Annotated in this window: 65 protein-coding genes (2 of these 65 only partly in view); 57 read left to right on the forward strand and 8 right to left on the reverse strand. The window is 67.5% G+C overall.

Annotated elements, in window-relative coordinates:
• Positions 1-9, forward strand: partial view of a 50S ribosomal protein L7/L12 gene (gene rplL, locus HGG74_RS03105; RefSeq protein ID WP_168484879.1) — the 3' portion only. It extends 372 nt beyond the left edge of the window; the window shows 9 of its 381 coding nt (coding positions 373-381); its start codon lies beyond the left edge, outside the window; it ends in the stop codon at positions 7-9.
• 57 nt (positions 10-66) lie between these two features.
• Here the strand turns inward: rplL and HGG74_RS03110 are convergent, their stop codons facing one another.
• Both HGG74_RS03110 and HGG74_RS03115 read right to left on the reverse strand, forming a co-directional pair.
• Complete coding sequence (locus tag HGG74_RS03110) at positions 67-555, reverse strand: aminoacyl-tRNA deacylase (RefSeq protein WP_168484880.1); 489 nt, start codon at positions 553-555, stop codon at positions 67-69.
• Positions 556-647: 92 nt separating this feature from the next.
• Positions 648-1,889, reverse strand: coding sequence for an acetyl-CoA C-acetyltransferase (locus HGG74_RS03115; RefSeq protein ID WP_168484881.1), 1,242 nt, complete (start codon positions 1,887-1,889; stop codon positions 648-650).
• A 535-nt stretch (positions 1,890-2,424) separates the two neighbouring features.
• Here HGG74_RS03115 and rpoB point away from each other — a divergent pair.
• The 17 genes from rpoB to tuf all read left to right on the forward strand — a co-directional run bounded on the left by rpoB (position 2,425) and on the right by tuf (position 24,919).
• Positions 2,425-5,943 (forward strand): DNA-directed RNA polymerase subunit beta, encoded by a 3,519-nt coding sequence (gene rpoB, locus HGG74_RS03120; RefSeq protein WP_168484882.1) that lies wholly within the window; start codon positions 2,425-2,427, stop codon positions 5,941-5,943.
• Between the two features lie 217 nt (positions 5,944-6,160).
• Positions 6,161-10,051 carry a DNA-directed RNA polymerase subunit beta' gene (locus tag HGG74_RS03125; protein WP_168484883.1) on the forward strand — a complete coding sequence of 1,297 codons (3,891 nt, stop codon included), beginning with the start codon at positions 6,161-6,163 and terminating at the stop codon, positions 10,049-10,051.
• Positions 10,052-10,223: 172 nt separating this feature from the next.
• Positions 10,224-10,979, forward strand: a complete 756-nt coding sequence (locus HGG74_RS03130; RefSeq protein ID WP_168484884.1) for an IclR family transcriptional regulator — start codon at positions 10,224-10,226, stop codon at positions 10,977-10,979.
• 102 nt (positions 10,980-11,081) lie between these two features.
• Positions 11,082-12,278: a 4-hydroxybenzoate 3-monooxygenase gene (locus HGG74_RS03135; RefSeq protein ID WP_168484885.1), complete on the forward strand. Its 1,197-nt coding sequence runs from the start codon at positions 11,082-11,084 to the stop codon at positions 12,276-12,278.
• Between the two features lie 29 nt (positions 12,279-12,307).
• Positions 12,308-13,153 carry a protocatechuate 3,4-dioxygenase subunit beta gene (pcaH, locus tag HGG74_RS03140; RefSeq protein WP_168484886.1) on the forward strand — a complete coding sequence of 282 codons (846 nt, stop codon included), beginning with the start codon at positions 12,308-12,310 and terminating at the stop codon, positions 13,151-13,153.
• Positions 13,153-13,725 carry a protocatechuate 3,4-dioxygenase subunit alpha gene (gene pcaG / locus HGG74_RS03145; RefSeq protein ID WP_168484887.1) on the forward strand — a complete coding sequence of 191 codons (573 nt, stop codon included), beginning with the start codon at positions 13,153-13,155 and terminating at the stop codon, positions 13,723-13,725. Before pcaH ends, pcaG begins: the two co-directional genes overlap by 1 nt.
• A gap of 6 nt (positions 13,726-13,731) precedes the next feature.
• On the forward strand, positions 13,732-15,150 hold the full coding sequence (locus tag HGG74_RS03150; protein ID WP_168484888.1) for a lyase family protein: 1,419 nt from the start codon (positions 13,732-13,734) through the stop codon (positions 15,148-15,150).
• Complete coding sequence (locus HGG74_RS03155; protein ID WP_312856719.1) at positions 15,147-15,941, forward strand: alpha/beta fold hydrolase; 795 nt, start codon at positions 15,147-15,149, stop codon at positions 15,939-15,941. Before HGG74_RS03150 ends, HGG74_RS03155 begins: the two co-directional genes overlap by 4 nt.
• A gap of 41 nt (positions 15,942-15,982) precedes the next feature.
• Complete coding sequence (pcaC, locus tag HGG74_RS03160) at positions 15,983-16,414, forward strand: 4-carboxymuconolactone decarboxylase (RefSeq protein WP_168484890.1); 432 nt, start codon at positions 15,983-15,985, stop codon at positions 16,412-16,414.
• Between the two features lie 156 nt (positions 16,415-16,570).
• On the forward strand, positions 16,571-17,794 hold the full coding sequence (locus HGG74_RS03165) for a thiolase family protein (protein ID WP_168484891.1): 1,224 nt from the start codon (positions 16,571-16,573) through the stop codon (positions 17,792-17,794).
• A gap of 52 nt (positions 17,795-17,846) precedes the next feature.
• Positions 17,847-18,560 (forward strand): 3-oxoacid CoA-transferase subunit A, encoded by a 714-nt coding sequence (locus tag HGG74_RS03170; protein WP_168484892.1) that lies wholly within the window; start codon positions 17,847-17,849, stop codon positions 18,558-18,560.
• The gene (locus HGG74_RS03175; RefSeq protein WP_168484893.1) at positions 18,557-19,198 is read left to right on the forward strand and encodes a 3-oxoacid CoA-transferase subunit B; all 642 of its coding nucleotides are present in this window, start codon (positions 18,557-18,559) and stop codon (positions 19,196-19,198) included. The genes HGG74_RS03170 and HGG74_RS03175 overlap by 4 nt, the downstream gene beginning before the upstream one ends.
• Before the next feature lie 86 nt (positions 19,199-19,284).
• The gene (locus tag HGG74_RS03180) at positions 19,285-20,100 is read left to right on the forward strand and encodes an IclR family transcriptional regulator domain-containing protein (RefSeq protein ID WP_168484894.1); all 816 of its coding nucleotides are present in this window, start codon (positions 19,285-19,287) and stop codon (positions 20,098-20,100) included.
• Positions 20,101-20,469: 369 nt separating this feature from the next.
• On the forward strand, positions 20,470-20,844 hold the full coding sequence (gene rpsL / locus HGG74_RS03185) for a 30S ribosomal protein S12 (protein ID WP_168484895.1): 375 nt from the start codon (positions 20,470-20,472) through the stop codon (positions 20,842-20,844).
• On the forward strand, positions 20,844-21,314 hold the full coding sequence (rpsG, locus tag HGG74_RS03190) for a 30S ribosomal protein S7 (protein WP_168484896.1): 471 nt from the start codon (positions 20,844-20,846) through the stop codon (positions 21,312-21,314). Before rpsL ends, rpsG begins: the two co-directional genes overlap by 1 nt.
• 77 nt (positions 21,315-21,391) lie before the next feature.
• Positions 21,392-23,494, forward strand: coding sequence for an elongation factor G (gene fusA / locus HGG74_RS03195; RefSeq protein WP_168484897.1), 2,103 nt, complete (start codon positions 21,392-21,394; stop codon positions 23,492-23,494).
• Positions 23,495-23,728: 234 nt separating this feature from the next.
• Positions 23,729-24,919, forward strand: coding sequence for an elongation factor Tu (gene tuf / locus HGG74_RS03200; RefSeq protein WP_168484898.1), 1,191 nt, complete (start codon positions 23,729-23,731; stop codon positions 24,917-24,919).
• 114 nt (positions 24,920-25,033) lie between these two features.
• Here tuf and HGG74_RS03205 read toward each other — a convergent pair whose 3' ends face one another.
• Complete coding sequence (locus tag HGG74_RS03205; RefSeq protein WP_168484899.1) at positions 25,034-25,417, reverse strand: VOC family protein; 384 nt, start codon at positions 25,415-25,417, stop codon at positions 25,034-25,036.
• Between the two features lie 137 nt (positions 25,418-25,554).
• Between HGG74_RS03205 and HGG74_RS03210 the strand changes: the two genes are divergently transcribed.
• Positions 25,555-25,695: a hypothetical protein gene (locus HGG74_RS03210; protein ID WP_168484900.1), complete on the forward strand. Its 141-nt coding sequence runs from the start codon at positions 25,555-25,557 to the stop codon at positions 25,693-25,695.
• Between the two features lie 3 nt (positions 25,696-25,698).
• On the opposite strand, the gene HGG74_RS03215 is transcribed toward HGG74_RS03210, so the two are convergent.
• Positions 25,699-27,165: a glycoside hydrolase family 1 protein gene (locus HGG74_RS03215; protein ID WP_168484901.1), complete on the reverse strand. Its 1,467-nt coding sequence runs from the start codon at positions 27,163-27,165 to the stop codon at positions 25,699-25,701.
• A gap of 575 nt (positions 27,166-27,740) precedes the next feature.
• Between HGG74_RS03215 and rpsJ the strand changes: the two genes are divergently transcribed.
• The 32 genes from rpsJ (at position 27,741) to HGG74_RS03375 (ending at position 46,925) form a co-directional block, all read left to right on the forward strand.
• Entirely contained in the window at positions 27,741-28,049 is a 309-nt protein-coding gene (gene rpsJ / locus HGG74_RS03220; RefSeq protein ID WP_003803825.1) for a 30S ribosomal protein S10, read from the forward strand.
• 16 nt (positions 28,050-28,065) lie between these two features.
• Positions 28,066-28,722: a 50S ribosomal protein L3 gene (gene rplC / locus HGG74_RS03225; protein WP_168484902.1), complete on the forward strand. Its 657-nt coding sequence runs from the start codon at positions 28,066-28,068 to the stop codon at positions 28,720-28,722.
• 4 nt (positions 28,723-28,726) lie between these two features.
• Positions 28,727-29,368: a 50S ribosomal protein L4 gene (gene rplD / locus HGG74_RS03230; RefSeq protein ID WP_168484903.1), complete on the forward strand. Its 642-nt coding sequence runs from the start codon at positions 28,727-28,729 to the stop codon at positions 29,366-29,368.
• A complete protein-coding gene (rplW, locus tag HGG74_RS03235; protein WP_168484904.1) occupies positions 29,365-29,670 on the forward strand; it encodes a 50S ribosomal protein L23 in 306 nt (101 codons plus the stop codon). Before rplD ends, rplW begins: the two co-directional genes overlap by 4 nt.
• 30 nt (positions 29,671-29,700) lie before the next feature.
• Positions 29,701-30,540, forward strand: a complete 840-nt coding sequence (rplB, locus tag HGG74_RS03240) for a 50S ribosomal protein L2 (protein WP_168484905.1) — start codon at positions 29,701-29,703, stop codon at positions 30,538-30,540.
• Positions 30,541-30,552: 12 nt separating this feature from the next.
• A complete protein-coding gene (gene rpsS, locus HGG74_RS03245; protein WP_168484906.1) occupies positions 30,553-30,834 on the forward strand; it encodes a 30S ribosomal protein S19 in 282 nt (93 codons plus the stop codon).
• A 39-nt stretch (positions 30,835-30,873) separates the two neighbouring features.
• A complete protein-coding gene (gene rplV / locus HGG74_RS03250) occupies positions 30,874-31,239 on the forward strand; it encodes a 50S ribosomal protein L22 (protein ID WP_168484907.1) in 366 nt (121 codons plus the stop codon).
• Positions 31,240-32,079, forward strand: coding sequence for a 30S ribosomal protein S3 (gene rpsC / locus HGG74_RS03255; protein WP_168484908.1), 840 nt, complete (start codon positions 31,240-31,242; stop codon positions 32,077-32,079).
• Positions 32,080-32,496 (forward strand): 50S ribosomal protein L16, encoded by a 417-nt coding sequence (gene rplP, locus HGG74_RS03260; RefSeq protein WP_168484909.1) that lies wholly within the window; start codon positions 32,080-32,082, stop codon positions 32,494-32,496.
• 2 nt (positions 32,497-32,498) lie between these two features.
• Complete coding sequence (rpmC, locus tag HGG74_RS21875; protein ID WP_168484910.1) at positions 32,499-32,840, forward strand: 50S ribosomal protein L29; 342 nt, start codon at positions 32,499-32,501, stop codon at positions 32,838-32,840.
• Positions 32,837-33,124, forward strand: coding sequence for a 30S ribosomal protein S17 (gene rpsQ / locus HGG74_RS03270; protein WP_168484911.1), 288 nt, complete (start codon positions 32,837-32,839; stop codon positions 33,122-33,124). The genes rpmC and rpsQ overlap by 4 nt, the downstream gene beginning before the upstream one ends.
• Before the next feature lie 386 nt (positions 33,125-33,510).
• A complete protein-coding gene (rplN, locus tag HGG74_RS03275) occupies positions 33,511-33,879 on the forward strand; it encodes a 50S ribosomal protein L14 (RefSeq protein WP_168484912.1) in 369 nt (122 codons plus the stop codon).
• A 2-nt stretch (positions 33,880-33,881) separates the two neighbouring features.
• Complete coding sequence (gene rplX, locus HGG74_RS03280; RefSeq protein WP_168484913.1) at positions 33,882-34,244, forward strand: 50S ribosomal protein L24; 363 nt, start codon at positions 33,882-33,884, stop codon at positions 34,242-34,244.
• Positions 34,244-34,813, forward strand: a complete 570-nt coding sequence (rplE, locus tag HGG74_RS03285; protein ID WP_168484914.1) for a 50S ribosomal protein L5 — start codon at positions 34,244-34,246, stop codon at positions 34,811-34,813. Before rplX ends, rplE begins: the two co-directional genes overlap by 1 nt.
• Positions 34,814-34,895: 82 nt before the next feature.
• Positions 34,896-35,294 carry a 30S ribosomal protein S8 gene (gene rpsH, locus HGG74_RS03290; RefSeq protein WP_168484915.1) on the forward strand — a complete coding sequence of 133 codons (399 nt, stop codon included), beginning with the start codon at positions 34,896-34,898 and terminating at the stop codon, positions 35,292-35,294.
• An 18-nt stretch (positions 35,295-35,312) separates the two neighbouring features.
• Positions 35,313-35,849, forward strand: coding sequence for a 50S ribosomal protein L6 (gene rplF, locus HGG74_RS03295; protein WP_168484916.1), 537 nt, complete (start codon positions 35,313-35,315; stop codon positions 35,847-35,849).
• A gap of 2 nt (positions 35,850-35,851) precedes the next feature.
• Positions 35,852-36,235 carry a 50S ribosomal protein L18 gene (gene rplR / locus HGG74_RS03300; protein ID WP_168484917.1) on the forward strand — a complete coding sequence of 128 codons (384 nt, stop codon included), beginning with the start codon at positions 35,852-35,854 and terminating at the stop codon, positions 36,233-36,235.
• Positions 36,236-36,264: 29 nt separating this feature from the next.
• A complete protein-coding gene (gene rpsE, locus HGG74_RS03305) occupies positions 36,265-36,939 on the forward strand; it encodes a 30S ribosomal protein S5 (protein WP_312856720.1) in 675 nt (224 codons plus the stop codon).
• Complete coding sequence (rpmD, locus tag HGG74_RS03310; RefSeq protein WP_168484919.1) at positions 36,939-37,151, forward strand: 50S ribosomal protein L30; 213 nt, start codon at positions 36,939-36,941, stop codon at positions 37,149-37,151. Before rpsE ends, rpmD begins: the two co-directional genes overlap by 1 nt.
• A gap of 2 nt (positions 37,152-37,153) precedes the next feature.
• Positions 37,154-37,609, forward strand: coding sequence for a 50S ribosomal protein L15 (rplO, locus tag HGG74_RS03315; RefSeq protein WP_168484920.1), 456 nt, complete (start codon positions 37,154-37,156; stop codon positions 37,607-37,609).
• 190 nt (positions 37,610-37,799) lie between these two features.
• Positions 37,800-39,113, forward strand: coding sequence for a preprotein translocase subunit SecY (gene secY, locus HGG74_RS03320; RefSeq protein ID WP_168484921.1), 1,314 nt, complete (start codon positions 37,800-37,802; stop codon positions 39,111-39,113).
• Positions 39,110-39,685 (forward strand): adenylate kinase, encoded by a 576-nt coding sequence (locus HGG74_RS03325; RefSeq protein ID WP_168484922.1) that lies wholly within the window; start codon positions 39,110-39,112, stop codon positions 39,683-39,685. The genes secY and HGG74_RS03325 overlap by 4 nt, the downstream gene beginning before the upstream one ends.
• Positions 39,686-39,772: 87 nt before the next feature.
• Positions 39,773-40,600: a type I methionyl aminopeptidase gene (map, locus tag HGG74_RS03330; RefSeq protein ID WP_168484923.1), complete on the forward strand. Its 828-nt coding sequence runs from the start codon at positions 39,773-39,775 to the stop codon at positions 40,598-40,600.
• A gap of 143 nt (positions 40,601-40,743) precedes the next feature.
• Positions 40,744-41,589: a metal-dependent hydrolase gene (locus tag HGG74_RS03335; RefSeq protein ID WP_205761247.1), complete on the forward strand. Its 846-nt coding sequence runs from the start codon at positions 40,744-40,746 to the stop codon at positions 41,587-41,589.
• Between the two features lie 63 nt (positions 41,590-41,652).
• Positions 41,653-42,594: a P1 family peptidase gene (locus tag HGG74_RS03340; protein WP_168484925.1), complete on the forward strand. Its 942-nt coding sequence runs from the start codon at positions 41,653-41,655 to the stop codon at positions 42,592-42,594.
• 133 nt (positions 42,595-42,727) lie between these two features.
• Positions 42,728-42,949, forward strand: coding sequence for a translation initiation factor IF-1 (infA, locus tag HGG74_RS03345; RefSeq protein WP_005267757.1), 222 nt, complete (start codon positions 42,728-42,730; stop codon positions 42,947-42,949).
• 77 nt (positions 42,950-43,026) lie between these two features.
• Positions 43,027-43,140 carry a 50S ribosomal protein L36 gene (gene rpmJ, locus HGG74_RS03350; RefSeq protein WP_168484926.1) on the forward strand — a complete coding sequence of 38 codons (114 nt, stop codon included), beginning with the start codon at positions 43,027-43,029 and terminating at the stop codon, positions 43,138-43,140.
• A gap of 154 nt (positions 43,141-43,294) precedes the next feature.
• A complete protein-coding gene (rpsM, locus tag HGG74_RS03355) occupies positions 43,295-43,669 on the forward strand; it encodes a 30S ribosomal protein S13 (RefSeq protein WP_168484927.1) in 375 nt (124 codons plus the stop codon).
• 74 nt (positions 43,670-43,743) lie between these two features.
• Positions 43,744-44,145: a 30S ribosomal protein S11 gene (gene rpsK / locus HGG74_RS03360; protein WP_168484928.1), complete on the forward strand. Its 402-nt coding sequence runs from the start codon at positions 43,744-43,746 to the stop codon at positions 44,143-44,145.
• 187 nt (positions 44,146-44,332) lie between these two features.
• Positions 44,333-45,343: a DNA-directed RNA polymerase subunit alpha gene (locus HGG74_RS03365; protein WP_168484929.1), complete on the forward strand. Its 1,011-nt coding sequence runs from the start codon at positions 44,333-44,335 to the stop codon at positions 45,341-45,343.
• A 68-nt stretch (positions 45,344-45,411) separates the two neighbouring features.
• Positions 45,412-45,981 carry a 50S ribosomal protein L17 gene (gene rplQ, locus HGG74_RS03370; RefSeq protein WP_168484930.1) on the forward strand — a complete coding sequence of 190 codons (570 nt, stop codon included), beginning with the start codon at positions 45,412-45,414 and terminating at the stop codon, positions 45,979-45,981.
• Positions 45,982-46,004: 23 nt separating this feature from the next.
• Positions 46,005-46,925, forward strand: a complete 921-nt coding sequence (locus HGG74_RS03375; protein WP_205761249.1) for a tRNA pseudouridine synthase A — start codon at positions 46,005-46,007, stop codon at positions 46,923-46,925.
• A gap of 280 nt (positions 46,926-47,205) precedes the next feature.
• Here the strand turns inward: HGG74_RS03375 and HGG74_RS03380 are convergent, their stop codons facing one another.
• The 4 genes from HGG74_RS03380 to HGG74_RS03395 are packed head-to-tail and all read right to left on the reverse strand — an operon-like array spanning position 47,206 to position 50,399.
• A complete protein-coding gene (locus HGG74_RS03380; protein ID WP_168484931.1) occupies positions 47,206-47,589 on the reverse strand; it encodes a flagellar assembly protein FliW in 384 nt (127 codons plus the stop codon).
• Entirely contained in the window at positions 47,586-48,491 is a 906-nt protein-coding gene (gene flgL, locus HGG74_RS03385; protein ID WP_168484932.1) for a flagellar hook-associated protein FlgL, read from the reverse strand. Before flgL ends, HGG74_RS03380 begins: the two co-directional genes overlap by 4 nt.
• A gap of 3 nt (positions 48,492-48,494) precedes the next feature.
• Positions 48,495-49,907 (reverse strand): flagellar hook-associated protein FlgK, encoded by a 1,413-nt coding sequence (flgK, locus tag HGG74_RS03390; protein WP_168484933.1) that lies wholly within the window; start codon positions 49,905-49,907, stop codon positions 48,495-48,497.
• A 9-nt stretch (positions 49,908-49,916) separates the two neighbouring features.
• Complete coding sequence (locus HGG74_RS03395; RefSeq protein WP_168484934.1) at positions 49,917-50,399, reverse strand: flagellar protein FlgN; 483 nt, start codon at positions 50,397-50,399, stop codon at positions 49,917-49,919.
• Positions 50,400-50,658: 259 nt separating this feature from the next.
• Between HGG74_RS03395 and HGG74_RS03400 the strand changes: the two genes are divergently transcribed.
• The 6 genes from HGG74_RS03400 to HGG74_RS03425 form a co-directional block, all read left to right on the forward strand.
• Entirely contained in the window at positions 50,659-51,468 is an 810-nt protein-coding gene (locus tag HGG74_RS03400; RefSeq protein WP_168484935.1) for a sigma-70 family RNA polymerase sigma factor, read from the forward strand.
• Positions 51,469-51,599: 131 nt separating this feature from the next.
• Positions 51,600-52,793, forward strand: a complete 1,194-nt coding sequence (locus tag HGG74_RS03405) for a flagellin N-terminal helical domain-containing protein (protein ID WP_168484936.1) — start codon at positions 51,600-51,602, stop codon at positions 52,791-52,793.
• A gap of 145 nt (positions 52,794-52,938) precedes the next feature.
• Positions 52,939-54,315, forward strand: coding sequence for a flagellar filament capping protein FliD (gene fliD, locus HGG74_RS03410; RefSeq protein WP_168484937.1), 1,377 nt, complete (start codon positions 52,939-52,941; stop codon positions 54,313-54,315).
• Positions 54,312-54,755, forward strand: coding sequence for a flagellar export chaperone FliS (gene fliS / locus HGG74_RS03415; protein WP_168484938.1), 444 nt, complete (start codon positions 54,312-54,314; stop codon positions 54,753-54,755). The genes fliD and fliS overlap by 4 nt, the downstream gene beginning before the upstream one ends.
• Positions 54,748-55,095 (forward strand): hypothetical protein, encoded by a 348-nt coding sequence (locus HGG74_RS03420; RefSeq protein WP_168484939.1) that lies wholly within the window; start codon positions 54,748-54,750, stop codon positions 55,093-55,095. Before fliS ends, HGG74_RS03420 begins: the two co-directional genes overlap by 8 nt.
• Before the next feature lie 122 nt (positions 55,096-55,217).
• Positions 55,218-55,543 carry the 5' portion of a flagellar basal body rod protein FlgB gene (locus HGG74_RS03425; protein WP_168484940.1) on the forward strand. 16 nt of this gene lie beyond the right edge of the window, so only the first 326 of its 342 coding nucleotides appear in the window; its start codon is at positions 55,218-55,220; its stop codon lies beyond the right edge, outside the window.

The raw sequence follows: 55,543 nt of genomic DNA on the forward strand, positions 1-55,543 counted from the left end.
CTCAAGTAAGCTTCTTGCTTCACGGCCAAGGGCCCCGCACTTTCGGTGCGGGGCCCTTGGTGCGTCTTATTCCGGGTCGCTGATGTCGGCGACGGTGGCCCCGAGGGCGCCGACCAGCGCATCGGCGTCCACGAAGGCGGCCCAGCCGTGCTCGCCGGCTCCCAGCGAAATCCGCCGGCCGGGGATGCTCGCATCCACGTAGACCGGCCACGCGGTGGTGCTGCCGAGCGGGGTGATGGTGCCGCGCCGGTACCCGGTCGCCTCGAAGGCCACCTCGGCCGGCGGCAGCGAGAGCCGGTTGACCCCGAGCAGGGCCCGCAGTTTCGGCCAGGAAATCTGCCGGCCGCCGGGGACCAGGGCGAACAGGAACGAGCCGTCCTTGTGCCGGACCACCAGCGACTTGACGAGGTCCTCCGGGTGCAGCCCGAGCAGCGCGGCCGCTTCGGCCAGGCTGCGCGCGGCGGGGCGTTCGACGACGTCGACGGCCAGGCCCCGCGCGCGGGCATCGGCCAGGAAACGCTCCCGGCCCGGCGGCGGGACCTGGTGTGTGCTCATCTGCTTCGCCTCCATGAGGGTGGGCGCGGGGGCTTGCAAGAGAACGGCCAGGGGTCCCCGGGCGCCAAGCGTGCGGGGCAGCCGCTGAACGCTCAGTCGCGGTAGAGCAGCAGGGCCTCGCCCTGGCCGCCGCCGCCGCACAGGGCCACCGCCGCCTTGCCGGCGCCGCGGCGCCGGAGTTCGTAGGCCGCATGCAGGGCCAGCCGGGCCCCGGAGGCCCCGATCGGATGGCCCAGGGCAATCGCCCCGCCGTGGATGTTGCACTTGTCCAGCGGATAGTCCAGGTCCTTCAGCGACTGGACGGCCACGGCGCCGAAGGCCTCGTTTATTTCGATGAAGTCCAGCTCCGCTACCGTCCAGCCGGCGCGCTTGAGCGCCTGGCTGATGGCATTGGAGGGCTGGGACTGCAGGGAGGTATCCGGCCCGGCGACCTGTCCGGGCTTGCCGACGACGGCGAGCCAGGGCAGCCCGTTGTCTTCGGCGAAGCCTCGGGTGGCCAGGACCAGGGCCGCGGCCCCGTCGGACAGCGGCGAGGAATTGCCGGCGGTGATGGTCCCGTCCTGGGCGAACGCCGGCCGCAGCGGCGCGAGGGTGTCCACGGTGGTCTGCGGCCGGATGCCTTCGTCGGCGTCCACCTGCAGGTCCGGCCCCTTGCGTACCGGGACCGCCACCGGGACGATTTCCTCGGCCAGGATGCCGGCGGCCTGGGCGGCTGCGGCCCGCCGGTGGGAGGCCGCCGCCACCTCGTCCTGGGCGGCGCGGCCGATGTTCAGCTCGGTATTGCGCCGTTCGGTGGAGGCGCCCATGGATTCATGGTCGAAGGCGTCGGTCAGCCCATCGTGCGCGACGGAGTCCAGCGCGGTGATGTTCCCGTAGGTCCAGCCCTGCCGCGAGCCGGGCAGCAGGTGCGGGCAGTTGGTCATGGACTCCTGCCCGCCGGCGATCACGACCTCGGCCTCGCCGGAGCGGATCAGCCGGGCTGCGTCCGTGACGGCGGCCAGGCCGGAGAGGCAGACCTTGTTGATGGTCACCGTGGGCACATCCCAGCCCAGGCCCGCGCCGATGGCGCTCTGCCGGGCCGGGTTCTGGCCGGCACCCGCCTGGACCACATGCCCCATGATGACGGCATCGACCTGGCCCGGGCCGACACCGGCGCGTTCAAGGGCGGCGGCGATCGCCTTGGCGCCCAGCTGGACGGCGGAGAAGGCAGCCAGCTGCCCGTTCAGCCGCCCGTAAGGGGTGCGGGCCCCGCCAAGGATCACGACGTCGTCGCGGTGGGCCCCGTCCGTCCGGTCCTGACGGGTGCCGGGGACCGGAGCCAGGTTCTCTGTCATCTGGATCCTGCTCGCTTTCGTCTGTGCGTTGGTGCTGGCCGGGGAGGAAGTGCTCCGCCTACAGGCTACAGGTGCCGGTGTGTCCGGATTCACATCGATGCATAACGCCGGAGGGCCGCGAAATGATCCCGCCGCGGCTGTCCCGGAGCCGTGACGCGCCGTCCGGGGCGTGTCCGCCGGGCCGTGTAGGATGGGGATGTCTCCGGGCAGGCCGGCGGGGGAGACGGGCCGGCGGGGCGGATCCGGGAAAAAATCCGGGACAAAAAGTCTTGCCGGATCGGGGCGCAGGCGCTATTGTGCCCACTACTGGACAATATTGGTGGGACGGGATAGTCTTGTTATTTGCGTCTTCCCTCTTAACCTTCGGCCTTCATATAGCGGTGGGCTTTGCCACGCCTTCCTGTATTTAACAGGATTTGCGGCGTGGGCTGGATCATATAGCGGATCCACCAGGTTGTGCAGGTGCCCGGTATTGCCGGGGCACCAGCGGTGCGGAAGCGCAGGACAAGCCTGAAGGTCTGTGGAAGGATCCCTCTTGGTCGCCTCGAGCACCTCTAATACTGATACCGCTAACAGCCTGCTTGACGCGTCGTCCAACGACGGCGCCTCCCGCAGGCTCTCATTCGCCAAGATTCACGAGCCGCTGGACGTTCCGAATCTTCTCGCCCTTCAGACCGACAGCTTCGACTGGCTGGTGGGGAACGAACGCTGGAAGGCACGCGTCGCCAAGGCGCTGGAGGAGGGCCGCCAGGGCGTGGCCACCACCTCCGGCCTCGCGGACATCTTCGAAGAGATCTCCCCGATCGAGGACTTCCAGGGCACCATGTCCCTGAGTTTCTCCGATCCGGAATTCGCGGATCCCAAGTACACGATGGCCGAGTGCAAGGACCGTGACGCCACCTACGCGGCTCCGCTGTATGTCAAGGCCGAGTTCATGAACAACAACACGGGCGAAATCAAGCAGCAGACCGTGTTCATGGGCGACTTCCCGCTGATGACCGAGAAGGGCACCTTCGTCATCAACGGCACCGAGCGCGTGGTCGTGTCCCAGCTGGTCCGCTCGCCGGGCGCCTACTTCGAGCGCACCGCCGACAAGACCAGCGACAAGGACATCTTCACCGCCAAGATCATCCCGTCCCGCGGCGCCTGGTTCGAGCTCGAGATCGACAAGCGCGACCAGGTCGGCGTGCGCCTGGACCGCAAGCGCAAGCAGTCGGTCACCGTGCTGCTCAAGGCCCTGGGCTGGACCGAGGGCCAGATCCTGGAGACCTTCGGCGAGTACGACTCGATCCGCGCCACCCTGGAGAAGGACACCACGGAGACCCAGGAGGACGCGCTCCTGGACATCTACCGCAAGCTGCGTCCGGGAGAGCCGCCGACGGTCGAGGCCGCGCAGGCGCTGCTGGACAACCTCTACTTCAACGCCAAGCGCTATGACCTGGCCAAGGTCGGCCGGTACAAGATCAACCGCAAGCTGGGCATCGACAAGTCCCTGGACGACGCCGACGCCTCGGTGCTGCACATCGACGACATCGTCGCGATGATCAAGTTCCTGGTCGCCCTGCATGCCGGGGAGAAGTCGATCAAGGGCGTCCGCGACGGCGAGGAAGTGGACATCCGCGTCGAGATCGACGACATCGACCACTTCGGCAACCGCCGCATCCGCGCCGTCGGCGAGCTGATCGAGAACCAGGTCCGTACCGGCCTGTCCCGCATGGAGCGCGTGGTCCGCGAGCGCATGACCACCCAGGACGTCGAGGCGATCACGCCGCAGACCCTGATCAACATCCGCCCGGTGGTGGCAGCGATCAAGGAATTCTTCGGAACCTCCCAGCTGTCCCAGTTCATGGACCAGAACAATCCGCTGGCCGGGCTGACCCACAAGCGCCGGCTCTCCGCGCTCGGCCCGGGCGGCCTCTCCCGCGACCGCGCCGGCATGGAAGTCCGTGACGTGCACCCGTCGCACTACGGCCGCATGTGCCCGATCGAGACTCCTGAAGGCCCGAACATCGGCCTGATCGGCTCGCTGGCTTCCTACGGCCGGATCAACGCCTTCGGCTTCATCGAGACCCCCTACCGCAAGGTGGTCGGCGGGCAGGTGACCGAGCAGGTCGACTACCTGACCGCAGACGACGAGATCGACGTCGTGATTGCCCAGGCCAACGCCCCGCTGACCGAGGACAACCACTTCGCCGAGGACCTGGTGCTCGTCCGCGAGCGCGGCGGCGGCGGCGAGCCGGTGCTGATCCCGGCCGAGGACGTGGACTACATGGACGTGTCCCCGCGCCAGATGGTGTCGGTGGCCACCGCCCTGATTCCGTTCCTCGAGCACGACGACGCCAACCGCGCGCTCATGGGTGCGAACATGCAGCGCCAGGCCGTGCCGCTGCTGCGCTCGGAGGCTCCGCTGGTCGGTACCGGCATGGAGCGCTACGCCGCGATCGACGCCGGCGACTCCGTGGTGGCCGCCAAGGCCGGCGTGGTCTCCGAGGTCTCGGCCGACCTGGTCACGACCCTGAACGACGACGGCACGGTCACGCACTACCCGATCATGAAGTTCGCCCGCTCCAACCAGGGCAACGCCTACAACCAGCGCGTGCTGGTGGCCGAGGGCCAGCGGCTCGAGGCCGGCAGCATCATCGCCGACGGCCCCTCCACCGACCATGGCGAGCTGGCCCTGGGCAAGAACCTGCTGGTCGCGTTCATGTCCTGGGAAGGCCACAACTACGAGGATGCGATCATCCTCTCCCAGCGTGTGGTCTCCGACGACCTGCTGACCTCCATCCATATCGAGGAGCACGAGGTCGACGCCCGCGACACCAAGCTCGGTGCCGAGGAAATCACCCGCGACATCCCGAACGTGTCCGAGGAAGTGCTCTCCCAGCTGGACGAGCGCGGCATCATCCACATCGGTGCCGAGGTCGAGGCAGGCGACATCCTGGTCGGCCGCGTGACCCCGAAGGGTGAAACCGAGCTGACCCCGGAGGAGCGCCTGCTGCGCGCCATCTTCGGCGAGAAGTCCCGCGAAGTGCGCGACACCTCCCTGAAGGTGCCGCACGGCGAGTCCGGCACGGTCATCGGCGTGCGCATCTTCGACCGCGACAACGACGACGAGCTGCCCCCGGGCGTAAACCAGCTGGTCCGCGTCTACGTGGCCCAGAAGCGCAAGATCACCGACGGCGACAAGCTCGCCGGCCGCCACGGCAACAAGGGCGTCATCTCCAAGATCCTGCCGGTCGAGGACATGCCCTTCCTCGAGGACGGCACCCCGGTGGACATCGTGCTGAACCCGCTGGGTGTCCCGGGCCGCATGAACGTCGGCCAGGTGCTGGAGATCCACCTCGGCTGGGCCGCGAAGCAGGGCTGGAACATCGAGGGCGAGCCGGAGTGGGTCAAGAACCTGCCGAACCTGCCGCGCTCCACCGGCCCGACCACCGTGGCCACCCCGGTGTTCGACGGCGCCAGCGAGCACGAGATCAGCGGCCTGCTGGATGCGACCAACCCGACCCGTGACGGCGAGCGCCTGATCGGTTCCTCCGGCAAGGCCCGGCTGTTCGACGGCCGCTCGGGCGAGCCGTTCCCGGACCCGGTCTCCGTGGGCTACATGTACATCCTGAAGCTGCACCACCTGGTCGACGACAAGATCCACGCCCGCTCGACCGGACCGTACTCGATGATCACCCAGCAGCCGCTGGGCGGTAAGGCGCAGTTCGGCGGCCAGCGCTTCGGTGAAATGGAAGTGTGGGCCCTGGAGGCCTACGGTGCCGCGTACACCCTGCAGGAACTGCTGACCATCAAGTCCGACGACATCCACGGCCGCGTGAAGGTCTACGAGGCGATCGTCAAGGGCGAGAACATTCCGGAGCCGGGCGTTCCGGAGTCCTTCAAGGTCTTGATCAAGGAAATGCAGTCGCTGTGCCTGAACGTGGAAGTGCTCTCCACCGACGGCACCACGATCGAGATGCGTGACTCGGATGATGAAGTCTTCCGGGCCGCGGAAGAGCTGGGCATCGACCTTTCCCGGGCCGAGCCGAGTTCTGTCGAAGAGGTCTAACCGGCTGGCTGTCAGGCCTGGCGGTGAGTCAGGAGGTCCGATGCCTGGAGGAGGGCGGCTTTAATACTCCAAGCGAGCTCTGCGAGCGCGGAGTTTCGTTGCCGCCGTTCCAGGCATCGGACCGGACCCCCGCCGGCCCCAGCCATCCGCTGACGTACCTATTCCCGTAACCCGACACAGACATTCAGACTTAGAGACAAGAGAGAACAGGGACCATATGTCCAGCGAATCCTCCTTCGGCCTCATGCGAATCGGCCTCGCCACCGCGGAAGAAATCCGCGACTGGTCGTACGGTGAGGTCAAGAAGCCGGAAACCATCAACTACCGCACGCTCAAGCCGGAGAAGGACGGGCTCTTCTGCGAGAAGATTTTCGGCCCGTCCCGTGACTGGGAATGCTACTGCGGCAAGTACAAGCGCGTGCGCTTCAAGGGCATCATCTGCGAGCGCTGCGGCGTGGAGGTCACCCGCGCCAAGGTCCGCCGCGAGCGCATGGGCCACATCGAGCTGGCCGCCCCGGTCACGCACATCTGGTACTTCAAGGGCGTGCCGTCCCGCCTGGGCTACCTGCTGGACCTGGCGCCGAAGGACCTGGAGAAGGTCATCTACTTCGCCGCGTACATGATCACCAGCGTGGATGAGCAGCGCCGCCACGAGGAGCTGCCGAACCTGCAGGCCCAGCACGACCTGGAGAAGAAGCAGCTGGCGGACCAGCGCGACGCCGACATCGCCGCCGTCGCCCGCGACCTCGAGAACGAGCTGGCCCGGCTCGAAGGCGAAGGCGCCAAGGCCGCCGACAAGAAGAAGGCCCGCGACTCCGCGGACCGCCAGATGGCCACCATCCGCAAGCGCGCCGACGCGGACCTGGACCGCCTCGAGCAGGTCTGGGACCGCTTCAAGAACCTCAAGGTCGCCGACCTGGAGGGCGACGAGGGCCTGTACCGCGAGCTGCGCGACCGCTACGGCCTGTTCTTCGAAGGCTCCATGGGTGCCGAGGCGATCAAGAAGCGCCTGGAGAGCTTTGACCTCGAGGCCGAGGCCGACGCGCTGCGCGACGTGATCAAGAACGGCAAGGGCCAGCGCAAGACCCGCGCCCTGAAGCGGCTGAAGGTGGTCAACGCCTTCCTGACCACCACCAACTCGCCGCTGGGCATGGTGCTGGACGCCGTCCCGGTGATTCCGCCGGAACTGCGCCCGATGGTCCAGCTCGACGGTGGCCGCTTCGCCACGTCCGACCTGAACGACCTGTACCGCCGCGTGATCAACCGCAACAACCGGCTCAAGCGCCTGCTTGACCTCGGGGCGCCGGAGATCATCGTCAACAACGAAAAGCGCATGCTGCAGGAAGCTGTGGACTCGCTCTTCGACAACGGCCGCCGCGGCCGTCCGGTCACCGGCCCGGGCAACCGCCCGCTGAAGTCGCTGTCCGACATGCTCAAGGGCAAGCAGGGCCGCTTCCGCCAGAACCTGCTGGGCAAGCGCGTGGACTACTCCGGCCGTTCGGTGATCGTCGTCGGCCCGCAGCTGAAGCTGCACCAGTGCGGCCTGCCCAAGCAGATGGCGCTGGAGCTGTTCAAGCCGTTCGTGATGAAGCGCCTGGTGGACCTGAACCACGCGCAGAACATCAAGAGCGCCAAGCGCATGGTCGAACGCTACCGTCCGCAGGTGTGGGACGTGCTCGAAGAGATCATCACCGAGCACCCGGTGCTGCTCAACCGCGCACCAACCCTGCACCGCCTGGGCATCCAGGCGTTCGAGCCGCAGCTGGTCGAAGGCAAGGCGCTGCAGCTGCACCCGCTGGTCTGCGGTGCGTTCAACGCCGACTTCGACGGCGACCAGATGGCCGTGCACCTGCCGCTGAGCCCCGAGGCCCAGGCCGAGGCCCGCATCCTGATGCTGTCCTCGAACAACATCCTCAAGCCCTCGGACGGGCGCCCGGTGACCCTGCCCTCGCAGGACATGATCATTGGCCTGCACCACCTGACCACCAAGCGCGAAGGCGCCGAGGGCGAGGGCCGCGTGTTCTCCTCCCCGGCCGAGGCCATCATGGCCTTCGACGCCGGCGAGCTGCACCTGAACGCCGTGGTCAAGATCCGCGTGCCCGGGTTCGTCCCGAGCGCCGACCAGCCGGCCCCCGAGGGCTGGGAAGAGGGCCAGCCTGCGCTGATCGACACCTCCCTCGGGCAGGTGCTGTTCAACGAGACGCTGCCGGCGGACTACCCGTGGGTGGAGCGCGTGGCGGACAAGGGCCAGCTTTCGGCGATCGTCAACGACCTGGCCGAGCGCTACCCGAAGGTCGTCACGGCGGCCACGCTGGACAACCTCAAGGACGCCGGTTTCTACTGGGCGACCCGCTCCGGCGTGACCGTGGCCATCTCCGACATTGCCGCCCCGGCCGAGAAGCCCGCCATCATGGAGGTCTACGAAGCCCAGGCAGCCAAGGTCGAGTCCCAGTACGGCAAGGGCCTGATCGCCGACGAGGAGCGCCGCCAGGAACTGATCGACATCTGGAACAAGGCGACCAACGAGGTTGCCGACGCGATGCGCAAGAACCTGAGCCAGGGCAACACCATCAACCGCATGGTCTCCTCCGGGGCCCGCGGTAACTGGCTGCAGGTGCGGCAGATCGCCGGTATCCGCGGCCTGGTGGCGAACCCGAAGGGTGAAATCATCCCGCGTCCGATCAAGTCCTCCTACCGCGAGGGCCTGTCGGTGCTGGAGTACTTCATCGCCACCCACGGTGCCCGCAAGGGCCTGGCGGACACCGCGCTGCGTACCGCCAACTCGGGTTACCTGACCCGCCGTCTGGTGGACGTGTCCCAGGACGTCATCGTGCGCGAAGAGGACTGCGGCACCGAGCGCGGCCTGCTCACCCCGATCGCGGTGGTGGACGCCAACGGCGAACTGCACCTGCATGAGGACGTGGAGAACTCCGCCTACGCCCGTACGCTGGCCACCGACGTGGTGGACTCCGAGGGCAACGTGCTGGCCGCTGCCGGCTCCGATGTCGGCGATGTGCTGATCAACAAGCTGTTCGGCGCCGGCATCACCGACATCAAGGTGCGCTCCGTGCTCACCTGCGAGTCCGCCGTCGGAACCTGCGCTCTGTGCTACGGCCGCTCGCTGGCCACCGGCAAGCTGGTGGACATCGGCGAGGCCGTGGGCATCATCGCGGCGCAGTCCATCGGCGAGCCCGGTACCCAGCTGACCATGCGTACCTTCCACACCGGCGGTGTGGCCTCGGCCGAGGACATCACCCAGGGCCTGCCCCGTATCCAGGAGCTCTTCGAGGCGCGTACCCCCAAGGGCGTCGCCCCGCTGGCGGAGGTGGCCGGCCGGGTCAGCATCGAGGACGGCGAACGGCAGATGCGCGTCATCGTCACCCCGGACGACGGCTCCGAGGAGCTCGCCTACCCGGTGCTGCGCCGCGCCCGCCTGCTGGTCGAGGACGGCCAGCACGTGGAGGTCGGCCAGCAGCTGGTCACCGGTGCCAAGGACCCGAAGCAGGTGCTGCGCATCCTCGGCCCGCGCCAGGCACAGAAGTTCCTGGTGGACGAGGTGCAGGGCGTGTACCGCAGCCAGGGCGTGGGCATCCACGACAAGCACGTGGAGGTCATCGTCCGGCAGATGCTGCGGCGCGTCACCGTCATCGAATCCGGCGAGACCGACCTGCTGCCGGGCGAGCTGGCCGAGCGCAGCCGCTTCCAGGCGGAGAACCGCAAGGCGGTCTCCGAGGGCAAGCAGCCGGCGAACGGCCGCGACGAGCTGATGGGCATCACCAAGGCGTCCCTGGCCACCGAGTCCTGGCTGTCCGCGGCCTCCTTCCAGGAGACCACCCGCGTGCTGACCCAGGCGGCGATGGAGGGCAAGAGCGATCCGCTGCTCGGCCTGAAGGAGAACGTCATCATCGGTAAGCTCATCCCGGCCGGTACCGGCCTGGACCGCTACAACGCCGTGGCCGTCGAACCGACCGAGGAAGCGAAGGCCAACCTGTTCACCGGCCCGAGCGCCTTCAGCGACTTCGACTACCCGGGTGTTGACGGCGGCCTGTCGCCGGAGTTCCACGCCATCCCGCTGGATGACTACGACATCGGCAACGAGTACCGCTAGCGGGTGGGGCGTGCGCGCCCCACGCTGAAGCAAGGCGCCCCCTGCGACGGAAACGTCCGCAGGGGGCGCCTTGCGTTCCGGGCCGACGTGGCGGATCACGCCGCTTTCGGCCGCTCCGACGGGCGTCACCCGCCAAGTCGATGGGGGAGGAGCCGTATGCGAAGCTAGGTACATGGCCAACTCACCTTCCGGTGACTCCGTGCTGGACCGGCTGGTCCGCGTCCTGGGCGCCTTCGACGGCACCAGGAGCTCGCTCAGCATCGCCACCTTGGCCCGGCGCGCCGATGTCCCGCTGGCCACCGCCTACCGGCTGGCCGCCGACCTGGTCCGCCACGGGCTGCTGAGCAAGGACGAGGCCGGGATGGTGCGGCCCGGGCTGCGGCTGTGGGAACTGGCCAACCGCGCCTCCCCGGCAGTTGACCTGCGCCAGGCTGCCATCCCGTTCATGGAAGATGTCCAGTCGGTGGTCCGCCAGCACACCCAGCTGGCCGTGCTGCGCGACGACGAGGTGCTGGTGATCGAACGCCTGTCCAGCCGCGGCTCGGTGGTCAACCAGGCCCAGATCGCCGGCCGCATGCCGGTGCACCGCACCTCGCTGGGCATGGTGCTGCTGGCCTATTCGCCCAACCATGTGCAGGAATCCTACCTAACGCGCCATCCGGAGGCCGTGGCTTCGGTGGACGCGGTGTCCTTCGACTTCCGCCGCCATCTGGCACAGATCCGGCTGCGCGGCTACGCAGCCTTCGACGGGAGGGTAGACGCCGGCACCACCGGCATCGCCGTGCCGGTGCTGGACCTGCACGGCACTGCGCAGGCGGCCCTGGGCGTGGTCGTGCCCCTGGGCTTCGAGAACTCCCAGTCGGTGGTGCCCGCACTGATGACGGCCGCCCGGGGGATCGCCCGGACCCTGGGGCCGGCCCCCGCGTAGCAATTTCCATTCAATGAGAATGGCGGTGCGCCGCCGCTGCAGCTCCGGCCACACTGGATCGAAACGTGTCCCTCACCCCAGTGCAGCTAAGGAGACCCAGCCATGGGCGAACATGCGCAGATCATCAGGACCCAGGTGGGCATCGTGGGCGGCGGGCCGGCCGGCCTGATGCTCTCCCACCTGCTGGCCAAGTCCGGCATCGAGAACATCGTGGTCGAAAAGCGCGACCACGAGACCATTAAAAACACCCACCGCGCCGGCATCCTCGAGGCCGGCTCGGTCAGGATGCTCACCGACTCCGACGTCAACGGCCGCGTCCTGACCCACGGCATGGAGCACGAGGGCATCGACCTGCGCTTCAACGGCGTCTCGCACCGGCTGAACTTCACCGAGCTGGTCGGCGCCACCGTGACCCTGTATCCGCAGAACGAGGTCTTCGTGGACCTGGCCGCGGCCCGCGCCCGCGACGGCGGCGACGTGCGCTACAGCGTCTCGGACACCGAAATCCTGGACCTGACCACCGATACCCCGAAGATCCGCTTCACCGGCGCGGACGGCCAGGCCTTCGAGATCCACTGCGAGATCCTCGTGGGTGCCGACGGCTCGCAGGGCATCTGCAAGTGGGCCATCCCGGCCGAACACCGGACCGACAACTTCATCGAGTACCCCTTTGCCTGGTTCGGCATCCTCACCGAGGCCCCGAAGAGCTCGGACGAACTGATCTACGCCAACTCCCCGCACGGCTTCGCGCTGATCTCGCAGCGCAGCGACACGGTCCAGCGCATGTACTTCCAGGCCGACCCGGACGAGGACGCCTCGAAGTGGAGCGAGGAGCAGATCTGGGACGAGCTGCAGAAGCGCGTGGACGGCCCGGACGGCTTCCAGCTCAAGCGCGGGCCGATCTTCGAGCAGATGATCCTGAAGTTCCGCTCCTATGTGTGCGAGCCGATGCGCTACGGCAACCTCTTCCTGGCCGGCGACGCCGGGCATACCGTGCCGCCGACCGGGGCCAAGGGCCTGAACCTGGCCCTGGCCGACGTCAAGGTCCTCTTCGAGGCCATCGACTCCTACTACGCCACCAAGTCCAAGGACCTGCTGGACGGCTACAGCGAGAAGGCCCTGCGCCGCGTCTGGAAGGCGCAGAACTTCTCCTACTGGATGACCAACATGCTGCACACCCGCAAGGACGCGAACCCGTTCGAGGTCAAGCGCGCCCTGGGCGAACTGGACACCGTCGCCGGCTCGCGCTACGGGCAGCAGTACCTGGCCGAGTCCTACACCGGCTGGCCGCACAGCTAGCCGCCCGCCGCCCCGAAAGGAGAAAGACAATGCCAGCGAACACCGACGAATCCTTCGACGAGAGCCACGTCATCGAATCCGGCGCCCCGGTCACCGACTCGGACGCCGCGGCCGATACCCAGGACGTGATCAGCGAGCAGATCGCCGCCATCCACGAAGCCTACGCGAAGGCCAAGGCCGACGGTGCCGCGGAGGAAACCCAGCCGCGCATCGACTTCCCGCCCTACCGCAGCTCCATCCTGCGCCACCCCACCAAGGACCTGCACCACACGGACCCGGAGACCATCGAACTGTGGTCCCCGGCCTTCGGGCACCGCGACGTGCACCCCCTCGAGGCGGACCTGACCATCCAGCACAACGGCGAGCCCCTGGGCGAGCGCATTGTGGTTCAGGGCCGGATCCTCGACGGCGACGGCCGGCCGGTGCGCGGCCAGCTGGTGGAGATCTGGCAGGCCAACGCCGCCGGCCGCTACATCCACAAGCGCGACCAGCACCCGGCCCCGATCGACCCGAACTTCACGGGCGTGGGCCGCTGCATCACGGGCGATGACGGTTCCTACAGCTTCACCACCATCAAGCCGGCGCCGTACCCGTGGAAGAACCACCACAATGCCTGGCGCCCGGCCCACATCCACTTTTCGCTGTTCGGCACGGACTTCACCCAGCGCATGATCACCCAGATGTACTTCCCGGGCGATCCGCTGTTCGCGCTGGATCCGATCTACCAGTCCATCACCGACCAGAACGCCCGCGACCGGCTGGTGGCCACCTACGACCACAACCTCACCAGCCACGAATGGAACACCGGCTACCGCTGGGACATCGTGCTCTCGGGCAGCAACCGCACCTGGATGGAAAACGAGGAGGCAGAGTAATGACTGAGCCGGCAACCAAGCTTGTCCCCACGCCGGGCCAGACCATCGGCCCGTTCTACGGCTACGCCCTGCCCTACGAGAAGGACAGCCAGCTGGTGCACCGCGCCCACCCGGGCTCGATCCGGCTGCACGGCACGGTCTACGACGGCAACGGCGACCCGATCCCGGACTCCCTGCTGGAGATCTGGCAGGCGGACGAGGACGGCAGGATCGTCCAGGAGACCGGCTCGCTGGTCCGCGACGACCACACCTTCACCGGCTGGGGCCGGGCGGCCGTGGACAACGTCGGCCACTACACCTTCACCACGGTCAACCCGGGCGCCACCGAGGAGGGCAAGGCGCCGTTCATCGCGGTGGTGGTCTTCGCCCGCGGCCTGCTCAACCGGCTGTTCACCCGCATCTACCTGCCGGAGGACACCGCGGCCCTGGCCGGCGACCCGCTGCTGTCCTCGCTGCCCGAGGAGCGCCGCCGGACCCTGATTGCCGGGCGCGAGCCCAACGGGGACCTGCGCTTCGACATCCGGCTGCAGGGCGCGGACGAGACCGTCTTCCTGAGCTTTCCGGGAGCCTAACCACCCATGACTACAGCGGATACCGCTGACTTCGGGCTGCTGTCCCCGGCCACGGCCGGGACAGCAGCGTCCCGTTTAACCAGCGACTCACAGTTCATCCAGGCCATGCTCGACGTCGAGCTCGAATGGGTCCGGGTGCTCGCGGACGCCGGCCATGCCGGCGCGGGGGTGCCGGCCGCCGTCGAAGCCGCCGCGCGGGCCGGCCTGTACGACGCCGCGGACCTCGCCGTCCGGGCCCAGGGCGGCGGCAACCCGCTGATCCCGCTGCTGGCGGACCTGAGGGCCAATCTTCGGGCTTCCGCGGCTCCCGAAGCCGCCGCGGCCGCGGCAGCGGTCCATAAGGGCGCCACCAGCCAGGACATCGTGGACAGCGCGTTGTTCGTGATGGCCCGCCGCACCGTGGAGGTCATCGGCACCGACCTGCGCGCGGCCGCGGCCGCGCTGGCCCGGCTGGCGGATGAACACCGCGGCACGGTCACCGTGGCGCGGACGCTGACCCAGCATTCGCTGCCCTCGACCTTCGGGCTCAAGGCCGCCAACTGGCTCGACGGCGTGGGCCGGGCCGGCATGCGCCTGGAGGAGGCGGCCGCCGCGCTGCCGCTGCAGTGGGGCGGGGCCGCCGGCACGATGGCCGCGCTGACCACCCTCACCGGCGCGGCCCCGGACCGCGGCGCGCCGCTGGAGCTGGCGGCACGGCTCGCGGCCCGGCTGGGGCTGGCCGACCCGGTGGCGCCGTGGCAGACCAACCGGCTGCCGGTGACCGCGCTGGCCGCGGCGCTGGCCGACGTGCTGGCGGCCGCCGGCAAGGTCGCCAATGACGTGCTGCTGCTCAGCCGGCCGGAAATCGGCGAACTGTCCGAGCCCCGGGCCGCAGGCCGCGGCGTGTCCTCTGCCATGCCGCAGAAGCAGAACCCAGTGCTCTCGGTGCTGATCCGCAGCGCCGCCCTGGCCGCTCCGGGCCACCTGGCCCAGGTACAGGCCGCGGCCGCCGGCGCCGTCGACGAACGGCCGGACGGCTCCTGGCACGTGGAGTGGCAGGCGCTGCGCCAGCTGCTGCGCCTGGCCGGGGGAGCGGCGGCCAAGCTGGCCGAGCTGGCCGGGGGCCTGGCCGTGCACCGGGACCGGATGGCGGCCAACCTCGCGCTGACCGGGCCGCTGCTGGTCAGCGAGAAGATCATGGCCGCGGCGGCACCGCTGCTGGACGGGGCGGAGCCGGGCGCCGGCAAGGCGAAGGTCCAGGCGCTGGTCAACGAATCCCTGGCCACCGGCGCACCGCTGGGTGAGCTGCTGCGCGCGGCCGTGCCGAAGGAGGAGCTCTCCGATGCCCGGCTGGCCGACCTGCTGGAGCCGGCCAACTACACCGGCCAGGCCGACGAGCTGATCAGCCGGATTACCTCCCACTACCAGGAATGGAGCCGGCCGTGAGCATCTCCGGCATCATCCCCACCCAGCTGTCCGGCAGCAGGGGCAGGCCCGTGCTGATCGCCGCGGCGGGCCTCGGCACCGGGGCCAAGGCCCTGTGGACCGACGCCGTCGCGCACCTGGAGGACTTCCAGGTCATCGGCATCGACCTGCCCGGGCACGGGGCCAGCCCGGCCTCCACCAAACCGTACACCATGGCCGGGCTGGCTACCGCCGTGGCCGGCCTGGTGGAGCAGCTGCGCGCGGCCGGGGACATCGACCCGGAGCAGAAGATCTTCTTCGCCGGCGTGTCGATGGCCGGCCAGCTGGCCCTGCAGCTGGGCCTGGACCATCCGCAGCTGTTCTCCGGCCTGGCCGTGATCTGCTCCGGTGCCAGGATCGGCGACCCGCAGGCCTGGCAGGAGCGTGCCGCAACCGTCAGCGCTGCCGGCACGCCCACCATGGTGGAGGGATCGGCCCGGCGCTGGTTCGCCCCCGGCTTCATCGAGCAGCACCCCGAGGCCGCGGCCCGGCTGCTCCACAGCCTGCAGAACGCCGACCGGTTCGCCTACGCCCATGCCTGCGGCGCACTCGCCGGTTTCGACGTGCGCGGGCGCCTGGGGGCGGTCACCGTCCCGGTGATCGCCATCGCCGGCGGCGCCGACGAGGTCTGCCCGCCGCCGTTCGCCGAGGCGGTGGCCGCCGGCGTGCAGCACGGCACCGCTGCCGTCGTCGCCTCCGCCGCCCACCAGGCGCCGGCCGAAGCACCCGAGGAGACCGCGGCGCTGCTGCGCCGCTTCTTCCTGGCAGCCTGATCCCGCAGGACACACCACCTACCAGCAAGGAGATCCTCCCCGTGAGCGAGAAGCACTTTACGTTCGACCCGGCCCAGTCCCAGGAAGCGCTCTATGACGCAGGCATGGCGGTGCGCCGCGAGGTCCTCGGCGATGCCCATGTGGACCGGGCCAACGCCTCCATCGACGGCTTCACCCAGGACTTCCAGGAACTGATCACCCGCTATGCCTGGGGCACCATCTGGACCCGTCCGGGGCTGTCCCGGACCACCCGCAGCGCGATCACGCTCACTGCGATGATCGCCAACGGCTACTGGGAGGAGCTGGCGATGCATGTGCGCGCCGCGCTGACCAACGGCATGACCCGGGACGAGATCAAGGAAGTGATCCTGCAGTCGGCCATCTACTGCAGCGTGCCGGCGGCGAATGTGGCCTTCAAGGTGGCCCAGGGGGTCTTCGCCAAGCTTGACGAGGAGAACACAGCCACCCTATAGTTCATATGACGCACAGAAGTTCGTACAGCGAACGCTAGCCGCTTCCGGAACTGTGCTGCCGACAGCAATTCCCGGTCAGGTCCCGGCCCGTGGCGGGTCGGGACCTGGGCGAAGCCGACCCCGCGCCCGGTGCCGGGCGCGGATAAAGGAGCCGCAGTGAACCAGGCATATCTCTACGATGCAGTCCGTACCCCGTTCGGGAAGTTCGGCGGCGGGTTGGCGGGCGTGCGCCCCGACGACCTGGCGGCCGAGGTGGTCAAGGCTTCGGTCTCCCGTGCCAAGGACCTGGACCCGGCGCACATCGACGAGGTGGTCTTCGGCAACGCCAACGGTGCCGGCGAGGAAAACCGCAACGTCGCCCGCATGGCCACGCTGCTGGCAGGCCTGCCCACCTCCATCCCGGGGACCACGGTGAACCGGCTGTGCGGCTCCAGCCTGGATGCGGCGATCATCGCGTCCCGGCAGATCAACGCCGGCGAGGCCGACGTCGTGCTGGTCGGCGGCGTCGAATCCATGAGCCGGGCCCCGTGGGTGCTGCCCAAGACCGAAAAGCCCTATCCGGCCGGCGATATGACCCTGGCCTCCACCACGCTCGGCTGGCGCCTGGTGAACCGGCGGATGCCCGCGGAGTGGACCGTGTCATTGGGCGAGGCGACCGAGCAGCTGCGCGAGCGCTTCCGCATCAGCCGCGAACGGCAGGACGAATTCGCCGCCAACTCGCACAACCTGGCCGACGCCGCCTGGAACGCGGGCCGCTATGACAACCAGGTCATTGCCGTTCCAGGCACCGATCTGACCCGCGACGAGGGCATCCGGCCGAACAGCTCGGCACAGAAGCTGGCGGGCCTGAAGACCGTGTTCCGCCCGGCCGCGGATGATCCCGCCGACGGCGCTGCGGCCGGCGGCACGGTCACTGCCGGCAACGCCTCCCCGCTTTCCGACGGCGCCTCCGCCGCCTTCCTGGGCAGCGAAGCCGGCGGCACGGAACTGGGCCTGGCCCCGCTGGCCCGGATCGCCGGCCGCGGTGCCGCCGCGAACGAGCCGCAGTTCTTCGGTTTCGCCCCCGTCGAGGCCGCCAACCAGGCGCTCAAGCGCGCCGGCATCGGCTGGGGTGAAGTCGCCGCCGTCGAGCTGAACGAAGCGTTCGCCGCCCAGTCGCTGGCCTGCCTCGACGCCTGGGAGGTGGACCCGGCGCTGGTCAACGCCTGGGGCGGCGCCGTGGCCATCGGCCACCCGCTGGGCGCCTCCGGCATCCGCATCCTCGGCACCCTGGCCCGCCGGCTCGAAGCCAGCGGGGAACGCTGGGGCGTGGCCGCGATCTGCATCGGCGTCGGCCAGGGCCTGGCCGTCGTGCTCGAGAACGTCAACGCCACCAAGTAACCACCACCCGGGGGCCCAGCAGCTCCCACGCAACAGTAAGGAGGTCCGGACCATGCTCACGATTGCAGCCACCGCCCAGGAGGCGGTCGCCGGCGTCCACGACGGCGCCACGGTGCTGATCGGCGGCTTCGGCAATGCTGGCCAGCCGATGGAACTGATCGACGCGCTGCTCCAGGGCGGCGCCACCGACCTGACAGTGGTCAACAACAACGCCGGCCAGGCTGACGCCGGCCTGGCGCTGCTGATCAAGGAGCGCCGGGTCAGGAAGATCATCTGCTCGTTTCCGCGCCAGTCCGATTCCTGGCATTTCGACGCCGCCTACCGGGCGGGGGAGATCGAGCTGGAACTGGTGCCGCAGGGCAACCTGGCCGAGCGCATCCGCGCCGCCGGCGCCGGCATCGGCGGCTTCTTCACGCCCACCGGCTACGGCACCATGCTGGCCGAGGGCAAGGAGACGCGCGTCATCGACGGCCGCGGCTACGTGCTCGAATCGCCCATCCACGCCGACTTCGCGCTGATCAAGGCGCTGAAGGCGGACAAGGTCGGCAACCTGGTCTACCGCAAGACCGCCCGCAACTTCGGCCCGATCATGGCCGCGGCCGCCAAGCAGGCCATCGTCCAGGTCTCCGAGATCGTGGAGACCGGCCAGATCGATCCGGAAGCGGTCATCACCCCGGGCATCTACGTCGACACCGTCGTCAGGATCGAACCGCCCGCGTCCGGCCCGGCCGCACCCTCCAGTACCGAACATGAGGTAAACCAGTGAGCGAGAAACTCAGCCGCGACGCGCTGGCACAGCTTGTCGCCAGGGACATCAAACCCGGATCCTATGTGAACCTGGGCATCGGCCAGCCCACGCTGGTCTCGAACTACCTGACCCCGGAGCAGGAGGTCACCCTGCATACCGAGAACGGCATGCTGGGCATGGGCCCGGAGGCGCACGGGGACCAGATCGACGAGGACCTGATCAACGCCGGCAAGATTCCGGTCACCGAACTTCCCGGCGCCTCCTACTTCCACCACGCCGATTCCTTCGCCATGATGCGCGGCGGGCACCTGGACGTCTGCGTCCTGGGGGCCTTCCAGGTCTCTGCGACCGGCGACCTGGCCAACTGGCACACCGGGGCCCCTGACGCGATCCCGGCCGTCGGCGGCGCGATGGACCTGGCCACCGGTGCCAAGGACGTCTACGTGATGATGTCCCTGTTCACCAAGGACGGCAGGAGCAAGCTGGTGCCCGAATGCAGCTACCCGCTCACGGGCGTAGGCTGCGTGACCCGCGTTTACACTAATGAGGCGGTGTTCCTGATTTCGTCCGAGGGCGTGCGCGTGCGCGAGACCTTTGGCACCACCGTGGAGGAACTGCAGGCGAAGATGGACGTCAAGCTGCTGCCGCCGCTGTAAGGGAGCTGCCAGGGTCCCCGTGCGCGACGCGCGCGGGGCAGGCAGCGAACGCTGAGCGCGGGCAGCACCGGAAACAGCGGAGGGCGATGACCGAGACGAAACAGCCCGGGGACCAGTTTGTCCAGTCCCTGGCGCGCGGGCTGGCCGTGATCCGCGCCTTCGACGCGGAGAACGTCAGCATGACCCTCAGCGACGTCTCCCGGCGCACGGGGCTGACCCGCGCCACCGCCCGCCGTTTCCTGCATACCCTGGTGGAACTGGGCTACGTCCGGACCGACGGGCGTGTCTTCGAGCTGACGGCCCTGGTCCTGCAGCTGGGCTACTCCTATTTGTCCGGACAAACCCTGCCCCAGCTGGTGCAGCCGCTGCTGGAGGAACTCTCCGCCCAGCTGCATGAATCCACCTCCGCCTCCATCCTGGACGGGGCGGACATTGTCTACATTGCGCGCATCCACACCCGCCGCATCATGACGGTGGGCATTACCGTGGGCACACGCTTTCCCGCCTACGCCACCTCGATGGGCCGGGTGCTGCTGGCGGGGCTGCCCGAGCCGGAGCTGGAACGCTACCTGGCCGCCGCGGATCTGCGGCCGCTGACACCCCGGACCATCGGCACCCCGGACGTGCTGCGGGCCGAGCTGGCCAGGATCCGCCGGCAGGGCTACGCCGTGGTCGACCAGGAACTGGAAACCGGCCTGCGCTCGGTGGCGGTGCCCATCCATGCGCCGGACGGAAGCGTGGCTGCGGCGCTGAACGTGTCCATGCAGGTGCGCTTCGAGGATGCCGGCCGGAACCTGGACGACCTCGCCGCGGAGGTCCTGCCCCAGCTGCAGGCCGCCTCGCGGAAGGCCACCGACGCCCTGCGGGCCAAGCAGGAGCCGCGGGTCCCGCCGCGCAGCTAGCACCGAGGGCCCCGCTGCGAGCGAAGCGGGCAGTGGGAAGGGGCGGCGCGCAGGCGGGCAGTGGGAAGGCTCGCGGCGGTAGCCGGCCCCCGGGCCCGGGCGTGTCATGGCGCGCGGAATCTCTGTTAGACTTGATACCGATTGTTTTGTGTGGCAGTGGATGAAGGCCGTTTCCCGGATCCCGGGGGACGGGGCCTGTTTCCGGTCCGCGGGGTACGTGCGCGGAGAATGCCACACTTTTGCACGCCTACGGTCGCTTCATTTCCGCAGGGAGTGCGAAGACGACCGAAAGTGCCAGCCCCCGGGACCGTGCCCATGCGGCAGGGAACCGGGCGGCGGGCAAAGTCCAACTTAACGGAGAACACGAAAGTGCCTACGATTCAGCAGCTGGTCCGCAAGGGCCGGACTCCTAAGGTCTCCAAGACCAAGGCTCCCGCGCTTAAGGGCAGCCCCATGAAGCGCGGCGTCTGCACCCGCGTCTACACCACCACCCCGAAGAAGCCGAACTCCGCGCTGCGCAAGGTCGCCCGTGTCCGCCTCGCCGGCGGCATCGAAGTGACCGCCTACATCCCCGGCGTCGGCCACAACCTGCAGGAACACTCCATCGTGCTGGTGCGCGGCGGTCGTGTGAAGGACCTGCCGGGTGTGCGCTACAAGATCGTGCGCGGCGCCCTCGACACCCAGGGCGTGAAGAACCGCCAGCAGGCCCGCTCCCGCTACGGCGCGAAGAAGGAGAAGAAGTAATGCCCCGCAAGGGTCCGGCCCCCAAGCGGCCGCTCGTCGTTGATCCGGTCTACGGATCCCCGCTGGTTACCCAGCTCATCAACAAGGTTCTGGTCGACGGTAAGAAGTCCACCGCGGAGCGCATCGTTTACGGTGCCCTGGAAGGTGCGCGCTCGAAGACCGGAGGCGATCCCGTTGCGGCCCTGAAGAAGGCCATGGACAACGTGCGCCCCACCCTTGAGGTCCGCTCCCGCCGCGTCGGTGGCGCAACCTACCAGGTTCCGGTCGAGGTCAAGCCGGGTCGTGCCACGGCCCTGGCCCTGCGCTGGCTGGTGGGTTACTCCAAGGCCCGCCGCGAGAAGACCATGACCGAGCGCCTGATGAACGAGATTCTGGATGCCTCGAACGGTCTCGGTGCCGCTGTGAAGCGCCGCGAAGACACCCACAAGATGGCCGAGTCCAACAAGGCCTTCGCCCACTACCGCTGGTAACAGAGCGCAGTTGACGGCGGCGGGCCCGCAACCCGGGCCCGCGCCGTCCGTGCGGCTCACCTATAAAGGGAGACACTGTGGCACTCGACGTGCTTACCGACCTGAAAAAGGTCCGCAATATCGGCATCATGGCCCACATCGATGCCGGCAAGACCACCACTACTGAGCGCATCCTCTTCTACACCGGTGTTAACCACAAGATCGGTGAGACGCACGACGGCGCCTCCACCATGGACTGGATGGCCCAGGAGCAGGAACGCGGCATCACCATCACCTCCGCCGCGACCACCTGCTACTGGAACAACAACCAGATCAACATCATCGACACCCCGGGCCACGTGGACTTCACCGTCGAGGTGGAGCGTTCGCTGCGCGTCCTCGACGGCGCCGTGGCGGTGTTCGACGGTAAGGAAGGCGTCGAGCCGCAGTCCGAGACCGTGTGGCGCCAGGCCGACAAGTACAACGTCCCGCGCATCTGCTTCGTCAACAAGATGGACAAGCTGGGTGCGGACTTCTACTTCACCGTCGACACCATCATCAACCGCCTCGGTGCCAAGCCGCTGGTCATGCAGCTGCCGATCGGCGCCGAGAACGACTTCGAGGGCGTTGTCGACCTGCTGACCATGAAGGCCCTGACCTGGCGCGGCGAGACCAAGATGGGCGCCGAGTACGAGGTCGAGGAGATCCCGGCTGACCTGCAGGAGAAGGCCGAGGAATACCGCGCCCAGCTGGTCGAGGCCGTGGCCGAGTCCTCCGAGGAACTCATGGAGAAGTACCTCGAGGGCGAAGAGCTGAGCATCGACGAGCTCAAGGCCGGCATCCGCAAGCTGACCGTGAACTCCGAGATCTACCCGGTCTTCTGCGGTTCGGCGTTCAAGAACAAGGGTGTCCAGCCGATGCTGGACGCGGTCATCGACTACCTGCCCAGCCCGCTGGACGTGCCCAACGTCAAGGGCCACGACGTGCGCGACGAGGAGATCATCCTCGAGCGCCCGGCTGACGCAGACGCCCCGTTCTCGGCGCTGGCCTTCAAGGTGGTCACCCACCCGTTCTTCGGCAAGCTGACCTACATCCGCGTCTACTCCGGCAAGGCCTCCTCCGGCGCCCAGGTGATCAACTCCACCAAGGGCAAGAAGGAGCGCATCGGCAAGCTGTTCCAGATGCACGCCAACAAGGAGAACCCGGTGGACGAGATCACCACCGGCCACATCTACGCGGCGATCGGCCTGAAGGACACCACCACCGGCGACACGTTGTGCGATCCGGCCAACCCGATCGTGCTCGAGTCCATGACCTTCCCGGAGCCGGTGATCTCGGTTGCCATCGAGCCGAAGACCAAGGGTGACCAGGAGAAGCTCTCCACCGCCATCCAGAAGCTCTCCGAAGAGGACCCGACCTTCCAGGTCTCCCTCAACGAAGAGACCGGTCAGACCGTCATCGCCGGCATGGGCGAGCTGCACCTGGACATCCTGGTGGACCGCATGCGCCGCGAATTCAAGGTCGAGGCCAACGTGGGCAAGCCCCAGGTCGCCTACCGCGAGACGATCAAGCGTGCCGTCGAGAAGGTCGACTACACCCACAAGAAGCAGACCGGTGGTTCCGGCCAGTTCGCCAAGGTGCAGGTGACCTTCGAGCCGCTGGACACCTCCGAGGGCACCTTCTACGAGTTCGAGAACAAGGTCACCGGCGGCCGCATCCCGCGCGAGTACATCCCCTCCGTGGATGCGGGCATCCAGGACGCCATGCAGCTCGGTGTCCTCGCCGGCTACCCGCTGGTGGGCGTCAAGGCAAGCCTGCTCGACGGCGCCTACCACGACGTCGACTCCTCCGAAATGGCGTTCAAGATCGCCGGTTCCCAGGTCCTCAAGGAAGGCGTCAAGCGCGCCAACCCGGTCCTGCTCGAGCCGCTGATGGCCGTCGAGGTGCGTACCCCCGAGGAGTACATGGGCGACGTCATCGGCGACCTGAACTCCCGCCGCGGCATGATCCAGTCCATGGAAGATGCCTCCGGCGTCAAGGTGGTGCGTGCCAACGTGCCGCTGTCCGAGATGTTCGGCTACATCGGTGACCTGCGGTCTAAGACCCAGGGCCGCGCGGTCTACTCGATGCAGTTCGACAGCTACGCCGAGGTCCCGAAGGCTGTTGCCGACGAGATCATCCAGAAGACGCGCGGCGAGTAAGCCGCCGTTGCCCGCCCGGTGATGAGCCGGGCGGGCAGTCACCGCAGGTGGCTGGATGTGCCGGCCCCGGGGCATCCGGCCACCTGCGGCCCCAGGCCGAAGGCATCGCAACCGGTGCCGGTCGATGCCTGTAATTTCACCAAATATCAAAGCCCGACGTAGACTTGTTCAAGTTTCGGTAGCGAAAAGCGTTGCCGGAGAGCAATTCTTCTCAAGACGTTCTAGGAGGAACCAGTGGCGAAGGCAAAGTTCGAGCGGACTAAGCCGCACGTCAACATCGGCACCATCGGTCACGTTGACCATGGCAAGACCACGTTGACCGCTGCCATTTCCAAGGTGCTTGCCGACAAGTACCCCGATCTCAACGAGCAGCGCGACTTCTCGTCCATCGACGCGGCTCCGGAAGAGCGCCAGCGCGGTATCACCATCAACATCGCCCACATCGAGTACCAGACCGAGAAGCGCCACTACGCGCACGTCGACGCTCCGGGCCACGCCGACTACATCAAGAACATGATCACCGGTGCGGCCCAGATGGACGGCGCGATCCTCGTGGTTGCCGCCACCGACGGTCCGATGGCCCAGACCCGCGAGCACGTTCTGCTGGCCCGCCAGGTGGGCGTGCCCTACCTGCTCGTGGCCCTGAACAAGGCTGACATGGTCGAGGACGAGGAACTGCTCGACCTGGTCGAGATGGAAGTCCGCGAGCTGCTCAGCTCCCAGGGCTTCGACGGCGACAACGCTCCGGTTGTGCGCGTCTCCGGCCTGAAGGCCCTCGAGGGTGACCCGCAGTGGGTCAAGTCCGTCGAGGACCTGATGGAAGCCGTGGACGAGAACGTTCCGGACCCGGTCCGCGACAAGGACAAGCCGTTCCTGATGCCGATCGAGGACGTCTTCACCATCACCGGCCGCGGCACCGTGGTGACCGGCCGTGCCGAGCGCGGTACCCTCGCGATCAACTCCGAAGTTGAGATCGTCGGTATCCGCCCGGTCCAGAAGACCACCGTCACCGGTATCGAAATGTTCCACAAGCAGCTCGACGAGGCTTGGGCCGGCGAGAACTGTGGTCTGCTGCTGCGCGGTATCAAGCGCGAGGACGTGGAGCGTGGCCAGGTTGTTGTCAAGCCGGGTTCGATCACCCCGCACACCAACTTCGAGGCCAACGTCTACATCCTGTCCAAGGATGAGGGCGGCCGCCACAACCCGTTCTACTCGAACTACCGCCCGCAGTTCTACTTCCGTACCACGGACGTGACCGGCGTCATCACCCTGCCGGAGGGCACCGAAATGGTCATGCCCGGCGACAACACGGAGATGACCGTCGAGCTCATCCAGCCGATCGCTATGGAAGAGGGCCTCGGCTTCGCCATCCGCGAGGGTGGCCGCACCGTTGGATCCGGCCGCGTTACCAAGATCCTGAAGTAACACCGGTCCCGGATACCCGGACAACACGGAACCCCGCTGCTGCTGCAGCGGGGTTCCGCGTTTAATCCGGCTTTGATCCGCACGGGCCGGCCGGTGCCCCGAACGGGACGGGGTTCAGGTGAGGTTCTGGTGGAGGCAGAGGATGTTGCCCTCGGTATCCGTGAACCAAGCGCACTTCTGGTGTTCGCTGGTGGCCACGTGGTCCACCGTCTTCAGGCCCGGCAGGTCGTAGTCCTCGAACCTGATTCCGCGCTCCTCCAGCGTCTTCATCTCGCTGGCCAGATCGTCCACCTCGAAGCTGACCGAGGTGTGGTCGGAGGTGTCGGCGTTTGGCTTGACCATCAGTTCGATCGCCGAACCGCCGCCGCTGGAGAACATCGCGGTGCCCTCCTCCGGGGCTGCCACGGGCTGCAGGCCCAGGCGGTTTCCGTAGAAGTCGCGCGCACGGTCCATGTCTTTCACGGGCAGGACCGTCGTCATTTTCGTTGTGCTCAGCATGGTGCCCATCTCCTTTGAACCGAGACCGACGGATACTTCCAGAATAATCCCGCCGCTTCCGGCCGGAGCCCTCCCCGCCGGGGAAAAACAGGGCCGGCAGGCGGGAAACCGCGCCGTCCTCCGGTAGCATCGGCTCCATGGAATGGGTCGTCTTCTGGGTTCTCGCCGGCACCGTGGCTGCGGCGGCCTCCGGCGTGCTGTGGGCCCGGCGCTACTTCCGCCACGAGATCGAGCGGGCCCGCCGGATCCGGCGGGCCAACCGCCACGGCCGGCAGTAGCTCCTACAGCCGGGCCCGGGCCCGGTCCCGGTGCGAGGCCAGCTGCTGCAGCCACTTGTAGGAGGCCTTGGGGATGCGCCGCTGGGTGGCGAAGTCCACGTAGACCAGGCCGAAGCGCTGGCTGTAGCCGGCAGCCCATTCGAAGTTGTCCATCAGCGTCCAGACGTAGTAGCCGCGCAGATCGATGGCCTCGGCCGGCCCGCCTGGCGCCGTGGCCTCCAGCGCCGCATTGATGTGGTCGGCCAGATACTCCGTCCGCTTCACGTCGGCCACCTCCGGTTCGCCGGTCAGTGCGTCCTCGACGACGACGTCGGTGAAGCTGGCCCCGCCTTCGGTGATGTAGACCGGGGGCATCCCGGGATAACGCCGGGCCATCTCGGTCAGCGCCACCCCCAGGTACTGCGGGGCCACGGGCCAGCCGAAGCCGGTCCGCTCGTAGCCGGGCCAGCCGGTGAGGTGGAACGGCATATCCTGCACGTCCTGGACGAACTGCTCGGGCACGCCCTCGGGCTTGGCGTGCGGGCCGGTCAGCGGCCCGGGCCCCGGGGCGATCCGGGAGGGGAAGTAGTAGTTCAGGCCGTAGAAGTCCAGCGGCTGGTGCATCAGGGCGATGTCCTCCTCCGGCACCGTGTGGAAGTAGGCCAGGAAGGGCGTCAGCAGCGGATTGAACCGCGGGTAGCTGCCCAGCAGCACCGGGTCCGCGAACATGCCGTTGAAGAGGATGTCGTACAGCTGCACCATCAGTTCGTTGCCGAACCCCTCCGTGGCCGGGACCACCGGGGAGTAGACGTTGGTGATGCCCACCTCGCCCCGGACGCTGGCCGTGCGCAGGGCCTCGACGCTCAGCCCGTGGCCGAGCAGCAGGTGGTGCGCGGCCGGCAGGGAGTCGAACAGGTGCGGCACTCCAGGGGCGTGCAGCCCGAGGGCGTAGCCGTTGAGCGTCACGGTGGCCGGCTCGTTGATCGTCACCCAGCGGTCGACGCGGTCGCCGAAGGCATCTGCTGCCAGGGCGGCGAACTCGGCCAGCCGGTAGGCCGTCTCCCGGTTCAGCCAGCCGCCTTCCTGCTCCAGCGGCAGGGGAGTGTCCCAGTGGTAGATGGTGCACATGGGGGAGATGCCCCGCTCCAGCAGCCGGTCCAGCAGCCGGTCGTAAAAGTCCACGCCCTTGCGGTTCACCGGCCCCCGGCCGTCCGGCTGGATCCGCGGCCAGGACAGGGAGAACCGGTAGGAGTCGGCCCCGAGGGCGTGGATGAGTTCCACGTCCTCGGGCATGCGGTGGTAGTGGTCACAGGCAATGTCCGCGTCCGTGCCATCGACGATCCGCCCCGGCAGGTGGGTGAAGGCGTCCCAGCCTGAAGGACCGCGGCCGTCCTCGGCCACCGCCCCTTCGATCTGGAAGGCGGCTGTGGCCACGCCCAGCATGAAGTGTGCAGGCAGTTTCGCGGCGAGGCTTTCGGCGGCGATGGCCATGGACGGCTCCTTCACTCGGCGGTAGGCTTCACGGCGGGCCGTAGCTCGTAGCATCTCACCTGAGCCTGCCCGCCGTAACCCCCGTACCCTGACGGCGGCGGTCCCAAACCGGGCCGCGCCCGAAAACCGCCGTTGCGGTAGCGGTGGGACCGGAGCGGGCGCAGGGGAGCGAAGTCTAGCGCCCCGGGCGCGCGCAGGCGGGGACATCGGCCCGATTCGCGTTTCGCACCGATATCTGGCACACTGGATGACGTTGTTCAAGCGCTTTTGCGTGTCTTCAGGCGAGGTTGCGTCCCGCCCGGGATAATGCCCGGGGTCAGGGTCGGGCCCGAAGAAGGCGGCTCAAGCCCAAATATAACCCACCCCAATCATGTTGGGCGGAGTCTGCGGAATCTTCGCGACACGCCCGAGCGCGGGGGTCGGAGCCTCGGCAGGGTGAGGAACCCGGAATCGTCCGGATTCAGTCTGTTGGAGGGGCGCCAGGTCCAGGCACTGCCGGTCATCGAGCCGGAACGGGACGCGGGGCGCATGCCAGAAATAAACAGAGCAGCACTGAGAAAGAGAGCGGAGACGCCATGGCGGGACAGAAAATCCGCATCCGTCTGAAGTCATATGACCACGAGGTCATTGATGTTTCAGCACGGAAGATCGTTGAGACGGTCACGCGTGCAGGCGCAACGGTAGTGGGCCCCGTGCCGCTGCCGACCGAGAAGAACGTGTACTGCGTTATTCGTTCGCCGCACAAGTACAAGGACAGCCGTGAGCACTTCGAAATGCGTACTCACAAGCGTCTGATCGACATCATTGACCCCACGCCCAAGGCTGTTGACTCGCTCATGCGGCTCGACCTGCCCGCAGACGTGAACATCGAAATCAAGCTGTAAGGGGGCGCGGATTCACATGTCTACTTCGCTTACACGCCAGGTGAAGGGCCTGCTGGGTACCAAGCTCGGCATGACCCAGGTCTGGGACGAGAACAACCGCGTTGTACCGGTGACCGTCGTCCAGGCCGACTCCAACGTCGTTACTCAGCTGCTCAATGCAGAGCGCGACGGCTACACCGCCGTCCAGATCGGCTACGGTGCGATCGACCCGCGCAAGGTGACCAAGCCGCTCGCCGGCCACTTCGAGAAGGCCGGCGTGACCCCGCGCCGCCACCTGGTCGAGCTGCGCACCTCCGACGCCGAATCCTACGAACTGGGCCAGGAGCTCTCCGTGGAGGTCTTCGAGGCCGGCCAGAAGGTCGACGTCGTCGGCACCACCAAGGGTAAGGGCTTCGCCGGTGTCATGAAGCGCCACGGCTTCTCCGGTGTCGGGGCCTCGCACGGCCAGCACAAGAACCACCGCAAGCCCGGTTCCATCGGTGGCGCATCCACCCCGAGCCGCGTCTTCAAGGGCCTGCGCATGGCCGGCCGTATGGGTAACGTCCGCCACACCACGCAGAACCTGACCGTTCACGCCGTGGACGCCGAGAAGTCGCTGCTCCTGATCAAGGGTGCCGTTCCCGGTGCCCGCGGCTCGGTCGTCCTCGTCCGTTCCGCAGTGAAGGGAGCCTAGTCCAATGGCCAACACTGTCCAGGTAGACCTGCCTGCCGAGATCTTCGACGTCCAGACCAACGTGCCGCTGCTGCACCAGGTCGTCGTCGCCCAGCTCGCGGCAGCCCGCCAGGGTACCCACAAGACCAAGACCCGCGCCGAGGTTTCCGGCGCCGGCCGCAAGCCGTTCAAGCAGAAGGGCACCGGCCGCGCCCGCCAGGGTTCCATCCGTGCCCCGCACATGACCGGCGGCGGCGTCGTCCACGGCCCGACCCCGCGCGACTACAGCCAGCGCACCCCCAAGAAGATGAAGGCTGCCGCCCTGCGCGGTGCCCTGTCCGACCGGGCACGCAACGGCCGCATCCACGTCCTCGACGCACTGGTCGCCGGCGAGAAGCCGTCCACCAAGGCAGCACTCGAGGCCCTGCGCGCGGTGACCGACCGCCGGAACCTGCTCGTGGTGATCGAGCGCTCCAACGATGTCGCGGCCCTGAGCCTGCGCAACATCGAGGAAGTCCACACCATCTACGTGGACCAGCTGAACACCTACGACGTGCTGGTCTCCGACGACGTGGTCTTCACCCAGGCCGCCTACGAGGCGTTCGTCGCAGCCAAGACAGCTGACAAGACAGCCGAACAGAACACTGCCAAGGAGGACGCCAAGTGAGCGCGACCACCGGTAAGGACCCCCGCGACGTCGTCATCGCACCCGTCGTTTCGGAAAAGAGCTACGGCCTGATCGACGAAGGTAAGTACACCTTCCTGGTCGACCCGCGCTCGAACAAGAGCGAGATCAAGTTCGCCGTGGAGAAGATCTTCTCCGTCAAGGTCGACTCGATCAACACCATCAACCGTGCCGGAAAGCGCAAGCGGACCAAGTTCGGATGGGGACAGCGCAAGGACACCAAGCGCGCCATTGTCACCCTGAAGGAAGGCACAATCGACATCTTCGGCGGTCCGCTTTCCTAAGCGGAGACCACTTTAACGAGGAAATAAAACATGGGAATCCGTAAATACAAGCCGACTACGCCGGGCCGCCGCGGCTCGAGCGTGGCCGACTTTGCCGAAATCACGCGGTCGACGCCGGAGAAGTCGCTGCTGCGTCCGCTGTCCAAGACCGGCGGCCGCAACAACAGCGGCAAGATCACCACCCGGCACAAGGGCGGCGGCCACAAGCGCCAGTACCGCCTGATCGACTTCCGCCGCCACGACAAGGACGGCGTGCCGGCCAAGGTCGCGCACATCGAGTACGACCCGAACCGTACCGCCCGCATCGCCCTGCTGCACTACGTGGACGGCACCAAGCGCTACATCATTGCGCCGAACAAGCTGGCCCAGGGCGACATGGTCGAAGCCGGCCCGAACGCCGACATCAAGCCGGGCAACAACCTGCCGATGCGCAACATCCCCGTGGGTACCGTTATCCACGCCGTGGAGCTGCGTCCAGGCGGCGGCGCCAAGATGGCCCGCTCCGCCGGCGCCTCCGTGCAGCTCGTCGCCAAGGAAGGCCGCTTCGCCCAGCTGCGCCTGCCCTCCGGGGAAATCCGCAACGTGGACGTGCGCTGCCGCGCCACCGTGGGCGAGGTCGGCAATGCCGAGCAGTCCAACATCAACTGGGGCAAGGCCGGCCGCCTGCGCTGGAAGGGCATCCGCCCGACCGTCCGTGGTGTGGCCATGAACCCGGTGGACCACCCGCATGGTGGTGGTGAAGGCAAGACCTCCGGCGGCCGCCACCCGGTCAACCCGAACGGCAAGCCCGAGGGCCGCACCCGCCGCCCCAACAAGGAAAGCGACAAGCTCATTGTGCGTCGCCGTCGTACTGGCAAGAACAAGCGATAGGAGCCTGGGAACATGCCACGCAGCCTGAAGAAAGGCCCCTTCGTCGACCAGCACCTCTTTCTGAAGGTGGCTGCCGAGAACGAAAAGGGCACCAAGAACGTCATCAAGACGTGGTCCCGCCGTTCGATGATCGTCCCCGACATGCTCGGGCACACGATCGCCGTACACGACGGACGCAAGCACATTCCGGTGTTTGTCACTGAGTCGATGGTCGGGCACAAGCTCGGCGAATTCGCCCCGACGCGGACTTTCCGCGGCCACGTGAAGGACGACCGTAAGGGCAAGCGCCGCTAAGGCGCTGCTCGTACGGCAGAAGACGAGAGAAGGAAAGCAATGGAAGCCAAGGCTATTGCGCGCCACATCCGCGTAACGCCTATGAAGGCCCGGCGCGTCGTCAACCTTGTTCGTGGCAAGCAGGCGAATGAGGCTCTGGCAATTCTGAAGTTCGCCCCGCAGGCGGCTTCGGAGCCGGTATCGAAGGTACTCGCCTCGGCGGTGGCCAACGCCCGCGTCCTCGCGGACCGCGACGGCGTCGCCTTCGACGAGAACGACCTCTACATCAGCGAGGCATTCGTTGACGAGGGCCCGACCATGAAGCGGTTCCAGCCGCGGGCCCAGGGCCGCGCGTACCGCATCAAGAAGCGGACCAGCCACATCACGGTTGTCGTCGCTACCCCGGAGAAAGAGGAGGACCAGTAAGTGGGACAGAAAGTAAACCCGCACGGATTCCGACTCGGTATCACCACCGACCACGTTTCCCACTGGTTCGCTGACAGCAACAAGGCCGGCCAGCGCTACAAGGACTTCGTCCGCGAGGACGTCAAGATCCGCCAGCTCATGTCCACGGGCATGGAGCGCGCCGGCATCGCCAAGGTGGAGATCGAGCGCACCCGTGACCGTGTCCGCGTGGACATCCACACGGCGCGTCCGGGCATCGTGATCGGCCGCCGCGGCGCCGAGGCCGACCGCATCCGCGGAGAGCTGGAGAAGCTCACCGGCAAGCAGGTGCAGCTGAACATCCTCGAGGTCAAGAACCCCGAGATCGAGGCTCAGCTGGTGGCCCAGGGCATCGCCGAGCAGCTCACCTCCCGCGTGGCCTTCCGCCGCGCCATGAAGAAGGCCATGCAGTCCGCACAGCGTGCCGGCGCCAAGGGCATCCGTGTCCAGTGCTCCGGCCGTCTGGGCGGCGCCGAAATGAGCCGTTCCGAGTTCTACCGCGAAGGCCGTGTGCCCCTGCACACCCTGCGCGCGAACATCGATTTCGGTTTCTTCGAGGCCAAGACCACCTTCGGCCGCATCGGCGTGAAGGTCTGGATCTACAAGGGTGACGTCACCGCCAAGGAACTGGCTGCCCAGCAGGCTGCCGCTCCGTCGTCCCGCGGCCGCGGCGACCGTCCGGGCCGCGGCCCGGCGGACCGTGGCGACCGTGGTGGCGACCGCCGTCGCCGTACCGACCGCAACGCTGCCCCGGCAGCCGAGGCCGCACCGGCCGCCGAGGCTGGCGCCGAGGCTCCGGCTGCAGAAGGAGGAGAGGCTTAAATGCTTATCCCACGTCGAGTCAAGCACCGCAAGCAGCACCACCCGGGCCGTTCCGGCGCTGCCACCGGCGGCACCCAGGTCAGCTTCGGTGAGTGGGGTATCCAGGCGCTTTCGCCGGCTTACGTCACCAACCGCCAGATCGAGGCAGCCCGTATCGCCATGACCCGCCACATCAAGCGTGGCGGCAAGGTCTGGATCAACATCTATCCGGACCGCCCGCTCACCAAGAAGCCGGCCGAAACCCGCATGGGTTCCGGTAAGGGTTCGCCGGAGTGGTGGGTCGCAAACGTCAAGCCGGGCCGGGTTCTCTTCGAACTCTCCGGTGTCAATGAAGAGGTAGCTCGTGAGGCCCTGCGCCTGGCAATCCACAAGCTGCCGTTGAAGGCACGCATCGTGCGTCGCGAGGGTGGTGAATAGACATGGCAGTTGGTTCGAAGGAACTGGCAACCAATCAGCTCGAGACTTTCGACAATGAGCGTCTCGTAGAGGAGCTGCGCAAGGCCAAGGAGGAGCTGTTCAACCTCCGCTTCCAGTCCGCCACCGGTCAGCTGGAAAACCACGGCCGCCTGCGCTCCGTCAAGCGTGACATCGCCCGCATCTACACGGTGCTGCGCGAGCGCGAGCTGGGCATCCGTCCCGAGGCTGCGGCTCCCGCCGAGGGTGCCGATGCCGAGAAGAAGGCAGCCAAGAAGTCCAAGAAGGCTGAGGCCGGCGAGTCCGCCGAGGCTCCGGCAGCAGCTGCCGGGGATGATGCCAAATGAGTGAGAAGGAAGCATCTGTGACCGAAGCACAGACCCGTGGCAGCCGGAAGACCCTTCGCGGCTACGTCGTGTCCGACAAGATGGACAAGACGATCGTGGTTGAGGTCGAGGACCGCGTCAAGCACGCGCTCTACGGCAAGGTTATGCGCCGGAACTCCAAGGTCAAGGCCCACGACGAGCAGAACTCCGCCGGCATCGGCGACCTGGTCCTGCTCGCCGAGACCCGCCCGCTGTCCGCTACCAAGCGGTGGCGCCTGGTGGAGATCCTCGAGAAGGCCAAGTAACGGCCAGGCCGGGTCCGCCTCGACAGGCGGGCCCGGCCCCTCAGGTTTCCCTTCCAGGCCTGCTGCCGGCAGCAGCCGGCGGCAGGACCGGAAGGGGTGGCGGGGGAGCTGTTTCCCCGCGAAGTACGAGCCCCCGGCCGCTGCGTTCAGCTGGATTCGAGCTGAATTTCGTGTCCGGGGTGTCTTGGTAATACACTAGTAATCTTGCCTGTGCCGTTTGGGGAGCCTATCCACCTTCCCGCATGGACAGAACAGGCAAATTCCCGCCACCGCCTTCGGGCGTGCGCACGCGCGCCGCCAGGGGGAGCCACGGTGCGGGCCAACCCATATCCGTTCCGCAAGGCTCAGAAACGCTCTGAGAACCGGCGCGACGACAGGAGTATCAAGTGATTCAGCAGGAGTCGCGACTGAAGGTCGCCGACAACACGGGTGCCAAGGAAATCCTGGCCATCCGCGTTCTCGGCGGATCAGGCCGTCGCTACGCAGGCATTGGCGACGTCATTGTTGCCACCGTCAAGGATGCCATTCCGGGCGGCAACGTCAAGAAGGGTGACGTCGTCAAGGCGGTCGTCGTCCGTACCAAGAAGGAACGCCGCCGTGCGGATGGTTCCTACATCAAGTTCGACGAGAACGCTGCGGTGATTCTGAAGAACGACGGCGACCCGCGCGGTACCCGTATCTTCGGCCCGGTCGGCCGTGAACTTCGCGACAAGAAGTTCATGAAGATCATCTCGCTGGCTCCGGAGGTGTTGTAAGCATGGGTGCAAAGATCAAGAAGGGTGACCTGGTCCAGGTCATCACCGGCGCCACGCAAGCCCGCGGCGGCGACCGCGGCAAGCAGGGCAAGGTCCTGAAGGTGTTCACCGAGACCAACCGCGTGCTGGTCGAGGGCATCAACCGCGTCACCAAGCACACCAAGGCAGGCCAGACCTCCCGCGGCACCAAGACCGGCGGCATCGAAATCGTCGAGGCCCCGATCCACATCTCCAACGTCGCCATCGTCGACCCGGAGACCAAGAAGCCGACCCGCGTCGGCTTCCGTGAGGAGACCGTCGAGAAGGACGGCGTGACGAAGACCGTGCGCGTCCGCTTCGCCAAGGCTTCCGGAAAGGCACTCTAATGACTGAAGCAGCTGTGAAGACCCAGCCGCGCCTGAAGGCCAAGTACGCCGCCGAGATCCGCGAGTCCCTGCAGAACGAGTTCAAGTACGAGAACGTCATGCAGATCCCGCGCCTGGTCAAGGTCGTCGTGAACATGGGCGTGGGAGATGCCGCCAAGGACTCCAAGCTCATCGACGGCGCCGTGCGCGACCTGACCCAGATCACCGGCCAGAAGCCCATGGTCACCAAGGCCCGCAAGTCCATCGCCCAGTTCAAGCTGCGCGAAGGCATGCCGATCGGCGCGCACGCCACGCTGCGCGGGGACCGCATGTGGGAATTCGTCGACCGCCTGGTTTCGCTGGCGCTGCCGCGTATCCGCGACTTCCGCGGCCTGAACGGCAAGCAGTTCGACGGCAACGGCAACTACACCTTCGGTCTGACCGAGCAGTCCATGTTCCACGAGATCGATCAGGACAAGATCGACCGCGTGCGCGGTATGGACATCACCGTAGTGACCACCGCCAAGACCGACGACGAGGGCCGCGCGCTGCTGAAGGCGCTGGGCTTCCCGTTCAAGACCGAAGATTAATTCAACTACGTAACAGGTCCGGTACCGGCCGGCAGTCGCCGTCCGGAACCAGGAAACCGTTACGAGGAAGGGCAAGAGCCCAATGACTATGACAGATCCTGTCGCAGACATGCTGACCCGTCTGCGCAACGCCAACTCGGCCTACCACGAGTCGGTGTCCATGCCGTACAGCAAGCTGAAGGCGCGCGTCGCCGACATCCTCAAGGCCGAAGGCTACATCGCCGGCTGGCGCGAAGAGGAGGCCGAGGTCGGCAAGAAGCTGACCATCGACCTGAAGTTCGGCCCGAACCGCGAGCGTTCGATCGCCGGCATCCGCCGCATCTCCAAGCCCGGCCTGCGCGTGTACGCGAAGTCCACCAACCTGCCGCACGTGCTCGGCGGCCTGGGTATCGCAATCCTGTCCACCTCTTCCGGGCTGATGACTGACCGTCAGGCCGGCAAGAAGGGCGTGGGCGGCGAAGTCCTCGCATACGTCTGGTAACGGGAAGGAAAGAGAATAATGTCACGTATTGGACGTCTCCCCATCACCGTTCCGGCCGGCGTTGAGGTCAAGATCGACGGCAACGTCGTCACCGTCAAGGGGGCCAAGGGCGAGCTGAACCACGCGGTCGCTTCCCCGATCGCCGTCAACCTGGACGAGAACGTCATCACCGTTTCCCGCCCGAACGACGAGCGCGCTTCCCGCTCCCTGCACGGCCTGACCCGCACCCTGATCAGCAACATGATCACCGGTGTGACCGAAGGCTACGAGAAGAAGCTCGAAATCGTCGGTACCGGCTACCGTGTCCAGGCCAAGGGCTCGGACCTCGAGTTCGCCCTGGGCTACAGCCACCCGGTGGCCGTCCAGGCTCCGGCCGGAATCACCTTTGCCGTCGAGGGCCCGACCAAGCTCACGGTTTCTGGTATCAACAAGCAGCAGGTCGGCGAGGTTGCTGCCAACATCCGCAAGCTGCGCAAGCCGGACCCCTACAAGGGCAAGGGCATCCGGTATGCCGGCGAGGTTATCCGCCGCAAGGTCGGAAAGGCTGGTAAGTAATCATGGCGATCAGCATCAACAAGAAGCGCACGAACAAGAGCAAGTCCGCCGCGCGCGGACGCCGCCACCTGCGGGTGCGCAAGCGGATCTCCGGTACCCCGGCCCGTCCGCGCCTGGTGGTCACCCGCTCCGCACGCCACATGTTCGTCCAGGTTGTCGACGACACCAAGGGCGTGACCCTGGCCTCGGCCTCCACCATGGAAGCCGACCTGCGGGCGCTCGAGGGCGACAAGACGGCCAAGGCTCGGCGCGTGGGCGAGCTCGTTGCCGAGCGCGCCAAGGCTGCCGGCATCGAGGCAGTTGTCTTCGACCGCGGCGGCAACAAGTACCACGGCCGCGTGGCCGCGGTGGCCGACGGCGCACGTGAAGGTGGGCTGGCACTGTGACCGCTGAGAATAACGAAAAGGATACTCAGGTGACTGAAGCAACTGAGACCACTGCAGGTGCCGAGGGCACCGCAGCATCCTCCCAGGAGGATCGCCGCGGCGGACGCCGCGGGGAGCGCGGTGACCGTGGCGGCCGCGGCGAGCGTGGCGGCCGCGGCGGCCGCGACAGCGCCCGCGACGCGGAGAAGGACAAGTTCCTCGAGCGCGTCGTGACCATCAACCGTGTTGCCAAGGTCGTCAAGGGCGGCCGGCGCTTCAGCTTCACCGCCCTGGTGGTTGTCGGTGACGGCAACGGCCTGGTCGGCGTGGGCTACGGCAAGGCCAAGGAAGTTCCCGCGGCCATCGCCAAGGGTGTGGAAGAGGCCAAGAAGTCCTTCTTCCGCGTCCCGATCGTCGCCGGCACGGTGCCCCACCGTGTCCAGGGCGAGGCTGCCGCGGGTGTGGTCATGCTGCGTCCGGCTTCCGCCGGTACCGGTGTGATCGCCGGCGGCCCGGTGCGCGCGGTGCTCGAGTGCGCCGGTGTCCACGATGTGCTCTCCAAGTCGCTGGGTTCCTCCAACGCGATCAACATCGTGCATGCCACCGTCGACGCCCTGCGCAAGCTGGAGGATCCGCAGGCGGTGGCAGCACGCCGCGGCCTGCCGCTGGATGAGATCGTCCCGGCGGCTCTGCTCCGCAATCTCCAGCAGAAGGCAGGTGTGTAATGACCACCCCGAAGAATCTGATTCCGTCCGACGCGAAGTTGGAAATCACCCAGATCAAGTCCGTCATTGGCGGGAAGCAGAACCAGCGCGACACCCTGCGTTCGCTGGGCCTGAAGCGCATCGGCCACACCGTGGTCCGCAGCGCCGACGCCGTGACCGTGGGCATGGTCAACACTGTTTCTCACCTGGTGAAGGTTGAGGAGGCGAAGTAGAGATGGCACAGGAGAACAACACTCTCAAGGTCCACCACCTGCGTCCGGCCCCCGGTGCCAAGACCGCCAAGACCCGTGTTGGTCGTGGTGAAGGCTCCAAGGGCAAGACCGCAGGCCGTGGTACCAAGGGCACCAAGGCCCGCTACCAGGTCAAGGCAGGCTTCGCCGGCGGCCAGCTGCCGCTGCACATGCGCCTGCCGAAGCTGCGCGGCTTCAAGAACCCGTTCCGGGTCGAGTACCAGGTGGTCAACCTGGACAAGCTCGGCGAGCTGTTCCCGGAGGGTGGCGAGGTCACCGTGGAGTCCCTGGTGGCCAAGGGCGCCGTTCGCAAGAACCAGCCCGTCAAGGTCCTGGGCACCGGCGACATCACCGTCAAGGTCGATGTGAAGGTTGACGCCTTCTCCGCCAGCGCCGCGGAAAAGATCGCCGCCGCCGGCGGCAGCATCACGGAACTCTAAGTTCCCCAGCGGCGGTCCGCCGCACCTGTTGAGGCTCCCCGAAGCCGGCCCTGTGCCGGTTCCGGGGGGCCTCGCGCGGTTAACACAGGGGCCCTGCGGACGGTCCGGTTTAATCCCGGTGCCGCTGAACCGATAGACTCGGTACTTGTGACTTGCCGCAATCCGGCATCGAGGACTTTCAGGAGGACGCTTGCTTAGCGCGATTGGCCGGGTATTCCGGACGCCCGACTTGCGACGCAAGTTGTTGTTCACGCTCGGAATCATCACCATCTACCGCCTGGGTGCCTTCATCCCGGCCCCCGGTGTCGACTACGGGAACGTGCAGCAATGCTTGGCATTGGGCAATACCAGCGGCGGACTCTACCAGTTCGTCAACCTGTTCAGCGGCGGCGCGCTGCTGCAGGTGTCCATCTTCGCCCTCGGCATCATGCCGTACATTACCGCCAGCATTATCGTGCAGCTGCTGCGCGTGGTCATTCCACGCTTCCAGGAGCTGCATGAGGAAGGGGCGCAGGGCCAGTCCAAGCTGACCCAGTACACGCGCTACCTGACCATCGCCCTGGGCTTGCTCAACGCCACCACGCTGGTGTCGCTGGCCCGGACCGGCGCGCTGCTGGGCGACTGCCCGGTGCCGATCATCCCGGACGACAACCTGGCCACGATCATCCTGCTGATCATCACCCTCACCGCCGGCACGGGCATGATCATGTGGATGGGCGAGCTGGTCACGGAAAAGGGTGTGGGCAACGGCATGTCCATCCTGATCTTCGTCTCCATTGCTGCCGGTTTCCCGAGCGCGCTGGGCGAGATCTTCACTGCCCAGGGCGTGAACGTCTTCCTGGGCGTGCTGGTCATCGGCCTGTTCGTGGTGGCCGCGGTGGTCTTCGTCGAGCAGTCCCAGCGGCGCATCCCGGTGCAGTACGCCAAGCGCATGGTCGGCCGCCGCACGCTCGGGGGAACCAGCACCTACATCCCGATCAAGGTGAACATGGCCGGCGTCATTCCGGTCATCTTCGCCTCCTCGATCCTCTACCTGCCGTCGTTGGTCGCGCAGTTCAACACGCCCACGGACGGCACCACGGCGCCGCCGGAATGGGTGAACTGGATCAACACCTACCTGGTGCGCGGCGACCACCCGCTCTACATGGCGATCTACTTCGCCATGATCGTATTCTTCACCTACTTCTACGTGGCCATTACGTTCAATCCGACCGAAGTGGCGGACAACATGAAGAAGTACGGCGGATTCATCCCGGGCATCCGGGCGGGCCGCCCAACCGCCGACTACCTCGAGTATGTGCTCTCACGGATTACGTTGCCCGGAGCGCTCTACCTGGGGTTGGTTTCGCTGATTCCGCTGATCGCCCTGGTGCTGATCAACGCGAACCAGAACTTCCCGTTCGGCGGTACCTCCATCCTCATCATGGTTGGCGTGGGGCTGGAGACCGTGAAGCAGATTAATGCCCAGCTACAGCAACGCCACTACGAAGGACTACTGCGATGACCCGAATGCTTATCATTGGCCCGCCCGGCTCCGGCAAGGGAACCCAGGCAACGCGTATCTCCGAACGCATGGACATCGTTGCCATCTCCACCGGCGACATCTTCCGCGCCAACGTCAAGGAAGGCACCCCGCTGGGGCTGGAAGCGAAGAAGTACATCGACAACGGCGACTTCGTCCCGGACAGCGTCACCAACAACATGGTGCGGGACCGGCTGGCCCAGCCCGACGTCGAAAACGGCTTCCTGCTCGACGGCTACCCCCGCACCGGCGCCCAGGTCGACGAGCTGGACCGGATCCTGGACGAAAACGGGCAGAAGCTCGACGCCGTGCTGCAGCTGACCGCCGACGACGAGGAACTGGTGCGCCGGCTGCTCCACCGCGCGGAGCTGGAAGGCCGCGCCGACGACAACGAAGCCGTCATCCGCCACCGGCTGGACCTCTACCATGAGCAGACCGAGGCAGTGGTCGCACGTTACCTCGAGCGCGGCATCGTGGCCAAGGTCGACGGCATCGGCGGGATCGATGAGGTCACCGAGCGCATCATGGAAGCGCTCAAGAGCGTCACCGCCTGAGGGCGGACCACCTGCTGGCCGGGTAAGGCGTTCGGCGCCCTGCCCGGCCAGCGCCGTCCAGGCACACCGACAGACAAGAAGGACCCCATGGCATTCCGCCAGCCCGGCATCGAATACAAGACGGCCGACCAGATCCGGAAAATGCGCACCGCCGGCCTGGTGGTCAGCCGCGCCCTCGACGCGGCGGTGGCCGCCGCCGTCGCCGGCGCGACCACGCGCGACCTCGACGCCGCCTTCGAGGCCGTGCTGGACGAGGCCGGGGCCAGGAGCAACTTCAAGGGCTACCACGGCTTCCCGGCCACCGTCTGCGTCTCGGTGAACGAGGAAGTGGTCCACGGCATCCCCGGGGACCGGGTGCTCCAGGACGGCGACATCCTCTCCATCGACGGCGGCTGCAGCGTCGACGGCTGGCACGGGGACTCGGCGCGCGGGGTGATCGTCGGCGTCGCCGACCCCGAAGACCAGCGGCTCTCCGACGTCACCGAGGCCGCCATGTGGCGCGGGATCGCCGCCCTGGCCGCCGGACAGCGGGTCGGCGACATCGGCAATGCCATCGACGACTACGTCAGCTCCGTGCCGGGCAAGCCGCTGGGCATCCTGGAGGACTACGTAGGCCACGGCATCGGCACCGCCATGCACCAGCCGCCGGACGTGCTCAACTACCGCACCCGCCACCGAGGGCCCAAGATCCGCCCCGGACTGTGCCTGGCGATCGAGCCCATGCTGGTGCGCGGCAGCATCGAGACCAAGGTGCTCGCGGACGACTGGACGGTGGTCACCACCGACGGATCCCGCTCCTGCCAGTGGGAGCACACCGTCGCCGTGCACAACGACGGCATCTGGGTGCTGACCGCCGAGGACGGCGGCGCCGCAAAACTGGCCCCGCTCGGGGTCACCCCGGTTCCCCTGGACTGAGCCCTCCCACCGCATGATGCGGCCGCCCCCGCACCCGCGGCAGGGCGGCCGCAACCCGTTCCGGGACCCGGGACTTCACTGTCGGTAGCACCGGCTTTACTGGAACCGGCGCACATGCCCGACGAAAGGACCCCGAGCACATCATGATGGGAGCACACCACGCCCTCTCCGGCGCGGCAGCTTGGGTGGCGCTGACCACCCAATACCGGATTCCGCTGGACTGGGTCCCGGGCGCGGCCGGCCTGGACGGGCAGACCCTGACACTGGGGGCCGGGCTGATGGACGTGGGGCCGGTCGGGGTGCTGACCGGCGCCCTGGTCAGCGCCGGCGCGGCGCTGGTGCCGGACGCCGACCACCGGCACGCCACCATCGCCCAGTCGCTGCCGCCGGTCTCGAAGGCGGTGTGCATCGGCATCGGCAAGGTCTCGGGCGGGCACCGCCGCGGCACCCACTCCGTCCTGGGCATCCTGGCCTTCACCGCCATTGCGTACGTGGCCGGACTGTGGACGGTGCAGGTGCCTCCCTTCGGTACGGTCTATCCCGGGGCCGGCGTGCTGTGCGTGCTGCTGGTCGCGTTCGCGGCCAAGGTCCTGAAGTTCATTCCGGACCAGCTGCAGAAGATCCCCTGGGCCGTGGGGCTGTCCGTGGCGGCCTTCATCGCGGCCTTCGCGCCCGAACAGCAGAACTGGTTCCCGACCGCCATGGGCGTGGGCGTCATCATGCACATCGTGGGGGACATGCTCACTACCGGCGGCGTGAACCTGATCTGGCCTCTGCGGATCAAGCCGCCACGGTTCCTGCGCCGGGTTCCGGTGATCAGCTGGATCTGGCGGCCCAACGGCTATTTCTCGCTGCCGGTGCTTGGCAATGCCGGCTCGGTGCGCGAATGGCTGCTGCTGGTCCCGGTCAGCGCGTACGTGATCCTCGGGATGACCGCGGCCACCTTGAGCATCGGGCAGGTGGCGGTGCTGGCGCTGGCCGCCGGATAGGCGACTGGCCGGGCCGCGGCCAACACCCCGGCCAACACCGGGCCAACGTGGCACGATGGGGCCATGACCTCCTCGATCACCGATGTGCCCGGAATCCGGGTGGGCCAAGTGGAGCGCACCGGCGGCGGCTGGCTGAGCGGCGTCACGGTCGTGCTCCCGCCGCCGGACACCGTCGGCTCCGTCGACGTCCGCGGGGGCGGACCGGCCACGCATGAGACGGACGCCCTGGATCCCACGACCCTGGTCCGCACCGTGGACGCCGTGGTGCTCACCGGTGGCAGTGCCTTCGGGCTGGCGTCGGCATCCGGCGTCCAGCGCTGGTGCGAGGAGCAGGGACGAGGGTTCCGTACGCCCAACGCGCTGGTGCCGATCGTCCCGGCCGCGGCCATCTACGACCTGGGCCGCGGCGGGGACGTACGGGCCCGCCCGGATGCCCGGATGGGGTACGACGCCGCGGCTGCGGCGGGTGCCTGCGCGGACTTCGCGCCCCTGCGGCGGGGCAACGCCGGCGCCGGCACCGGGGCGGCGGTGGACTTCGGCCGGTTCAAGGGCGGCGTGGGCAGCGCCTCGCTGCGCATGGACGGGACCAACGCCGGGATCGTGGTCGGTGCCCTGGCCGTGGTGAACGCGGCCGGACGGCCGGCCGGCAGCCCGGGGCCTGCCCGGCCCGCGGAGGCGGGCGGACCGCCGCTGAACACCACCTTGTGCGTGGTGGCCACCAACGCGGTGCTGGATCCGGCGGAGGCGAAGCGGACGGCGTCGGCGGCGCACGCCGGCCTGGCCCGCGCCCTGGACCCGTCCCACACGCTCGTCGACGGCGACGTCGTCTTCTGCCTGGCCACCTGCTCGCAGCCGCTGGCCGGCGGCGGGGCGCTGGATCCGCGCTGGCAGCTGCAGGTCCTCGCCGCCGAAGCTGTCCGCCTGGCCATCCTCGACGGCGTGGGGAGCGCGGAGGCAGTGGAAACACCGGGTGCCGGACTTGCAAAGTACCCCGATTTAACTTAAGGGCGCCTCAGGAGTACAGTTGACTGTTGGTTGTGTCTGCTTCCGCGCCCATTTTCCGGCTGCGGAACCGGGCCATCAGAACCCAGAAACTAGCCCCGCCCGACGGCGGCGGTTACTGACGTTAGCGGAGGATATGGCTAAAAAAGACGGTGTCATTGAGATTGAAGGCACTGTGCAGGAGGCATTGCCCAATGCGATGTTCCGAGTTGAACTGACCAACGGGCATGTTGTGCTTGCCCACATTTCAGGCAAGATGCGTCAGCACTACATCCGGATCCTCCCCGAGGACCGCGTTGTAGTCGAACTTAGCCCGTACGACCTCTCCCGGGGCCGTATCGTCTACCGCTACAAGTAAAGACTTTTTGCGCCTCGCAGGAGGCCGCATCAAGTAGTTACGCGAACTGAATACTGCAAACAACGCAAAGGAAAACCATGAAGGTCCAGCCGAGCGTCAAGCGGATCTGCGATAAGTGCCAGGTGATTCGTCGCAAGGGCAACGTACTCGTGATCTGCGAGAACCCGCGCCACAAGCAGCGCCAAGGCTAAGCTCCCTGCTTTGTCAGGGCGCTTGCCGCGCGTAGTAATTCCATAAAGGCAGTGCAGCAGGAATTCCTGCACACCCCCGGCACGGAGGCCGGGGACCTGGTCCGCCAGGACGCACTGCTCCAGACCTCCGGATACCACAAGGAGAACCGCCAATATGGCTCGTCTCGCTGGCGTAGACATTCCCCGCGAAAAGCGGGTAATCATCGCGCTTACCTACATCTACGGCGTGGGCAAGACCCGTGCAGAGCAGACCATCGCGGAGACCGGCATCAACCCGGACACCCGCGTCAAGGACCTCACCGATGCGGAGCTCGTGCAGCTGCGTGACTACATCGAAGGCAACTTCAAGGTTGAGGGTGACCTCCGCCGCGAAGTGGCCGCCGACATCCGCCGCAAGGTTGAGATTGGTAGCTACGAAGGCCTCCGCCACCGCCGCGGCCTGCCCGTCCGCGGGCAGCGCACCAAGACCAACGCCCGTACCCGCAAGGGTCCGAAGCGCACCGTCGCCGGTAAGAAGAAGGCCCGCTAAACCGCCGCGGCTCCCCGAGCCGCCGCGGCCCCAGCGGTCGTTAGCTACCTGAAACTTTTGCAGTAGGAGAACAAATGCCCCCCAAGACCCGTGGAGCGGTCCGCAAGCCGCGTCGCAAGGATAAGAAGAATATCGCGCTTGGACAGGCGCACATCAAGAGCACCTTCAACAACACCATCGTGTCCATCACGGACCCGACCGGTGCTGTGATTTCGTGGGCCTCGGCCGGTGAAGTCGGCTTCAAGGGCTCCCGCAAGTCCACCCCGTTCGCTGCGCAGATGGCTGCCGAGGCCGCTGCCAAGCGCGCCCAGGAGCACGGCCTGAAGAAGGTCGACGTGTTCGTCAAGGGCCCGGGGTCCGGACGCGAAACCGCAATCCGTTCGCTGCAGGCCGCCGGCCTCGAGGTCGGCTCCATCCAGGACGTCACGCCCAGCGCCCACAACGGTTGCCGTCCCCCGAAGCGCCGCCGCGTCTAGTCAGCCCCAGGCAACTTTCGGCCGCCGTACGGAACCGCCCGCCAAGGGCGCTGGATCCTGCGGCGGCCGAAGGGCCGTCCGCCGCGGTGCCGCCGCGGCGGCGGCCTGCCCGGCCGAGGCTGGCTGGCCGCCCCTTTCCACCAATCGTGTTGCGTCATATAGCGGATGCTCGCTGAAAGGAATCTAAGTGCTTATTGCACAGCGCCCCACACTTACTGAAGAAGTAGTGGCCGAAAACCGTTCCCGGTTCGTCATCGAACCGCTGGAGCCGGGCTTCGGTTACACCCTCGGCAACTCGCTCCGCCGCACGCTGCTGTCCTCGATCCCCGGTGCTGCAGTAACCAGCATCCGCATCGATGGTGTGCTGCACGAGTTCACCACGGTTCCGGGTGTGAAGGAAGATGTCACCGAGATCATCCTGAACATCAAGAACCTGGCCGTCTCCTCCGAGCACGACGAGCCCGTGGTCGCCTACCTGCGCAAGCAGGGGCCCGGCGTCGTCACTGCTGCGGACATCGCTCCGCCGGCTGGCGTGGAGTTCCACAACCCGGACCTGCATATCGCCACGCTGAATGAGAAGGGCAAGTTCGAGCTCGAGCTGACCATCGAGCGCGGCCGCGGCTATGTGTCCGCGGCGCAGAACAAGTCCGGCGATGCCGAGATCGGCCGTATCCCGGTGGACTCGATCTACTCGCCGGTGCTGAAGGTCACCTTCAAGGTTGAGGCGACCCGTGTTGAGCAGCGCACCGACTTCGACCGCCTGATCGTCGACGTCGAGACCAAGGATTCCATTGCGCCGCGCGACGCCGTCGCATCTGCGGGAACCACCCTGGTCGAGCTGTTCGGCCTGGCCCGCGAGCTGAACACTGCCGCCGAAGGTATCGAGATCGGCCCGAGCCCCACGGATGCCGCGCTGGCAGCCGACATGGCCCTGCCGATCGAGGACCTGGAGCTCACCGTGCGCTCCTACAACTGCCTCAAGCGCGAGGGCATCCACACCGTGGGTGAGCTCGTTGCCCGCTCCGAGGCTGACCTGATGGACATCCGCAACTTCGGGGCGAAGTCCATCGACGAGGTCAAGGCCAAGCTGGTGGAACTGGGCCTGTCCCTGAAGGATTCGCCTCCAGGGTTTGACCTGGCCGCGCGCGCCGCTGCCATCGAAGAGGACGAAGCCGGCTACACCGAGGACGAACTCTAAACCACAGGAATTCTGCCGCGCCGGCGCCGTCGTGCGCGTTCCGCGGCACCATTTGAGGAGATTACATAATGCCTACGCCCACCAAGGGTCCGCGCCTCGGCGGCGGTCCGGCCCACGAGCGCCTGATGCTCGCCAACCTGGCCGCGTCGCTGTTCGAGCACAAGCGCATCACCACCACCGTGACCAAGGCCAAGCGCCTGCGCCCGTACGCCGAGCGCTTGATCACCTTCGCCAAGCGCGGGGACCTGGCCTCGCGCCGCCGGGTGCTCGGTGTGATCAGCAACAAGGGTGTTGTCCACGAGCTGTTCACCGACATTGCCACCGCCGTGCAGAACCGCGAGGGCGGCTACACCCGCATCACCAAGATCGGCAACCGCAAGGGCGACAACGCCCCCATGGCCGTCATCGAGCTGGTGCTGGACCCGGTGTCCCCGAAGCAGGCAGTGGTGCAGGAAGCCGAGAAGGCCGCCGAGTCTGCTGCGAAGCCGGCTTCCGCCGAGGAGACCCCGGCCGCCGAGGCTGAGGCCGCCGACATCCCGGAGACCCGGACCGCCGACGCCGAGGTTACCGAGGATGCCGCCGTCGAGGCCGACGAAGCGGCTCCGGAAGACGACGAGAAGGACGACGAGAAGAAGTAGTTCTTCCCCGGTAGTATCTTCATATGTCACAAGAGAAACCCGCCGTCCCGCTGCAGGACGGCGGGTTTCTTCGTGTCCGCCTGGACCTGTCCTACGACGGCGGGCCGTTCCGCGGCTGGGCCGCCCAGCCCGGCCACCTGACCGTGCAGGGCGCGCTGGAGGAAGGCCTCGAGGTCCTCATCCGCCGTCCGGTGCGGCTCACCGTCGCCGGACGCACCGACGCCGGCGTGCACGCACGCGGCCAGGTGGTCCACTTCGACCTGGACCCGGGGGAGTGGCTGGCACTTTCCCGCGGACGGGACATCGACCCCGGTGCGGCGCTGGTGCGGCGGCTGCGCGGGGTGCTGTCGAAGGTGCTCGGCGGCCGGGTGGGGTCGCCCGCGCCGCTGCGGGAACTGGCCGGGGCCATCGAGGTGCACTCCGCCGTGCCGGCTCCTGCCGGCTTCGATGCCCGGTTCTCGGCGCTGTGGCGCCGCTACAGCTACCGCATCGCGGACCGTCCCGAACTCTGGGATCCGCTGACCCGCAACGTTACGCTGTGGCACGACCGGCCGCTGGACGACAAGGCCATGAACAACGCGGCCGGACGCCTGATCGGCATCCACGACTTCCTGTCCTTCTGCAAGCCCCGCGACGGGGCCACCACCATCCGCGACCTGCAGCACTTTTCCTTCGTCCGCGGGCACGACGGCGTCATCACCGCCACCGTGCAGGCGGACGCCTTCTGCCACAACATGGTGCGGGCCCTGATCGGTGCCTCGCTGGTGGTCGGTACGGAGCACGACCCGTACTGGCTGCACGAGCGGCTGCTCGCCCAGGTGCGTGATTCGCAGACGAAACTGGCGGCGCCGCACCCGCTGGTGCTCGAGCATGTGGCCTATCCGGAGGACCACGAGATGATGCTCCGGGCCGAGCGGACGCGGGCCCGCCGGGGCTTCGACTGAGCCGGCGGCCGGGGCCGGAACGCCCGGAGCCGGAGGCCGTTCCGGCCAGACCGGCAGGGCAGCCTGGCCGGAACCACCGGCCTGCACCTATGCCTTCCCCCACCGAGGCATAGGCAGTCCGTGCCGGGGGCGCCCGCGGCGGGCGGACATCCCGGGATCAAACATTTCATCCGCGGGCTGCGGGCTCAAGGTCCCGGACTACTCGATTAATGCCTGCGGCTACCGGTCCCGGTACCTGCCCGACGACGGGCGGTACGGGTGATGCGGAACTGCGCGACCGCTACGCCGACTGCGGGCTAAGCTCGGCCCGCAGCGGCCAGTCCTGGCCTTCGAGGATGACCTGGGCGCAGGCCCCGGTGGCGCTGTTGACCACCACCGGGGCCAACAGGTTCACCGTGGTGCCGGCGGGGCCGGGATTGGCCACCACGAGGACCAGCGCCTGTTCTGGCCCGGCCAGGTCCAGGGCGGCCGCATCCTCGTCGGAGATGACCGGCTGGTAGTCCGGCAGGTACACCGAGGCATCGAGCACGAACAGCCGCCGGCCGGAACCGGCCGCCGCTTCGAGGGCGAACAGCCCCGGCGCGCCGTCGACCGGCCGCAGAGTGAAGTCCACCAGCGGGGCCAGACCCGGGGGAGGGGCCACGAAGGTCAGCGCGGCGCTCACCGAAGGAAGTCCATCAGGGTCGGCTGGAGCACGCGGGCCGTGACCGCCAGGGCGGACTGGTAGGCGACTTCCTGCAGCTTCAGGTCCAGGATCACCTGGCCGACGTCCGGATCCTCGACGCTGGAGCGGCGTGCTTCCAGGCTGACTGACTGTTCCATATTGGCCTCCTGGGCACGCAGTACCTGGGCATGCCGCACGCCTGCCTCGGCACGCTGGGCTACCACCGTCTTGAGCCGGGCGTCGATGTCGGCAAGGTAGCCGTTCACCGGTTTTCCGGCCCGTAGGTCCGCCACCATGGCATCCAGCAGGGCGAACGCGGAGTCGCCGCCGGCTTCGGTGCCGAAAACGTCGCGCCCGTCCGCATCGACGCGGACCGTCGTTGCGGCGTCGACCCGCCGCTCGACCGAGCCCGCGGCGGGCCCGGTGAACTCGTAGTTCAGGGTGCCGTCGGCGCTGGGGGCGAAGACGGCGGGCGCATCCGAGTTGCCGGCGAAGACGCTCCTGCCCATGTACCTGGTGTTGGCGGCGGCCAGCAGCTCGTCCTTCAGCGCGGACAGTTCCAGCGCGATGGCCTCGCGGCCGGTATCCGAAACGGATCCGCTCCCGGAGCGCACGGCCAGGTCCCGGACGCGGTGGAGGGCATCGGTGGCGGAGCCCAGGGCCGAGTCGAGCGTGGCCAGCCAGCCGGCGGCATCATCGATATTGCGCTTGTACTGCTCGTTGGCACGCTGGTCGGCGCGCACGCGCATGGTGTCGGCGGTACCGGAAGGGTCGTCCGAGGGCCGGGTGATCTTCGACTGGCCCGTGGCGGCTTCCTGCAGCCGGGCCAGCCGTTCCATGTTCGACTGCAGGTTCTGCTGCGCAAAGCGGCTCATGCTCTGGCTGGTGACGCGCGTGATCATGGGCTACCTCCCTACCAGTCCGGTGCGGTTGATGAGTGTGTCGAGCATTTCGTCGACGGCGGTCATGACCCGGGCAGCGCCCTGGTAGGCGTGCTGGTAGGAGAGCAGGTTGATGTTCTCCTCGTCCAGGTCGACCGAGGCGTTGGACAGCTGCAGGGCCAGGGCCGAGTCCGCGGCCAGTCCGGCCAGCTCCGACTGCCGCAGCTCGGTGCGGGCGGCCGCGCCGATGCCGGTGACGAACTTTTCCCAGGCACGGTCCGGCGCCCCTGCACCGGTGCCCAGCTGGGAGATCGTGTCGGCAATGGAGCCGTCCAGTGCGCCGGCGTCCCCGGCGGCCGTGGCAATATCGCCGGCCTCGGCGGGCAGCACCAGCAGCCCTTGGGCGGGTGGGATGCCGGGGTCGGCCGCGAACCCGAAAAAGTCCGTCCCGGTCACGGAGCCGGCGTAGCCGGTGCGGTGGACGGCGTTCACCGCACCGGCCAGGGTGCCGGCGAAGGCGTTGTACCCGGCGGCGGCCTGGCGCAGCGGCCCGTCCCCGGCGGCGCTGCCGAGCATGGCCAGCGCGCCGGCGATTTCACCGCCGTCGAGCACCAGGGGAGTGCCCTGGCGGCTGGCCCACTCGAGCCGGACCCCGTCGCCGTCGGCCAGCCTGCCGGCACCGCCGACCATGACGCTGTGGGCGGTGGCGCCGGAGACCAGCGCATTGCCGCCCAGCAGCACCTCCACCTGGCCGTCGCCCAGTTCCCGTACGCTTGCCCCGGTCAGCGCGGCGATGCTGGTGGTCAACTGGTTGCGCTGGTCGATCAGTTCGTTCGCGGAGCCGCCGTTGGCCACCGCGAAGCGGATCTTCTCGTTCAGTCCGGCCACCTGCGCCGCTGCACCGTTGAGCTCGGCGGCCATGGTGTCCACGTCGGTGCGGATCCGGTCCCACTCATTTGCCACCTCCTGGTAGCCGCGGCCGATCATGCCGGCCAGCGTGCGGGCCTCTTCCAGGACGACGGCGCCGGCGGCCGGATCGTCCGGGCGGTTGGAGAGGTCCTGCCAGGCAGCCCAGAATTCCTGCAGCTGGGCGGAAATGCCGTTGCTGCCGGGCTCGCGCAGCGAGGCTTCCAGCCCGGCCATGGCCTCGGCCCGCACGCCGGCGTTGCCGGCCGCCGCCGCGGAGGCGCGCACCCGGGCATCCAGATGCAGGTCACCGAGGCGCGCGATCGCGTCAACGGAGACGCCCTGGCCGATCTGTACGCCTCCGGTGACCAGCCCGGTCCTGGCCAGGGCGCCGATGGCCGAGGTGCCGGTCCGCTGGCGGGTATAGCCCTCGGTGTTGACGTTGGCGATGTTCTGCCCCACCACGTTCAGGCCCTGGCGGGCAGCCACCAGGCCGGTGTACGCGGTGGTCAGGCCGCTAAACGTACTCACTGCTCATCCTCACAACGTCGTATCGAAAAGCCGGGCCGCGGAGGAAGCGCCGGCCGCGCCGCGGGCATCGTAAGTGCCCGGTTCCGGGCCCAGCCCGGCCATGGTTTCCTGTGCGGACCGCGCCGCGGCACGCAGGAACTGCTCGTTGGTGTCCCGCAGCTCCTTGATCTGCCCCGCGAGCTCGGTCAGGGCGCGCAGATGGCCGTTGAAGATCTCCCCCCACGGCCCGGCCGGGGCCTGTGCGGCCAGTTCGCGCAGGGTGGCGTTCTCCGCCGTTCCCCACTCCGCGGCCAGCGCGGCCACCTCCACTGCCCGGGCCAGGCCCGCGCCCCGCACCCGCTCGAGTACCTGCTCCACTTCGCGGGTGGCATGCTGGAGCCAGCGCGACTTGCCCGCGGTCAGCAGGAGCTGCTCCTCCTCGAGCTTGAAAACCAGCAGTTCGAGCAGTTCGCGCTCGCGCCACAGCATGGCCGAAAGTTCATGGGCGCCCATGTCCCACCTCCCCGGATTGTCTGCACGGGCCGGCTTCCCCCAAAGCCGCGGCCCTCGTTGATCTGTCGTTGTGGGAAGACCACATAACAACATGGCTACGGTCCTTTCTATCGGCATGGCTTTACCGGGCGTTAGCACCCTCCAGTGATAGGTTTCACCAGTAGGTTGACGTGCATGCCGGACTCGCTGCCCGGCATGCATCTTTTGTGCGGAAAGGGCAGTACGTTCCGCGCACGATTGCTCATAGGGGGGCAGGCAGTTGAACCGTGCTGTGCGTAATGACCTGGTGGTGGAAAACCTGCCCTTGGTCGGCTATCTGGTGGCGGAGGTGTGCGCGAAGGCCACGCACCTGTCCCGGGACGACCTGGCTTCCGCCGGCGCGGTGGCGCTGGTGACCGCAGCCGATGCCTTCGACCCGTCCCTGGGGGTGCCGTTCGGGGCCTTCGCCCGGCGCCGCATCGTCGGAGCCTTCGCGGACGAAATGCGCGCAGTGGACTGGGCCCCGCGCTCGGTGCGCAAGCGGATCAAGGAAACCCTGACCGTGCGCGAGACCCTCACCAATGCGCTGGGCCGGTACCCTACGGTGGACGAAATCGCCTCGGCGCTGGGCGTGGACCGTGCCGCCGCCGATGCCGCCCTGGCCGACGCGGCCCGGACGGTATCCTCCCTGGACGAGGCCACCGCGGACTTCCTGATGGACGAGATGCCGTCCCCGGAGGGCTCGCTGCTGACCGAGGAGCGCCTGGCCTTCCTGCGCGCCGCGGTGCAGGTGCTGCCGGCGAAGATGCGCTACATCATCGAGCAGATCTACTTCGAGGACCGCTCCGTCAAGGATCTGGCCGAGGAGCTCGGCGCCACCCACTCGGCGGTGTCGCAGCAGCGCTCGGAAGCGATCCGGCTGCTTCGCGACGGGCTGAGCCAGCATTATTACGACGGCGACGGCGCGGCCCACGTGCCCGAGTCCCGGATTTCCCCGGCGCGCCGGAACGCCTACCTCGGGGAGCTGGGCCGGCGCACCGCCGGCGGCATCACCCGCTCCGGCCGGGAACCGGAACCTATGGTGTCCTAGGCCCCGCCTTCCAGGGGCCGCCGAAAATCCTGCGTTAATCCTCCTAACGCCCCGCCCACCTGCGCCGATAGCGCAAGGTGATGGCCCACGGACGGGCCTGATGTACCAACCCACTCACGGAGGAACACATCATGGGTTTCGCTATTAACACCAACATTTCGGCACTGAATTCGTACCGGAACCTCTCCAACACGCAGAACGACATCTCCAAGTCGCTGGAGAAGCTCTCCACCGGCCTGCGGATCAACCGCGCCGCGGACGACGCGGCCGGCCTGTCCATCTCCGAGGGCCTGCGCTCGCAGGTCAACGGCCTGAACGTGGCCGCCCGCAACGCCCAGGACGGCATCAGTGTCATCCAGACCGCCGAAGGTGCCCTCACTGAGGTCCATTCCATCCTGCAGCGCATGCGTGACCTGGCGGTCCAGGCCGGCAACGACTCGAACAACGCCGACGCCCGGGCAGCCATCAAGACCGAGGTCGACGGCCTGACTGCGGAGCTGGACCGGATCGGCAAGACGACCAACTTCGACGGCACCAAGCTGCTCAACGGCGAAAACGCCTCGTTGACCTTCCAGGTCGGCGCGGACGGCAACACCGACAACCAGATCAGTGTCAACTTGGTCAAGGCAAATCTGAACACCATCACCGAAGCTTTGGACAACGGTGCACTTGGTACCGAAGGTACTAGCTTCGCTATTGCCGACCACACGGCTCTGGGAACTACCGCGACGTTCACGACTACCAATAATGGTGTCAAAACAACGGTTACGACGGATCCGCTTGACCAGACAGCAGGCGGCGCAGGCTGGCAGAGCGTCGAGGAGTACGCCAACGCTCTGCGTGCCGATGGTAACTTCTCCGCCAATTTCAACGTGGAGGTTACGAAGGACACCAATGGTAAGGGCATTGGAATTGTTGTTTCCGCCAAGGATGGTGGACAACTCCTGACGGCTGACAATGGTGCTGATGCTTCCGCGCGTGCCGGTTTGGCCGCCGGGGTTGAATCAACTCCAATGCCGGGCGGACTGGACTTTACGGATGCAGCGAGTGCCCGGAACTCCATTAACTTGATCGACGCCCAGATCAAGACTGTTTCCTCGGCCCGCTCCGAGCTCGGTGCTGTGCAGAACCGGTTCGAGCACACGATCAAGAACCTCAACGTCTCGTCCGAGAACCTGTCCGCGTCGGCGTCCCGGATCCGTGACACCGACATGGCCAAGGAAATGGCCAGCTTCACCCGCTCCCAGATCATGTCCCAGGCCGGCACCGCGATGCTGGCCCAGGCCAACCAGATCAACCAGGGTGTGCTGCAGCTGCTCGGTTAGCCCGGCAGCTAAAAGCAACTGAATGCGGCCTGGCGGCCGGGGAAAGAACTGGACCTCACACCCCTGCCGCCAGGTTTTGCACATGCCGGGAATACGCGCCCGGCACTACTGAACTTTTGCCAATGCACCTCAGGGAGGGAAGGACATGGCGTTCGCCATCGGCGGCCTGGCCAGCGGCCTGGACACCACCACGATGATCAGCCAGTTGATGCAGCTGGAGGCCCGGCCGCAGGTCCTCCTGAAGAACAAGGTGTCCGCCACGCAGTCCCTGGTGTCGTCGCTGCAGCAGCTCAATACCCGGGTCGCTTCCCTGGGCAGCGTCGCGGAAAAGACGGCCAAGCCCGGGGCCCTCGATCTCTACAAGGCCTCCAGCAGCTCGGACAAGGTCACGGCAACCGCAGGGGCCGGCGCGGCCGCCGGTTCCATCGACATCAAAGTGGATCAGGTCGCGCAGGCCCAGGTTTCGGTATCGGCCCTGCTCAGCGACTGGCCCGAGGACGCCACGACGCTGACCATTGCCCTGCAGGACGGCCGCAAGATCGACGTCGACTCCAGCGGCAAGACGCTGGACGAGGTGGCTGCCGCGGTCAACGCCAAGGACGCAGGCGTTACGGCGATGAAGGTCGCGGCCGGCGCTGACGGGAGCGGGATCCCACAGTACCGCCTGCAGTTCTCCGCCACCGGAACGGGAGCGGCCGGAAGCTTTGGCATCCAGCGGACCCAGGCTGGAACAACCGTGGACATGTTAACCGAGCCCGGCGCAGCGCAGATCCGCGCGGCGCAGGACGCCGAGGTGACGCTCTGGGCCGGTACGGCAGCGGCCAGGACCCTCACCTCCTCCACCAATACCTTCACCGCCCTGCTGCCCGGCGTCGACGTGACGGTCTCCGCGGCCTCCGCCGATCCGGTGACCATTTCCGTGGCCCGGGACGACGCAGGCCTCACCAAGCTGGCCAAGGACCTCGTCGAGGGCCTGGCCGGGCTCTTTTTCTACATCGCCACCAACTCCGCGGTCTCGACGTCGACCGCCTCCGGCACGTCCACGGCCAAGGGCGGGATCTTCACCGGCGACAGCAGCGTCCGCGATGTCCAGCAGAACATCTTGCGAGCGGCCTCCGCCCCGGTGGACGGGCGGTCGCCATCGGAAACAGGCATCAGCATCACCAGGGACGGTTCGGTCGAATTCAACGCCGAAAAATTCGCCGAGGCGCTCAAGGAGGACCCTGCCAGGACCCGGAAGGTCCTGCAGGAAGTCGCGTCCCGCGTGGAGGTTGCCGCCGAGGACGCCTCCGACAAGCACGAGGGTGCGGTCAGTCTCCGGATCCAGGGCCAGGAGTCCCTCGTCAAGGAACTGAACACCCAGGTGGCCGAGTGGGACCGCCGGCTGGAACTGCGCCAGTCCACCTTGGAACGCACCTGGTCCGCGCTGGAGGTCCAGCTGTCCGCCCTGCAGTCCCAAGGGGACTGGCTCTCATCCCAGCTGGCAACCCTGCCGACCTACGGAGGAACGAAGAAGTCATGAACCTGATCTCCGGAACCCAGGCCAAGCTCAACCAGTACCAGCGCGAGGCCATCCTGTCCGCCTCGCCGGCGCGCCTGCTGACCATGCTGTACGACCGCCTGATGCTGGATTTGGCCCGGGCCGAAGCCGCACAGCAGGCGCAGCAGTGGTCGCAGGCCTCGGAGAACCTGCTGCACGCACAGGCGATCGTCACGGAACTGACCGTCACCTTGGACACCAAGGTCTGGGACGGCGCCGACGGCCTGCTGGCGCTGTACAACTACGTCTCGCAGACGCTGATCAGCGCGAACATCCACCGGAATGTGGAACGCACGCGCGAATGCATTGATCTGCTGGAACCCTTGCGCCAGGCCTGGCACGAGGCAGCCGGGGCCGCTGCGGCCAGCGCTGCGCAACCGGCCTACGCCTCCGCGCCGCAGGGAGCTTTCGGCATTGCCTGAGACTGCGGCCGGGCGGCCGCCCGGGCCGGAGCCTGCCCCCGAGCGTGCCCGCTGGCTTGCGGTCCTGGACGAGCTGGAAGCGCAGCTGGCCGCGGCGTCCGCAGCCCGGGGCGGCGGTGCCCGCCTGCAGGCTGCGGCAGCCTGGACCGCACCCAAGGACCTCGGCCCCCTGCCGGAGGACCTGGTGGACCGGGCCACCAGGCTGGCGGCGGCACAGCAGGAGGCCATCGCCGCGCTGCGCTCGGCAGTGCGTTCGGCCAGGCAGCAGTCCGCGTACCTGGACGCCGTGCCCAAGGCCTCCGGTCCGGGAGCCGCGGTGTATCTGGACCTCAACGGTTAATTCCCCTCGGGAAACTGCTAACGCACTGCATCAGGCCTGCCGATAGCGCGAAGTGAGCATGGATCGCTCACCACCTCAGGCCACGGATCGGCCGCCTCACCGCGAGTGAAGATGGTTTTGCCGTGTTCAATTCCGTAACCGCCGTGGCGCTGGAGAGCGCCTTGGACGGGCTTGCGCTGCGCCAGCGCACCATTGCGAACAATATCGCCAATGTGAACACTCCTGGCTACCAGGCCAAGCGGGTGGCCTTCGAGGAGGTGTTGGCCCGGTCCGTGCAGGCCGGTGACGGCCGTGCGGCGGCGAGCCTGTCCCGGTCCCTGGAGCCCACCCGCACCGATGGCAGCAACGTCAACCTGGACACCGAGACCCTCTCCAACGTGGAGACGGTGCTGCGCTACCAGTTCGCCGCCCGCGCAGCCGAGGGCAGCTTCACCAGCGTCCGCACGGC

Source organism: Arthrobacter mobilis, from assembly GCF_012395835.1.
Taxonomy (GTDB): domain Bacteria; phylum Actinomycetota; class Actinomycetes; order Actinomycetales; family Micrococcaceae; genus Crystallibacter; species Crystallibacter mobilis.

Coding starts and splice junctions, on each gene's coding strand:
- HGG74_RS03125 (WP_168484883.1), top strand. CDS start 6,161: ATGTCCAGCGAATCCTCCTTCGGCCTCATGCGAATCGGCCTCGCCACC.
- rpsQ (WP_168484911.1), top strand. CDS start 32,837: ATGAGTGAGAAGGAAGCATCTGTGACCGAAGCACAGACCCGTGGCAGC.
- HGG74_RS03335 (WP_205761247.1), top strand. CDS start 40,744: ATGATGGGAGCACACCACGCCCTCTCCGGCGCGGCAGCTTGGGTGGCG.
- HGG74_RS03110 (WP_168484880.1), bottom strand. CDS start 555: ATGAGCACACACCAGGTCCCGCCGCCGGGCCGGGAGCGTTTCCTGGCC.
- HGG74_RS03215 (WP_168484901.1), bottom strand. CDS start 27,165: ATGGCCATCGCCGCCGAAAGCCTCGCCGCGAAACTGCCTGCACACTTC.
- rplB (WP_168484905.1), top strand. CDS start 29,701: ATGGGAATCCGTAAATACAAGCCGACTACGCCGGGCCGCCGCGGCTCG.
- HGG74_RS03130 (WP_168484884.1), top strand. CDS start 10,224: ATGGCCAACTCACCTTCCGGTGACTCCGTGCTGGACCGGCTGGTCCGC.
- flgL (WP_168484932.1), bottom strand. CDS start 48,491: ATGATCACGCGCGTCACCAGCCAGAGCATGAGCCGCTTTGCGCAGCAG.
- rplX (WP_168484913.1), top strand. CDS start 33,882: ATGGGTGCAAAGATCAAGAAGGGTGACCTGGTCCAGGTCATCACCGGC.
- rplC (WP_168484902.1), top strand. CDS start 28,066: ATGTCTACTTCGCTTACACGCCAGGTGAAGGGCCTGCTGGGTACCAAG.
- pcaH (WP_168484886.1), top strand. CDS start 12,308: ATGCCAGCGAACACCGACGAATCCTTCGACGAGAGCCACGTCATCGAA.
- rpsH (WP_168484915.1), top strand. CDS start 34,896: ATGACTATGACAGATCCTGTCGCAGACATGCTGACCCGTCTGCGCAAC.
- rpmD (WP_168484919.1), top strand. CDS start 36,939: ATGACCACCCCGAAGAATCTGATTCCGTCCGACGCGAAGTTGGAAATC.
- HGG74_RS03150 (WP_168484888.1), top strand. CDS start 13,732: ATGACTACAGCGGATACCGCTGACTTCGGGCTGCTGTCCCCGGCCACG.
- HGG74_RS03170 (WP_168484892.1), top strand. CDS start 17,847: ATGCTCACGATTGCAGCCACCGCCCAGGAGGCGGTCGCCGGCGTCCAC.
- HGG74_RS03325 (WP_168484922.1), top strand. CDS start 39,110: ATGACCCGAATGCTTATCATTGGCCCGCCCGGCTCCGGCAAGGGAACC.
- rpsG (WP_168484896.1), top strand. CDS start 20,844: ATGCCCCGCAAGGGTCCGGCCCCCAAGCGGCCGCTCGTCGTTGATCCG.
- HGG74_RS03395 (WP_168484934.1), bottom strand. CDS start 50,399: ATGGGCGCCCATGAACTTTCGGCCATGCTGTGGCGCGAGCGCGAACTG.
- fliS (WP_168484938.1), top strand. CDS start 54,312: ATGAACCTGATCTCCGGAACCCAGGCCAAGCTCAACCAGTACCAGCGC.
- HGG74_RS03210 (WP_168484900.1), top strand. CDS start 25,555: ATGGAATGGGTCGTCTTCTGGGTTCTCGCCGGCACCGTGGCTGCGGCG.
- rpsK (WP_168484928.1), top strand. CDS start 43,744: ATGCCCCCCAAGACCCGTGGAGCGGTCCGCAAGCCGCGTCGCAAGGAT.
- rplE (WP_168484914.1), top strand. CDS start 34,244: ATGACTGAAGCAGCTGTGAAGACCCAGCCGCGCCTGAAGGCCAAGTAC.
- rpmJ (WP_168484926.1), top strand. CDS start 43,027: ATGAAGGTCCAGCCGAGCGTCAAGCGGATCTGCGATAAGTGCCAGGTG.
- rpsJ (WP_003803825.1), top strand. CDS start 27,741: ATGGCGGGACAGAAAATCCGCATCCGTCTGAAGTCATATGACCACGAG.
- rplR (WP_168484917.1), top strand. CDS start 35,852: ATGGCGATCAGCATCAACAAGAAGCGCACGAACAAGAGCAAGTCCGCC.
- HGG74_RS03340 (WP_168484925.1), top strand. CDS start 41,653: ATGACCTCCTCGATCACCGATGTGCCCGGAATCCGGGTGGGCCAAGTG.
- rpsS (WP_168484906.1), top strand. CDS start 30,553: ATGCCACGCAGCCTGAAGAAAGGCCCCTTCGTCGACCAGCACCTCTTT.
- HGG74_RS03115 (WP_168484881.1), bottom strand. CDS start 1,889: ATGACAGAGAACCTGGCTCCGGTCCCCGGCACCCGTCAGGACCGGACG.
- rpsM (WP_168484927.1), top strand. CDS start 43,295: ATGGCTCGTCTCGCTGGCGTAGACATTCCCCGCGAAAAGCGGGTAATC.
- fliD (WP_168484937.1), top strand. CDS start 52,939: ATGGCGTTCGCCATCGGCGGCCTGGCCAGCGGCCTGGACACCACCACG.
- rpmC (WP_168484910.1), top strand. CDS start 32,499: ATGGCAGTTGGTTCGAAGGAACTGGCAACCAATCAGCTCGAGACTTTC.
- HGG74_RS03180 (WP_168484894.1), top strand. CDS start 19,285: ATGACCGAGACGAAACAGCCCGGGGACCAGTTTGTCCAGTCCCTGGCG.
- HGG74_RS03205 (WP_168484899.1), bottom strand. CDS start 25,417: ATGCTGAGCACAACGAAAATGACGACGGTCCTGCCCGTGAAAGACATG.
- rplD (WP_168484903.1), top strand. CDS start 28,727: ATGGCCAACACTGTCCAGGTAGACCTGCCTGCCGAGATCTTCGACGTC.
- rplQ (WP_168484930.1), top strand. CDS start 45,412: ATGCCTACGCCCACCAAGGGTCCGCGCCTCGGCGGCGGTCCGGCCCAC.
- rplV (WP_168484907.1), top strand. CDS start 30,874: ATGGAAGCCAAGGCTATTGCGCGCCACATCCGCGTAACGCCTATGAAG.
- HGG74_RS03375 (WP_205761249.1), top strand. CDS start 46,005: ATGTCACAAGAGAAACCCGCCGTCCCGCTGCAGGACGGCGGGTTTCTT.
- rplO (WP_168484920.1), top strand. CDS start 37,154: ATGGCACAGGAGAACAACACTCTCAAGGTCCACCACCTGCGTCCGGCC.
- rplF (WP_168484916.1), top strand. CDS start 35,313: ATGTCACGTATTGGACGTCTCCCCATCACCGTTCCGGCCGGCGTTGAG.
- map (WP_168484923.1), top strand. CDS start 39,773: ATGGCATTCCGCCAGCCCGGCATCGAATACAAGACGGCCGACCAGATC.
- rplP (WP_168484909.1), top strand. CDS start 32,080: ATGCTTATCCCACGTCGAGTCAAGCACCGCAAGCAGCACCACCCGGGC.
- infA (WP_005267757.1), top strand. CDS start 42,728: ATGGCTAAAAAAGACGGTGTCATTGAGATTGAAGGCACTGTGCAGGAG.
- pcaG (WP_168484887.1), top strand. CDS start 13,153: ATGACTGAGCCGGCAACCAAGCTTGTCCCCACGCCGGGCCAGACCATC.
- HGG74_RS03405 (WP_168484936.1), top strand. CDS start 51,600: ATGGGTTTCGCTATTAACACCAACATTTCGGCACTGAATTCGTACCGG.
- HGG74_RS03135 (WP_168484885.1), top strand. CDS start 11,082: ATGGGCGAACATGCGCAGATCATCAGGACCCAGGTGGGCATCGTGGGC.